The 56,515-nt window shown below is 68.4% G+C and carries 54 protein-coding genes and 1 tRNA gene (1 of these 55 cut by a window edge); 22 read left to right on the top strand and 33 right to left on the bottom strand.

Features of this window, described 5'->3' with window-relative positions; translation table 11 throughout:
* Both BOSE46_RS00275 and BOSE46_RS00270 read right to left on the bottom strand, forming a co-directional pair.
* Positions 1–44 (bottom strand) — tRNA-Thr (locus BOSE46_RS00275) (it extends 29 nt beyond the left edge of the window).
* 75 nt (positions 45–119) lie between these two features.
* Complete coding sequence (locus tag BOSE46_RS00270; RefSeq protein WP_159537151.1) at positions 120–1,535, bottom strand: DHA2 family efflux MFS transporter permease subunit; 1,416 nt, start codon at positions 1,533–1,535, stop codon at positions 120–122.
* Between the two features lie 91 nt (positions 1,536–1,626).
* On the opposite strand from BOSE46_RS00270, the gene BOSE46_RS00265 reads away from it, so the two are divergent.
* The gene (locus tag BOSE46_RS00265) at positions 1,627–2,427 is read left to right on the top strand and encodes a TetR/AcrR family transcriptional regulator (protein WP_159537149.1); all 801 of its coding nucleotides are present in this window, start codon (positions 1,627–1,629) and stop codon (positions 2,425–2,427) included.
* Here the strand turns inward: BOSE46_RS00265 and BOSE46_RS00260 are convergent.
* Genes BOSE46_RS00260 through BOSE46_RS00250 form a run of 3 tightly spaced genes read right to left on the bottom strand, consistent with a single transcriptional unit; the run spans position 2,358 to position 5,432 of the window.
* On the bottom strand, positions 2,358–3,404 hold the full coding sequence (locus BOSE46_RS00260) for a quinone-dependent dihydroorotate dehydrogenase (RefSeq protein WP_159537147.1): 1,047 nt from the start codon (positions 3,402–3,404) through the stop codon (positions 2,358–2,360). The two genes, BOSE46_RS00265 and BOSE46_RS00260, sit on opposite strands and share 70 nt — an antisense overlap.
* A 4-nt stretch (positions 3,405–3,408) precedes the next feature.
* Positions 3,409–4,752, bottom strand: coding sequence for a HAMP domain-containing sensor histidine kinase (locus BOSE46_RS00255; RefSeq protein ID WP_159537145.1), 1,344 nt, complete (start codon positions 4,750–4,752; stop codon positions 3,409–3,411).
* Positions 4,749–5,432: a response regulator transcription factor gene (locus BOSE46_RS00250; protein ID WP_236551562.1), complete on the bottom strand. Its 684-nt coding sequence runs from the start codon at positions 5,430–5,432 to the stop codon at positions 4,749–4,751. Before BOSE46_RS00250 ends, BOSE46_RS00255 begins: the two co-directional genes overlap by 4 nt.
* A 152-nt stretch (positions 5,433–5,584) precedes the next feature.
* On the opposite strand from BOSE46_RS00250, the gene BOSE46_RS00245 reads away from it, so the two are divergent.
* Together BOSE46_RS00245 and BOSE46_RS00240 are read left to right on the top strand one after the other, a co-directional pair.
* On the top strand, positions 5,585–6,130 hold the full coding sequence (locus tag BOSE46_RS00245) for a hypothetical protein (RefSeq protein WP_159537141.1): 546 nt from the start codon (positions 5,585–5,587) through the stop codon (positions 6,128–6,130).
* Positions 6,131–6,206: 76 nt separating this feature from the next.
* Positions 6,207–6,515 carry a hypothetical protein gene (locus tag BOSE46_RS00240; RefSeq protein ID WP_159537139.1) on the top strand — a complete coding sequence of 103 codons (309 nt, stop codon included), beginning with the start codon at positions 6,207–6,209 and terminating at the stop codon, positions 6,513–6,515.
* Positions 6,516–6,524: 9 nt separating this feature from the next.
* On the opposite strand, the gene BOSE46_RS00235 is transcribed toward BOSE46_RS00240, so the two are convergent.
* Together BOSE46_RS00235 and BOSE46_RS00230 are read right to left on the bottom strand one after the other, a co-directional pair.
* Positions 6,525–8,297: a sensor histidine kinase gene (locus tag BOSE46_RS00235; RefSeq protein WP_159537137.1), complete on the bottom strand. Its 1,773-nt coding sequence runs from the start codon at positions 8,295–8,297 to the stop codon at positions 6,525–6,527.
* Positions 8,294–8,950: a response regulator transcription factor gene (locus tag BOSE46_RS00230; RefSeq protein WP_159537135.1), complete on the bottom strand. Its 657-nt coding sequence runs from the start codon at positions 8,948–8,950 to the stop codon at positions 8,294–8,296. The genes BOSE46_RS00235 and BOSE46_RS00230 overlap by 4 nt, the downstream gene beginning before the upstream one ends.
* 152 nt (positions 8,951–9,102) lie before the next feature.
* On the opposite strand from BOSE46_RS00230, the gene BOSE46_RS00225 reads away from it, so the two are divergent.
* Both BOSE46_RS00225 and BOSE46_RS00220 read left to right on the top strand, forming a co-directional pair.
* A complete protein-coding gene (locus BOSE46_RS00225) occupies positions 9,103–9,474 on the top strand; it encodes a hypothetical protein (RefSeq protein WP_159537133.1) in 372 nt (123 codons plus the stop codon).
* Positions 9,475–9,483: 9 nt separating this feature from the next.
* Entirely contained in the window at positions 9,484–9,780 is a 297-nt protein-coding gene (locus BOSE46_RS00220) for a hypothetical protein (RefSeq protein WP_159537131.1), read from the top strand.
* Between the two features lie 48 nt (positions 9,781–9,828).
* Here BOSE46_RS00220 and BOSE46_RS00215 read toward each other — a convergent pair whose 3' ends face one another.
* The 8 genes from BOSE46_RS00215 to sigK form a co-directional block, all read right to left on the bottom strand.
* Positions 9,829–10,554 carry an amino acid ABC transporter ATP-binding protein gene (locus tag BOSE46_RS00215; protein ID WP_159537129.1) on the bottom strand — a complete coding sequence of 242 codons (726 nt, stop codon included), beginning with the start codon at positions 10,552–10,554 and terminating at the stop codon, positions 9,829–9,831.
* Positions 10,555–10,564: 10 nt separating this feature from the next.
* Positions 10,565–11,404 (bottom strand): amino acid ABC transporter permease, encoded by an 840-nt coding sequence (locus BOSE46_RS00210; protein WP_201299458.1) that lies wholly within the window; start codon positions 11,402–11,404, stop codon positions 10,565–10,567.
* Positions 11,401–12,279: an ABC transporter substrate-binding protein gene (locus tag BOSE46_RS00205; protein ID WP_159537125.1), complete on the bottom strand. Its 879-nt coding sequence runs from the start codon at positions 12,277–12,279 to the stop codon at positions 11,401–11,403. The genes BOSE46_RS00210 and BOSE46_RS00205 overlap by 4 nt, the downstream gene beginning before the upstream one ends.
* Positions 12,280–12,383: 104 nt before the next feature.
* Positions 12,384–13,172 carry a DUF1295 domain-containing protein gene (locus BOSE46_RS00200; RefSeq protein WP_159537123.1) on the bottom strand — a complete coding sequence of 263 codons (789 nt, stop codon included), beginning with the start codon at positions 13,170–13,172 and terminating at the stop codon, positions 12,384–12,386.
* The gene (locus BOSE46_RS00195; protein WP_201299457.1) at positions 13,169–13,903 is read right to left on the bottom strand and encodes a DUF1365 domain-containing protein; all 735 of its coding nucleotides are present in this window, start codon (positions 13,901–13,903) and stop codon (positions 13,169–13,171) included. The genes BOSE46_RS00200 and BOSE46_RS00195 overlap by 4 nt, the downstream gene beginning before the upstream one ends.
* Positions 13,900–15,159: an NAD(P)/FAD-dependent oxidoreductase gene (locus BOSE46_RS00190; RefSeq protein WP_159537121.1), complete on the bottom strand. Its 1,260-nt coding sequence runs from the start codon at positions 15,157–15,159 to the stop codon at positions 13,900–13,902. Before BOSE46_RS00190 ends, BOSE46_RS00195 begins: the two co-directional genes overlap by 4 nt.
* A 68-nt stretch (positions 15,160–15,227) precedes the next feature.
* Positions 15,228–15,929 (bottom strand): anti-sigma factor domain-containing protein, encoded by a 702-nt coding sequence (locus BOSE46_RS00185; protein ID WP_159537119.1) that lies wholly within the window; start codon positions 15,927–15,929, stop codon positions 15,228–15,230.
* Positions 15,926–16,522 (bottom strand): ECF RNA polymerase sigma factor SigK, encoded by a 597-nt coding sequence (gene sigK, locus BOSE46_RS00180; protein ID WP_159537117.1) that lies wholly within the window; start codon positions 16,520–16,522, stop codon positions 15,926–15,928. Before sigK ends, BOSE46_RS00185 begins: the two co-directional genes overlap by 4 nt.
* Before the next feature lie 186 nt (positions 16,523–16,708).
* Between sigK and BOSE46_RS00175 the strand changes: the two genes are divergently transcribed.
* Together BOSE46_RS00175 and BOSE46_RS00170 are read left to right on the top strand one after the other, a co-directional pair.
* Positions 16,709–17,200, top strand: coding sequence for an FBP domain-containing protein (locus BOSE46_RS00175; RefSeq protein WP_159537115.1), 492 nt, complete (start codon positions 16,709–16,711; stop codon positions 17,198–17,200).
* A 4-nt stretch (positions 17,201–17,204) separates the two neighbouring features.
* Complete coding sequence (locus BOSE46_RS00170; RefSeq protein ID WP_159537113.1) at positions 17,205–17,771, top strand: TetR/AcrR family transcriptional regulator; 567 nt, start codon at positions 17,205–17,207, stop codon at positions 17,769–17,771.
* Here the strand turns inward: BOSE46_RS00170 and BOSE46_RS00165 are convergent.
* The 7 genes from BOSE46_RS00165 to BOSE46_RS00135 all read right to left on the bottom strand — a co-directional run bounded on the left by BOSE46_RS00165 (position 17,768) and on the right by BOSE46_RS00135 (position 28,029).
* Positions 17,768–20,530: an ABC transporter permease gene (locus BOSE46_RS00165; protein WP_159537111.1), complete on the bottom strand. Its 2,763-nt coding sequence runs from the start codon at positions 20,528–20,530 to the stop codon at positions 17,768–17,770. The two genes, BOSE46_RS00170 and BOSE46_RS00165, sit on opposite strands and share 4 nt — an antisense overlap.
* Complete coding sequence (locus BOSE46_RS00160) at positions 20,449–23,595, bottom strand: permease (RefSeq protein WP_159537110.1); 3,147 nt, start codon at positions 23,593–23,595, stop codon at positions 20,449–20,451. The genes BOSE46_RS00165 and BOSE46_RS00160 overlap by 82 nt, the downstream gene beginning before the upstream one ends.
* A 19-nt stretch (positions 23,596–23,614) precedes the next feature.
* A complete protein-coding gene (locus BOSE46_RS00155; RefSeq protein WP_236551561.1) occupies positions 23,615–24,289 on the bottom strand; it encodes an ABC transporter ATP-binding protein in 675 nt (224 codons plus the stop codon).
* Positions 24,286–25,197, bottom strand: a complete 912-nt coding sequence (locus BOSE46_RS00150) for an ATP-binding cassette domain-containing protein (RefSeq protein ID WP_159537108.1) — start codon at positions 25,195–25,197, stop codon at positions 24,286–24,288. Before BOSE46_RS00150 ends, BOSE46_RS00155 begins: the two co-directional genes overlap by 4 nt.
* A 72-nt stretch (positions 25,198–25,269) precedes the next feature.
* Complete coding sequence (locus BOSE46_RS00145; RefSeq protein ID WP_159537106.1) at positions 25,270–25,734, bottom strand: GtrA family protein; 465 nt, start codon at positions 25,732–25,734, stop codon at positions 25,270–25,272.
* Complete coding sequence (locus BOSE46_RS00140) at positions 25,721–26,482, bottom strand: polyprenol monophosphomannose synthase (protein WP_159537104.1); 762 nt, start codon at positions 26,480–26,482, stop codon at positions 25,721–25,723. Before BOSE46_RS00140 ends, BOSE46_RS00145 begins: the two co-directional genes overlap by 14 nt.
* On the bottom strand, positions 26,479–28,029 hold the full coding sequence (locus BOSE46_RS00135; RefSeq protein ID WP_159537102.1) for a hypothetical protein: 1,551 nt from the start codon (positions 28,027–28,029) through the stop codon (positions 26,479–26,481). Before BOSE46_RS00135 ends, BOSE46_RS00140 begins: the two co-directional genes overlap by 4 nt.
* Positions 28,030–28,120: 91 nt before the next feature.
* On the opposite strand from BOSE46_RS00135, the gene BOSE46_RS00130 reads away from it, so the two are divergent.
* From BOSE46_RS00130 to BOSE46_RS00095, 8 genes are all read left to right on the top strand, one after another.
* The gene (locus BOSE46_RS00130; protein WP_159537100.1) at positions 28,121–28,783 is read left to right on the top strand and encodes a response regulator transcription factor; all 663 of its coding nucleotides are present in this window, start codon (positions 28,121–28,123) and stop codon (positions 28,781–28,783) included.
* A complete protein-coding gene (locus tag BOSE46_RS00125) occupies positions 28,780–30,093 on the top strand; it encodes a HAMP domain-containing sensor histidine kinase (RefSeq protein ID WP_159537098.1) in 1,314 nt (437 codons plus the stop codon). The genes BOSE46_RS00130 and BOSE46_RS00125 overlap by 4 nt, the downstream gene beginning before the upstream one ends.
* Positions 30,094–30,142: 49 nt before the next feature.
* A complete protein-coding gene (locus BOSE46_RS00120; protein ID WP_159537096.1) occupies positions 30,143–30,973 on the top strand; it encodes a hypothetical protein in 831 nt (276 codons plus the stop codon).
* Positions 30,974–31,042: 69 nt separating this feature from the next.
* Positions 31,043–31,744, top strand: coding sequence for a phosphatase PAP2 family protein (locus BOSE46_RS00115; protein WP_159537094.1), 702 nt, complete (start codon positions 31,043–31,045; stop codon positions 31,742–31,744).
* A complete protein-coding gene (locus BOSE46_RS00110; RefSeq protein ID WP_159537092.1) occupies positions 31,741–32,358 on the top strand; it encodes a VTT domain-containing protein in 618 nt (205 codons plus the stop codon). The genes BOSE46_RS00115 and BOSE46_RS00110 overlap by 4 nt, the downstream gene beginning before the upstream one ends.
* 51 nt (positions 32,359–32,409) lie before the next feature.
* Positions 32,410–33,207 carry a hypothetical protein gene (locus BOSE46_RS00105; protein ID WP_159537090.1) on the top strand — a complete coding sequence of 266 codons (798 nt, stop codon included), beginning with the start codon at positions 32,410–32,412 and terminating at the stop codon, positions 33,205–33,207.
* Between the two features lie 76 nt (positions 33,208–33,283).
* Positions 33,284–33,424 carry a hypothetical protein gene (locus BOSE46_RS00100; RefSeq protein ID WP_159537088.1) on the top strand — a complete coding sequence of 47 codons (141 nt, stop codon included), beginning with the start codon at positions 33,284–33,286 and terminating at the stop codon, positions 33,422–33,424.
* 32 nt (positions 33,425–33,456) lie between these two features.
* The gene (locus BOSE46_RS00095; protein WP_159537086.1) at positions 33,457–33,918 is read left to right on the top strand and encodes a DUF2231 domain-containing protein; all 462 of its coding nucleotides are present in this window, start codon (positions 33,457–33,459) and stop codon (positions 33,916–33,918) included.
* A gap of 16 nt (positions 33,919–33,934) precedes the next feature.
* Here the strand turns inward: BOSE46_RS00095 and ppk2 are convergent, their stop codons facing one another.
* Positions 33,935–34,837: a polyphosphate kinase 2 gene (ppk2, locus tag BOSE46_RS00090; protein ID WP_159537084.1), complete on the bottom strand. Its 903-nt coding sequence runs from the start codon at positions 34,835–34,837 to the stop codon at positions 33,935–33,937.
* A gap of 92 nt (positions 34,838–34,929) precedes the next feature.
* Between ppk2 and BOSE46_RS00085 the strand changes: the two genes are divergently transcribed.
* A complete protein-coding gene (locus BOSE46_RS00085; RefSeq protein WP_159537082.1) occupies positions 34,930–35,490 on the top strand; it encodes a 4'-phosphopantetheinyl transferase superfamily protein in 561 nt (186 codons plus the stop codon).
* On the opposite strand, the gene BOSE46_RS00080 is transcribed toward BOSE46_RS00085, so the two are convergent.
* Together BOSE46_RS00080 and BOSE46_RS00075 are read right to left on the bottom strand one after the other, a co-directional pair.
* A complete protein-coding gene (locus BOSE46_RS00080; protein ID WP_159537080.1) occupies positions 35,465–36,778 on the bottom strand; it encodes a M1 family metallopeptidase in 1,314 nt (437 codons plus the stop codon). The genes BOSE46_RS00085 and BOSE46_RS00080 overlap by 26 nt on opposite strands.
* Complete coding sequence (locus tag BOSE46_RS00075; protein ID WP_236551560.1) at positions 36,775–40,677, bottom strand: Pls/PosA family non-ribosomal peptide synthetase; 3,903 nt, start codon at positions 40,675–40,677, stop codon at positions 36,775–36,777. Before BOSE46_RS00075 ends, BOSE46_RS00080 begins: the two co-directional genes overlap by 4 nt.
* A gap of 307 nt (positions 40,678–40,984) precedes the next feature.
* Between BOSE46_RS00075 and BOSE46_RS00070 the strand changes: the two genes are divergently transcribed.
* From BOSE46_RS00070 to BOSE46_RS00055, 4 genes are read left to right on the top strand one after another with little or no spacing between them, the layout of a single operon-like run.
* Complete coding sequence (locus BOSE46_RS00070; RefSeq protein ID WP_159537076.1) at positions 40,985–41,773, top strand: cyclopropane-fatty-acyl-phospholipid synthase family protein; 789 nt, start codon at positions 40,985–40,987, stop codon at positions 41,771–41,773.
* Positions 41,774–41,788: 15 nt separating this feature from the next.
* On the top strand, positions 41,789–42,550 hold the full coding sequence (locus tag BOSE46_RS00065) for an alpha/beta hydrolase (protein WP_159537074.1): 762 nt from the start codon (positions 41,789–41,791) through the stop codon (positions 42,548–42,550).
* A 37-nt stretch (positions 42,551–42,587) separates the two neighbouring features.
* On the top strand, positions 42,588–43,199 hold the full coding sequence (locus BOSE46_RS00060) for a LysE family translocator (RefSeq protein WP_159537072.1): 612 nt from the start codon (positions 42,588–42,590) through the stop codon (positions 43,197–43,199).
* Between the two features lie 8 nt (positions 43,200–43,207).
* Complete coding sequence (locus BOSE46_RS00055) at positions 43,208–43,786, top strand: uracil-DNA glycosylase family protein (RefSeq protein ID WP_159537070.1); 579 nt, start codon at positions 43,208–43,210, stop codon at positions 43,784–43,786.
* Positions 43,787–44,092: 306 nt separating this feature from the next.
* Here BOSE46_RS00055 and BOSE46_RS00050 read toward each other — a convergent pair whose 3' ends face one another.
* From BOSE46_RS00050 to BOSE46_RS00020, 7 genes are all read right to left on the bottom strand, one after another.
* The gene (locus BOSE46_RS00050; protein WP_159537068.1) at positions 44,093–44,428 is read right to left on the bottom strand and encodes a cupin domain-containing protein; all 336 of its coding nucleotides are present in this window, start codon (positions 44,426–44,428) and stop codon (positions 44,093–44,095) included.
* A 60-nt stretch (positions 44,429–44,488) separates the two neighbouring features.
* A complete protein-coding gene (gene narI / locus BOSE46_RS00045) occupies positions 44,489–45,214 on the bottom strand; it encodes a respiratory nitrate reductase subunit gamma (protein ID WP_159537066.1) in 726 nt (241 codons plus the stop codon).
* Positions 45,211–45,909, bottom strand: a complete 699-nt coding sequence (gene narJ, locus BOSE46_RS00040; RefSeq protein ID WP_236551559.1) for a nitrate reductase molybdenum cofactor assembly chaperone — start codon at positions 45,907–45,909, stop codon at positions 45,211–45,213. Before narJ ends, narI begins: the two co-directional genes overlap by 4 nt.
* Positions 45,906–47,555 (bottom strand): nitrate reductase subunit beta, encoded by a 1,650-nt coding sequence (narH, locus tag BOSE46_RS00035; protein WP_159537064.1) that lies wholly within the window; start codon positions 47,553–47,555, stop codon positions 45,906–45,908. The genes narJ and narH overlap by 4 nt, the downstream gene beginning before the upstream one ends.
* Positions 47,555–51,250 carry a nitrate reductase subunit alpha gene (locus tag BOSE46_RS00030; RefSeq protein ID WP_159539290.1) on the bottom strand — a complete coding sequence of 1,232 codons (3,696 nt, stop codon included), beginning with the start codon at positions 51,248–51,250 and terminating at the stop codon, positions 47,555–47,557. Before BOSE46_RS00030 ends, narH begins: the two co-directional genes overlap by 1 nt.
* 35 nt (positions 51,251–51,285) lie before the next feature.
* A complete protein-coding gene (locus BOSE46_RS00025; protein ID WP_236551558.1) occupies positions 51,286–52,452 on the bottom strand; it encodes an MFS transporter in 1,167 nt (388 codons plus the stop codon).
* Between the two features lie 151 nt (positions 52,453–52,603).
* Entirely contained in the window at positions 52,604–53,389 is a 786-nt protein-coding gene (locus tag BOSE46_RS00020; protein WP_159537062.1) for a YwiC-like family protein, read from the bottom strand.
* Positions 53,390–53,512: 123 nt separating this feature from the next.
* Here BOSE46_RS00020 and BOSE46_RS00015 point away from each other — a divergent pair, with 123 nt between their 5' ends.
* The gene (locus BOSE46_RS00015; protein ID WP_159537060.1) at positions 53,513–53,947 is read left to right on the top strand and encodes a CBS domain-containing protein; all 435 of its coding nucleotides are present in this window, start codon (positions 53,513–53,515) and stop codon (positions 53,945–53,947) included.
* 598 nt (positions 53,948–54,545) lie between these two features.
* Positions 54,546–55,364: a hypothetical protein gene (locus BOSE46_RS00010; protein WP_159537048.1), complete on the top strand. Its 819-nt coding sequence runs from the start codon at positions 54,546–54,548 to the stop codon at positions 55,362–55,364.
* A gap of 28 nt (positions 55,365–55,392) precedes the next feature.
* On the opposite strand, the gene BOSE46_RS00005 is transcribed toward BOSE46_RS00010, so the two are convergent.
* Positions 55,393–55,794 carry a hypothetical protein gene (locus BOSE46_RS00005; RefSeq protein ID WP_159537046.1) on the bottom strand — a complete coding sequence of 134 codons (402 nt, stop codon included), beginning with the start codon at positions 55,792–55,794 and terminating at the stop codon, positions 55,393–55,395.
* Between the last annotated feature and the right edge of the window lie 721 nt (positions 55,795–56,515).

Raw genomic sequence — 56,515 nt, 5'->3', positions numbered from 1 at the left:
TTTTCCTTACCATGGAAACGCTCTGCCGACTGAGCTAAAGGGGCAAGCCGACAGCCAAAGATACAGGGTGATCGGCCCCGGGACGAAATCGGGGGATGCCCCGGGACCGATCGCGCTCGTCAGGCGTCCTCGCGGGCGCGCATCGGCAGTGCGAAGACGGCCAGGAAAGCCGCGGCATAGCACCCGACGCACACCCAGACCAGGTGCCGCGTCGCCTCGAACCAGCCCTCGTCGGGGAGCCAGTGGAACAGCAGCGTCCCGAGCACCGCGACCCCCAACGCGCCGGCGAACTGCTGCACCGCGTTGAGGACGCCCGAGCCCGTGCCGACCTCCTTCTCCCCCAGACCGGCGAGGATCAGGTCGAACAGCGGCGCGAAGATCAGGCCCGTGCCGAACCCCGAGAGCAGCAGCGACGGAGCGATGTCCCACCCGTCGGTGCCGGCACCCTGGCCGACCGTGACGGCGAGCCACACGAGTCCGAGCGCGGCGACGAACAGCCCGATGTGCAGGACGTGCCGGCCCAGGCGCGGCCCGAGGACCGCACCGGAGACGACCGCGCCGAGCGCGATCCCGATCGCCATCGGGGTGAGCGCCAGGCCCGTGTCGAACGGCGAGTAGCCGAGGCCCAGCTGGATGAACAGGTTGCTCGCAAGCGTGAACCCGCTGACGGCGACGAAGAACGTACCGAGGAACACGACGCCGGCGACGTAGCCGCGGCTCTCGAACAGCGTCGGCTCGATCACCGGGTTGGCGCTCGTACGCTCGCGCACCACGAACCCGGCGAACAGCAGCACCGCGGCAGCCATCATCGCGAATGTCCACGCCGGCCAGCCCTCCTCGCGACCCTGCACGAGGGGGTAGATCAGCAGGCCGGACGCCGCGGCCAGGAGCGTGGCACCCAGGACGTCGAGGCGCGCCTCCTTGTCCTTCGGCACGTCCGGCAGGTAGCGCCACGCGAGGTAGGAGCCGACGATCCCGACCGGCACGTTGATCAGGAAGATCATCCGCCAGCCGGTGCCGAACAGGTCGCCGTCGATCAGCACGCCCGCGATGATCGGGCCGAGTGCGGCCGAAAGGCCCATGATCGGACCGAAGGGGATGAACGCCTTCTGCAGGTCGTCGGGGTGGAAGGACTGCTTCACCATCGCGAGACCCTGCGGGATCATCACCGCGCCGAGGAGCCCTTGGAGGATGCGCGCGCCGATCAGCAGCTCCGGCGTGGGCGCGAGCCCGCACAGCAGCGAAGCAGTGGTGAAGCCGACCATGCCGACGATGAACATCTGCCGGCGGCCGATGAGGTCGCCCAGGCGCGCCGAGATGACCAGGCCGATCGCGAACGTCAGGGTGTACGACGCGAGGATCCACTGCAGGGTGCTGGCGCCGCCGCCGAGGTCCGCGCGGATCGAGGGACCGGCGAGGTTGGCGATCGTCGCGTCGAGCAGGTCCATCACGTCGGCGACGAGCACGACCGCGAGGACGTACCAGCGGTAGCGATAGCCCCTCGCCTGGGTCGGGGTGGTGGTGCTGGTGTCCATGTCGTCTCCTTCGCGATTACGAACACTGTTCGTCGACTACGAACACCGTTCTATATCGCGAACGGCGTTCGCGTCAAGTACGCTGTGATGCATGCCGGACCGACGAGACAATCGCCCGCGCCCGCCCCTCGGGATGCGGGCCCCGCGCACGCAGCCGCCCCGCAAGACGCGCCTCACGACGGAGCGCATCGTCGACGCGGCGATGTCACTCATGGCCTCGGACGGCTACGACGCCGTGTCGATGCGCTCGCTGGCGCGCGAGCTCGAGACGGGACCGGCCTCGCTGTACACCCATGTCGCGAACCGCGAGGAGCTCGATCAGCTCGTGCTCGAGCGGGTGGTCGCCGAGGTGCCGCTGCCGGAGCCGGATCCCGAACGATGGCAGGAGCAGGTCAAGCAGCTGCTGCGCGACATCCTCGACGCGTACCGCAACCATCCCGGCTCCGCTCGCGCCGCGATGGGCACGATCCCCACGAGCGAGGGTGGAATCGCGGGCGCCGAGAGCATGATCGCGCTGTGTCTCGCGGGCGGCATCGCGCCCCAGGCGGCGGCGTGGTTCTGCGACTTCACCAGCCTGTACGTCGGGGCCGTGGCCTATGAGCAGTCGATCTGGGCCGAGCGGGAGAACACCACGATCGCGGGCGAGCCGGCCGACCACGAGGCACTGGACAAGCAGCTGACGTCGTACTTCGAGGACCTCCCGCACGATCGGTTCCCGCTCATGCGCGCCTTCGCCCAGGTGATGACCACGGGCGATCTCACGGATCGCTTCGAGTTCGCGATCGACGTCATGCTCGCCGGACTCGTCGCCTCATCAGGGAGCTACCGGCGCGACGACGATGCCGAGGTGCTCGCCGCGGCCAGCCTCGACGGCCAGCCCGGGCCCTCGTAGATGAAGCCGGTGTAGCCCTGCACGAGGTCCGCTCCGGCCGCCAGCCGAGCGCGTACGTCGTCTGGTGTCGTGACACCGCCGACCGAGATGATCGCGAGCCGGTCGCCGACGCGGGCTCGGAGGCGTACGAGCACCTCGGTGGAGCGATCGGCCAGGACCGGACCCGACAGACCACCCGCGCCGGCGGCCTCGACGACGTCGCGTGAGGTCGTGAGCGAGTCGGGTCGGGCGATCGTCGTGTTGGTCGCGCTGATGCCCGCGAGACCCAGCTCGACCGCGAGGTCGGCGACGGCATCGACATCGGCGTCAGCCAGGTCGGGTGCGATCTTGACGAGCAACGGCACCGGCCCGGACGGCACGCGGTCGGCGACCTCCTTGACGGCGGCGAGCAGTGGTCGCAGCTCGTCGACGGCCTGCAGGTCGCGCAGGCCCGGGGTGTTGGGCGACGAGACGTTGACGACCAGATAGCTCGCATACGGCGCCAGCAGCCGGGCGCTCTCGACGTAGTCCGCGACGGCGTGCTCGGGCTCGACCACCTTGGTCTTGCCGATGTTGACGCCGATGACCGCGTTGCGGCCGGCCTTGGTGCCGCGAAGACGGTGGAGTCGTGACGCGACCTCGGCCGCGCCGTCGTTGTTGAAGCCCATCCGGTTGATGATCGCGCGGTCGTCGACGAGCCGGAACAGGCGCGGCCGCGGATTGCCGGGTTGCGCGCGAGCCGTCACGGTGCCGATCTCGACGTGGCCGAAGCCCAGCGCGAGCAGGCCGGGCACGGCCTTGGCGTTCTTGTCGAAGCCGGCCGCGAGCCCGAACGCGTTGGGGAACTCGATGCCCATCACGATGCGCGGAGCGTACGTCTGGTGGAACGCCAGACGTGTGCCGAACCGACCGGCGCGGATCGCGGCGAAGCCACGCTCGTGCGCCTTCTCGGGATCCATCGAGCGGAAGACGGCGTCGAAGAAGGCGCGATAGACCACGGCGTCAGCGTATCGGCACGACGACGGCGAACACCGCGCCCCGGTCGACGCCGTTGCGCACCTCGAGGCGCATGCCCATGCGCGAGGCGAGGCGGTGGGCGATCGACAGGCCCAGCCCGGTGCCGACGGCCCGCACATCGCGATAGCGCGCATGCAGGACCCCACGCTCGAACGCGTCGCGCAGGTCGGCGGACTCGAGGCCGGGCCCGGCATCCTCGACCTCGATCGTCACCTCCGTCGCGGTCCTGAGAGTCCGCACCTCGACGACTCCCCCGGTCGAGGTCGCCCGGATGGCGTTCTCGACCAGTCCGTCCAGGAGCTGACGGAGCCGCATCGGGTCCGTGTGCACCGTGGCGGGTCCGGTCTCCGCGCGCAACGTCACGCCCTCGCGCTCGCACGTCGCCTGCCAGGCCTGCTGGACGTCGCTCAGCAGGCCGGCGACCGACACGTCCTGACCGTCGATCGGGAAGTCCTCGGCCTCGAGCCGCGCGAGAGCAAGGAGATCGCTGACGAAGCGGTCGAGCCTCGCGGTCTCCGCCACCAGGGTCTCCCCCGTCTCCGGTACGTCCGACGGTGCAATGGCGCCGTCCGCCAGCGCCTCGGCGTAGCCGCGCAACGCGGTCAACGGCGTGCGGATCTCGTGGGAGATCGACAGCAGAAACTCGCGCTGACGGCCCTCGCTGGCGGCCAGCGCCTCGTCGAGCGATGCGACGGCGCTGCCCATGTCGTCGAACTCCCGCACGGACGACGAGCCGATCGGCACGCCTCGCTCCCCCGCGGCCAGACGCCGGGCGGCTCCGGCCGCAGCGGCGACCGAGCGGGTGAGCGTACGGGACAGGACGAGGCCCAGGGTGCCGGCTGCTGCGAGGCCGAGCAGCAACGCAAGGAGCAGCCGGCGGCGCAGGGCTGACGTCGCCTCGTCGACCCCGGTGACCGGCTGCACGGCCACGGCCGAGAACCCGCGCCTGGTCTGGCGCCCCTCGATCAGGATCGTCTCGCCGTCGACCGTCGACGTGGCCGAGAGCGTGCCGGTCGCGAGCAGCTCGGCGACCTGGTCGTCGGTCAGCAGGTCGCCTGCCGCGCCCGTGACGTTGCCACCCCGCCGCACGATCGCGTAGCGACGGTCGTCGCGGCCCAGCACCTTCTGCTCCTGCGCGATGAGACGTGCCGCTGCCGCGGGCTTCGCCGCGAGGCTGTCGACGGAGCGCACGAGCTCCTCACGCGCCTGGTCCCTCGCCACGCCCTGGACCACCGGGACGGTGAGCACGAGCGCGACGAGCGCCGCGACGACTCCACCGGCGAGGGTCACCAGCAGGATGCGGCGCGACAGTGGCGACGTGCGGGTCATGACTTCGCCGCGGAGTAGCCGACGCCGCGGTGCGTACGGATCGGGGACTCGTCGCCGAGCTTGGCCCGGAGCTGGGCGACGTGGACGTCGACCGTGCGGCTCTGTCCGTACGCCGCAGCGCCCCAGACCGTCGACAGCAGCTGCTCGCGGGTGAACACGATCCCGGGGCGGCGCATCAGCGCCGCCAGGAGGTCGAACTCGGTGGCGGTCAGGTCGACGCCCCGTCCGCCGACCGTCACGACCCGCGCGCCCGGCTCCAGACGTACGCGACCGATGTCGATCGCCGAGGTGTCGACGCTCCCGGAGCTGCGGCGCAGCACCGAAGCGACGCGCGAGACGAGCTCACGGGGCGAGAACGGCTTGGTGACGTAGTCGTCGGCGCCGAGCTCGAGGCCCAGGATGCGGTCGACCTCGTCGTCGCGCGCCGTCACGAAGATCACCGGCGTCCAATCGTCCCGGGCACGCATCCTGCGGCACACCTCGACGCCGTCGAGCTCGGGCAGCCCGACGTCCAGCAGCACGAGCGCGGGCCGCAACGTCGCCACCTGGGTGAGCCCTCGCGACCCGTCATGCTCGACGTGCACGCCGTATCCAGCACGCGAGAGGTAGAGGCGCAGGACGTCGGCGATCGAGTGATCGTCCTCGACGACGAGGACCAGGCCCTTGCCCGTAGTGCTCACGCATCCATGAAACAGGACGGACGGCTCCCACAGGCGGTTCGGCCGACGATCCTTACGCCGCTCGAACATTGGCTTGACGATCCCCTTGCCTGGAGGCGCGAGCGTGTGGAGCGTCGGGATCGCCCCGGCCATGACCATGAAGGAATGGACTGATGACCGCTTCCACCCTGAAGACCATCGTCGGCCGTCGGCTGTGGATCACCGGGCTCGTGCTCGCCATCGCCGCGGCGCTCGTCTCGGCGCTCCTGCTCACCTCGTCGTCGCAGCCCGCCTCGGCGTCGATCACCCAGACCGCTTCGACGCTCGACAGCGAGCTCAGCCAGGCCCCGGCGGCGTCTGACGACAAGGCTGACGCGAAGGCCGACCGGGCCGCGTTCCACGCCGCCATGAAGGCAGCCCGCGCGCTCAAGGGCCAGGAGCGGGTCGACGCCGTCAAGAAGGTCGTGGCGGACGCCAAGGCCGGGACGTACGGCGACCGGATCGCGAAGCGCGCCAACCGGCGGGCCGATCGGAACGCGGCGGTGTTCGCGCTCCTGCCCGACGAGCTGCAGGCCGACCTGACGAAGCTGCGCGCCATGGAGCCGGGTGACGAGCGCAAGGCGTTCCGCCAGGAGGTCCGCGAGAAGGCGCTGGACGGTGACTACGGCGACAAGGTCAAGGAGGCCGCGGAGAAGCTGAAGGACCGCTGGAAGAAGTGACCAGGGGATGACCGGCCCGGCCCTTCCCTCAGGGCCGGGCCGGTTAGGCTACCCGGCATCCACAGAGGGAGTGCGCATGTCCAACGGCCTGATCTTCTTGCTGATACCCGTCGCTGCCCTCGCGGTGGTCGTGCTCGGCGGGATGCTCGTGCTCAAGCTCCAGAAGGTGGCCTGGCGGGTCGATGTGCGTCCGATCGAGACGAACCCAACCCGTCCGACGGGGTTCCAGCAGGCCGCCGGCGAGACCCGAGAGGCGTTCGTGAGACGCCACTGGCAGCGCCCCGGCGTCGTCGCCGACGGAGTGACGCTGGTCGACCTCTACGACCGCATCAACGAGCTCGAGCGACGTCTGGCGGAAGCCGAACGGCAGAACCACCCGTCCTGAGCACCCGCGTCAGATCGGGATGACGGCGTCGACCCGGCCACCGTCGTGCCGCGCCGAGGCGGTGACGCTGCCGCCGACCTGCTCGGCGCGCTCCCGCATCGACGACAGTCCGACCCCCTGCTTCCACTTCGTGGTCGACGGTCCGTCGTCGCGTACGGACAGGTGCAGCTCGCCGTCGTGCGAGGAGATGCTGACGTGCACCGTGGTCGCCGCGGCATGGCGCGCCACGTTCGTGAGCGACTCCACGACGATCCGGTAGGCCGCCACCTCGGCCGCCGCCGAGAGGGCGGGCAGCGATTCCGGGCTGTCGATCGTGACCTGCAGGGCCCTGCCCTCGGCGGCGTGCAGGTTCGCCGCGTGCTGCCGGACCGCTCCCACGAGCCCGAGCTCGTCGAGGGTCGCCGGGCGCAGCCCTTCGACCAGGCGGCGGACCTCGCCGATCGCCTGTGTCGTGTCATCGCGCAGCCGGGCCAGCAACGCGTCGGCCGCGGCGACGTCGTTGGCGAGGTGGTTGCGGGCGGCATCGGCGGAGAACGCCACCCCGGAGAGGGTCGGGCCGAGTCCGTCGTGGAGGTCGCGCCTGAGCCGGCGGCGCTCGTCCTCGATGGCGGCGATGGCAGCGCCCCGGGACTCCTGCAGGTCACGGGCCAGCGCGGTCGCCCGCAGCGTCTGTGCCAGCAGCGGAGCCACGATGCGAAGTACGTTCTCGTCGCCGGGCGAGAGCATCAGCTCACCCGCCCGCAGCCCGACGACCATCTCACCGACGGCGTCCTCACCCAGCTGCAGCGGCAACGTGCGGGTGTGGGTCACCTCGGTGCCCGAGGTCGCCAGCGTCTGACCCTCAGCGCGCAGGCAGGCATAGGGCAGCACGAGGGCTTCGCGGATCGCCCGCAGCGCCAGGACCGGGTCGTCGCCGATCCGGTCAACGACCCTGGTGGCCGCTTGGAGCGGGTCCGGCCGGTCACCGAACAGCATCTGGTCGACGATGCCGCGCAGCATGACCACGAGCGGGTGGAAGCCCAACGCGCACACCGCTCCGATCAGCCCGAGCGCGCCCGGCGAGAGGTCGGGGGCGCCAGACCAGTCGAGCAGCGAGACGAGCCCGGCGAACACCGAGACGTACGCGATGATCGCGACGCAGACCACGACACCCCAGACGATGAGTCCGCGTACGTCGACCACATCGGGCCGCACCACCCCGATCGCCATGGCCGGACCGATCGTGGCCGACATCAGCGCCACGACCGCTCCAGTCGCGCTGCTCCCGGTCCCGTCGGCTGCCGCACCGTCCGCGGCGAACAACAGGAGACCACTCACGAGCGCCACCGACCCGGCGGCCACCGCGAGCCATTGCAGCGGCGCCCGCGCCGAGTCGTCAGAGGTCTCGAGCCGCCACCACACGTGCACGATGAGCACCGAGCCGATCACGAGCGACATCGCGTCGAGGGCGTGCGACTCGTGCGACATCGCCACGACGATCGCGCCGGCCGCCACGAGCGTCGTCAGCGCAACGAAGTCGACCGGGCCGCGCCAGCTCCACCGCGGAAACGCAGCGACCGCAACAGGCAGCGCCAGCATCGTCGAGGCCATCGCCAAGGCCCACTCGAGGTCGTACGGGCCGTCCTGCGCGTGCACGACCAGGGCGGCGAGGCCGGTGAGCGCGACGACGACCAGAAGGGCGCCGGCAACCGACGCGCGGCGGGCCCACAGCAGGACGAGTCCGCTCGCCCCGGTCGAGACCGCGAGCGCAGCGATGCTGGCGCCGAGGAACCACCCGGTCATCTCGGCCTGCCGAGTCCCTCGTCACGGGCGCGCACGATCGCTGCGGACCGGTCCGACACCGCGAGCTTCGCGAAGATCGACGAGATGTGGTTGGCGACTGTCTTGGGGGCCAGTGCGAGCTCATCGGCGATCGCATGGTTGCGCTTGCCGGCCGCCACGAGGTCGAGCACCTCGCGCTCACGGTCGGTCAGATCGGGGAACGGCACCTCGGGCACGGATCGGGGCTGGCTGAAGTGGCCGAGCACCCTCGCGGCGATCCCTGGTCCGAAGATCGCCTCACCCGCCACGACCGCTCGGATGGCCCGGTCGATGTCGTCCTGCTGGGCGCCCTTGAGCAGATAGCCACGGGCCCCGGCCTGCATCGCCGCGAACACCGTGTCGTCGTCGTCGAACATCGTCAGCACCAGGACCATCGCGTCCGGTACCGCTGCCCGGATGCGGCGGGTGGCCTCGAGCCCGTCGATGCCCGGCATACGGATGTCCATCAGGACCACGTCGGGTTGCTGGAGCTGCGTCTCCCGCACAGCACCCTCGCCGTCGACGGCCTCCCCCACGACCTCGTAGCCGTCGATCGACTCGAGCAGCGCGCGCAGTCCACCACGAACGACGGGATGGTCGTCGGCGATCACGACGCGGATGCGATCAGGGGCCATTCCTTCATGATGCCGAGGATTCAGGGCAAAAGACCCGGGAACGTGCACCTATACGTACCGGGAAGAACTCCGGACAATGGGGAATCGGCACACCTGTCGGGGGCATGCGCGCCGGGCCACCGTGGAATCACCTTCCACTCAAGGAGCTCATCATGACCCTCACCACCAAGAACAAGGTCGGCCTCGCACTGGCCGGCCTGCTCGGGCTCAGCGACCTGCCGAGCTTCCTGCAGAACACGCCCGACGGCGAGACCGGGCCGCCCATGGGGATCATGATCCTCAGCTCGATCTGCGGCCTCGTCACGATCGTCGCGGTGATCATGGCCTGGCGCACCGGCAGCTTCGCCGCCATCCGGGTCGCCGCCGGTGCCCGCATCCTGTCGGTGCTCAGCGCCCTGCCGGCGTTCTTCGTCGACGTGCCCGCGTTCGTCAAGGTGCTCGTGGCGGTGTTCGTCGTCGTCACGATCGTCTCGCTCGTGCTGATGTTCACCCCGGCGCGCCGCTCCGCCGCCGTGATGGACTGAGGTGCTGACATGATCGCCATCGTCACGGTCCTGCTCGCGTTCCCGCTCGGGTTCTTCCTGCGGTCGCACCTCGCGGCCAACGTCGCGTACGCCATCGCCTATCTCTGGGCGTTCACGTTCCAGGGCCTCTACCTGACCCGCATGTGGGTCGGCGGGGACGACTCGGCGTTCCCCAAGAACCCGGACACGATGCCTGTCGGGTACGGCCTGGTCACCCTCGCCATCTTCGCCGTCGGGTTCGGCCTGGTCGCCGTTGGCCAGCGCGTCGGCAGCCGCCGACGCTCCAAGGCTCCGGCACACGCCTGACCGTCAACGCACACGAGCCCGGCTCCTCTTGGAGCCGGGCTCGTGCCGTCAGGCCAGGTGCCGGGCCAGGAACTCCGCAGTCCTCGGGCTCTTCGGCGTGGTGAACACCTGCTCCGGCGTCCCGGACTCCTCGATGCAGCCGTCGGCCATGAAGACGATGCGGTCCGCCACCTCGCGGGCGAACGCCATCTCGTGCGTCGCCATCACGATCGTCATCCCCTCGCGGCGCAGGTCACGGATGACGTCGAGCACCTCGCCGACCAGCATCGGGTCGAGTGCCGACGTGATCTCGTCGAGCAGGAGCACTTCGGGGCGCATCGCGATGGCCCGCACCAGCGCGACGCGCTGCTGCTGGCCGCCGGACAGGGCATCGGGGTAGGCGCCGGCCCGGTCCTCGAGGCCGATCCTGGTCAGGAGCTCGTGCGCGGTGGCAGCAGCCTCAGCCTTGCTGCGACCGCCGACCGTCACCGGGCCGAGCACGATGTTGTCCAGGACCGTCTTGTGCGGGAAGAGGTTGTACGCCTGGAAGACGATGCCGATCCGCCGCCGCACCGCATCGACGTCGACCCGCGGATCGGTGATCTCCGCGTCGCCGAGCCAGATGTCGCCGTCGTCGACCTGCTCCAGCAGGTTGAGGCAGCGCAGCAGCGTCGACTTGCCGGAGCCGGACGCACCGATCAGGCACACGACCTCGCCCTCGGTGACCTCGAGGTCGATGCCCTTGAGCACCTCGGTGCCGTTGAACGACTTGCGGACCGCTTCGGCCCTCAGCACGTGGCGCTCCTCATGTGATCAGTCCGTTCTCGCGGCGCAGCGACCGCACCGTCAGGTAGTCGGTGAACCGCGCCAGCGGGATCGTCGCGGCGATGAAGAAGGCTGCCGCCACGACGTACGGCGTGAAGATGAAGTCCTTGCCCGAGATGACCTGGGCGGCTCGCAGCGACTCGACGAGCCCGATCGTCGACAGCAGCGCGGTGTCCTTCTGCAGCGAGACGAAGTCGTTGAGCAGCGGCGGAGCGACCCGGCGCAACGCCTGCGGCAGGACGACGTGGCGCATCGTCTGGCCGTACGTCATGCCGAGTGCGCGGCCGCTGGCCCACTGTGTTGGGTGGATCGACAGGATGCCGGCTCGGATGACCTCGGCGACGTACGCGCCGTAGCTCAGGGTCAGGGCGATGACGCCGAGCCAGAACAGGCTCGTCGGCATGCCGGTCAGGTTGAGCGCCGGCAGGCCGAAGCCGACCAGCAGGACGATCAACAACGTGGGCGTGCCGCGGAACACGTCGGCATACAGCACGGCGAGCAGCTTGATCGGCGCGAGCGCCGGGGCCGGGACGACTCGAATGATCGCCACCACGATCCCCACGATCAGCACGAACACCTCGACGACCATGAACAGCCGGATGTTGAGCCAGAACGACCGGGCGACCTCGGGGAACGACGACTTGGCATCCGGCCACCAGAAGTACGTCCGGTGCACCCGGTCCCAGCCCGGTGAGTTGCCCACGACGTACACCAGCAGCCCGATGACGACGAGCGTCGACACCGCCGCCACCGCACCCCGGGTCAGGGTGCGGCGACGGCGGTAGCGGTCGCGTTCGAGCTGACGCTCGCTCGTGGTCACTTCAGCTCGGGGACGTCGGTCGCCTGGTTGAGCCACTCGTCCTTGAGCTTGTCGAGCGTGCCGTCCTTGGCCAGGGCGTCGACCGCGGCGCTGGCGCACGGGGTCAGCTTGCTGCCCTTGGACAACAGGAGGCCGAACTGCTCCTGCTTGCCCTTGGTCGGCTGGAACTGCCCGACGATCGTGCCGCCGTCGATCTCGGCGGCCGTCAGGTAGTACGCCGTCGGCAGGTCGGCGACGATCGCGTCGACCTGCTTGTTCTGCAGCGCCTGGGCCGCCTTGGACGTGTCGTCGTAGACCAGCGGCTTGGCGGCCGGCTTGACCTGGTCGGTGATCGCATCGAGCGACGTCGTGGCGATCTGGGCGCCGAGCTTGGCGTCCTTGAGGTCGGCGAACGTCGTCGCGCCGGCGTACTTCGAGCCCTTGAGCGTGATGATCGCCTGGGCCGCGGAGTAGTAGGGAGTCGAGAAGTCGACGGCCTTGGCGCGCGAGGCCGAGATCGAGAACTGGTTGATGTCGACGTCGAACGCCTTCTTGCCGGGCTGGATCGCCTGGTTGAAGCCGGCCTTGACCCACGTGACGTCGCTCTTGGCGAAGCCGAGCTTGTCGGCGACCGCGTACGCCACGGCGGACTCGAAGCCCTTGCCGTTGGACGGGTCGTTGTCGCTGAACCACGGGTCGTACGCCGGGTCGTCGGTCGCGATCGTGAACGTGCCGGGCTTGACCAGCGGGAGGTCGGCCGGCTTGCAGTCGGCGAGGGCAGAGCTGGCCTTGGGGGCGCCGTCGGAGCCTTCTGAGTCAGCGGGGGCGCATGCGGACGTGAGAACGAGGGCCGCAGCGGCGATGGCGGTGAGACCGCCCTTGGGGGTGAACTTCATGAGGAGAAGCGTAGAGGCGCGCCGAAGTTCGTCTAGACAAATCTCACGCCTCGGCCATGTGGCGCTGGTCGCATTCTCCCTCGCATGCGGCGGGTTCTGGTGATTCAGCCGCGAGGTGGCAGCGGGAAGAAGCCCGAGGTGCGCTGCATGTACGCCCGGTAGCCGGGGCGCTCGGCCATGTGGCGCTCGAGCACGCGTTTGCCCGAGCCGAAGGCGAGCAGGTAGACCATCAGCGCCGTCGAGACGATCGTCAGGACACCGGGCCAGTGCTCGGCGGCGATGAGGAAGATGCCGACCCACACACAGGCGTCGCCGAAGTAGTTGGGGTGCCGCGTGTAGCGCCACAGCCCCGTGTCCATCACGGGCCCGCGATCGGGGTCGGCCTTGTACGCCGCGAGCTGACGGTCGCCGATCGACTCGAAGGCGATGCCGACGAGCCACACGAGGAGTCCGACGTACGCCAGCACGCCCATCGGCTCGTCGATCAGCGATCCGACGACGACCGGCATCGCGACGATGAAGGCGATGACGCCCTGCAGCCCGTAGACCATGAGCACGGTGGCCGCCTCGCCACGACCTTCGAGCATCTTGGCGTAGCGCGGATCCTCGCCCTTGCCGCGGCTGCGCACCGCCATGTGGAGCGCCAGTCGCAGGCCCCAGACGAGCGTGATGACCAACAGCACCCAGCGGCGCCAGTCGTCCCCGTGCCCGTCAGAGCCGACGAAGCTGGCCACCGCGACGCAGCAGAACAGCAGGCCCCAGGTCACGTCGATGACGTTGTGGCGGTGCACCAGCTTGGCGACCACGTACGTGATGACCAGCGCCAGCACGATCGCCGATGCGGCTCCGAGGAGAACGTTGCGGAAGGCGTCGCCGGAGATGTCGCTGCTCATCGGATGCTCCTGGCCGGCTCGTCGGGTTGGTGAACGGGTCGCGGGGTCGGTCGCAGGCCCTTGAGGAACAACCGGATGCCGTGCACCCGGATCATGACGCCGACCATGCGCGTCGACCACGGCTTCCGCAGCGCGGAGGCCAGGCTCGCGTCGCGGCGCCGGGTGCCGCGCATCGTCGCGACGAACGGGTCGCGGCCCGGCCTGCGCAACGTCACGGTGACGGACAGCTCGGGTCCCGGTTCCGGCACGCTGATCTCGTAGTGACCGTCGACACCGTGGAACGGCGAGACGTAGAACGTCTTGTCGACCGTCGCCCTGCTGTTGTCGGCCGTCTCGAGCAGATAGCAGCGGCGGCCCCCGTACGTGTTGCGCACCTCGGCGACGACATGGGTGAGGGTCCCGTCCGCGTCGTGGCAGTAGAACAGGCTGAGCGGGTTGAACACGTGGCCGAGCACGCGCGGGCTGGCGAGCATACGGACGCTGGCCGGCCGGTCGACGTCCCGCTCGCGGAGCCAGTCGTCGACGTTCTCGCGCAGGGTTCGCGACCCGTCGCCGAGATGGTCGTCGGCACTGAACGAGCACAGCCTGCGCAGGCCGCGAGGCATCTGCGGCACGTCGTCGAGGTCGACCAGCCAGGTCCGGCCGCGGTTCGTGAAGGCGTACGACACCTCGTCGCGGCGGTGATGCCCGATCGTGACGTCGTAGCTCGCGAGCGCCTCGCTCCGGCTCACCAGACGGCTCCCAGGCTCGCGGCGGCGGCGACGCCCGCGCGGCAGCCGTCCTCATGGAAGCCCCACCCGTGATAGGCCCCGGCGAACGCGACGACCCCGTCGTTGAGCGCCGGCAGCGCAGGTCGCGTGGCGACCGACTCCGGCGCGAACACGGGGTGTTCATAGTTCATCTGGGCGATCATCTGTCCTGCGTCCACCGACTCGTCACCGTTGAGCGACACCAGGTAGCGCGAGCTGCCCGGCAGCCGCTGCAGGCGGGTCATGTCGTACGTGACGTGGACCTGCGGTCCGGCGGCCTCGCAGTCGGGCATCTGGTAGTTCCAGGCAGCGCCGGCCCGCGCGGACGACGGCAGGATCGAGGAGTCGGTGTGCAGGGCGGCCCGGTTCCTGGAGTACGTCCACGCACCGAGGGCGGCGGACTCGGCCGCGGTCGGCTCGGCCAGCATCGCGAGCGCCTGGTCCGGGTGGGTCGCGATGACGACCGCGTCGAAGTCGGCCGCCTCGTCGTCCCCGTCGACAACGCGTACGCCGTGCGCCGTCCGGGTCACGGAGCTGACGGGCGTCAGCAGGTTGACCGCCGACAGCTGCTTGCCGACCTTCTCCACATAGCTCGCCGAGCCACCCTTGACGGTGCGCCACGGGTGCGAGCCGCGCACGGACAACATGCCGTGGTTGGCGAGGAACTCGAACAGGTAGCGGGCCGGATAGGCACCGGCCTCAGCCGGCGCGCAGGACCACACGCACGCGACCATCGGCACGACGAAGTGCGACCGGAAGTAGCGGCTGAAGCGGCCCTGCGCCAGGAACTCGTCGAGGGTCGTGTCGGCGTCAGCCGCGGCCAGGTGCCGGCGGGCCCGCCGGTGGAAACGCACGACCTCGGTCAAGAGGTAGAGGTAGCGGACATTCGTCGCGTTGCGCAGCGTCGGGAACAGCCCGCTGAGCCCGCGTGCGCCGGCGTACTGCAGGCCGCACCCGTCGCAGCGGATCGACATGCTCATCTCCGACTCCTGCGTCTCGACACCGAGCTCGTCGAACAGTCGCGTGAGGTTCGGGTACGTCTGCCGGTTGTGCACGATGAAGCCGCTGTCGACGTTGAGGGAGGTGCCGTCTGGGTCGAGCAGCTCGTGTGTGTGCGCGTGGCCACCGAGCCGACCGTCCGCCTCGTACAGCGTGACATCGGCAACGCGTTGCAACACGTACGCGGCGGTCAGCCCTGACACGCCACTTCCGATGACGGCGATCTGTCGTCTTGCCATGCTGCGACTCCTTGCTCCGAGCGGTCCGTTCTACCGAGGAGTTCGAAGCCCATCGTTGCGCGGATTGGTCAGACCGGCACGTCAACGACCGGAGCTGTCGTGGGCTTCTTGGACCCACCGCTCGGCTCGACCGTGACCGCGACCTGGTCCACGTCGGCGAGGTCCTTCATGACCATCTCGCCGGAACGCGAGAACGTGCCCTGCGACTCTGCTGCCGACTTCTTGATGAGCCAGACCTGGTAGACCTTGCCCTCATCGAGAGCTGGCAGCTCCCGGGCAACGACGACGGCGGAATCGCGACTCTCGGACGTGATCAGGCGAACCGTTCCGCCGTTGGGCAGGTTGAGTGCCTTGGTGTCCGCATCGGGCGCACCGAGCACGGCCCTGATCGCGACGTTCTGGTCGTGCTGCTCATCGGCGCGGTTGTGCTCGACGAAGTAGCCGGTGCCGCCGGCGGCCGCGAGGACGAGAGCAGCCGCGGCGACGAGCTGCGGCAGCCTCCGCCGCAGCCCGCCGCGCTGGCTCATCGCGGTGACCACGGGGCGTTCCTGCGGGGTCGTCCCGATCGCCGTCAGGAGCCGTTGGCGCAGCTCCGCGGGAGGTGCCTGGCTCTGCGACTCGGCGAGCCGGGTCGCCGTCGCCTGCAGCCCACCGAGCTCGGTACGGCAGTCGGGGCACTGCTCGAGGTGTGCCTCGAACTGGTTGCGCTCCTCGGGATCCAGCGCGTCGAGGACGTACGGCGCCAGCAGGGAGTGGACGTCGGTACTCATGCCGGGACTCCCATGCAGTCGCGAAGCCGGACGAGACCGTCGCGTATGCGGGTCTTGATCGTGGCGGGGTTGGTGTCGAGGACTTCGGCGACCTCGGCGTAGGTGTGGCCGTTGTAGTACGCGAGATTGACCGCCTCGCGCTGCAGCTCGGTGAGACCGTCGAGGCAGCGTCGCACCTGCTCGTGCTCCAGCGTGGTGCTGACCGTCTCCTCGACCTGGTCGAAGGCGGGACCGCTCGACCAGTCGTAGCGGTTCTCGCGATTGGTCGCCGCCTGGTCGTGGCGCACGGCGTCGACGGCGCGGCGGTGGGCCAGCGTCAGCACCCAGCCCCTCGCGCTGCCTCGCGACGTGTCGAAGCGGGCGGCGGACCGCCAGACCTGGATGAAGACCTCCTGCGAGATCTCCTCGGCCCGAGCGGGATCGCGTACGACGCGGCGGGCCAGTCCGTAGACCGACGCACCGAGCAGGTCGTAGAGCGCGGCGAACGCCTGCTCGTCACCGCGGCCCACCCGGGTGAGCAGCTGATCGGGGTCGGCCGACGGCTCGTCCGACACGGGGTCGGCCAGGCGCAGATGCGCTGCAGCTCGTGTCATCAGGCTCTCCGATCGAATGGGCTTCTTGCCAGCCATTCGAACCTGCCTTCACCAAGGATGGGTCGCTCTGACGAATTCATGCGCCGGAGCCTCACGGGCAGCATAGGTCCCATGGGGCGCACGAGCCCCCTGAGGAGGCAGATCAGCAAACCTAAGACCTTTAGGCACACTGCTATGCTGGTTAGCGTGGACATCCCCGATGCGGCCGCGCTGCGGCGAGCGTTCGTCAACTCATCCCGCAGCAAGATGGCCTCGATGTCGTTGCCCTCGCCGTGGCCGCTACCTCACGCTGAGGATCTCGACTTCCTCGGCTGGGTCGACCCGAAGGCGCCCCGGCGGGCCTACCTCGTCATCGGCCCTGACACCGTCGATGAGCTGACCTCCATCGAGCTGCGCGTGCCGAGCGCCACCGCCTCGCGCAAGAGGCAGACCATGTGCGATCTGTGCCAGACCACGGAAGCCCCCGACGGCTCGCTGCTGATGGTGGCCCCGCGCGCCGGGTCCCGCGGCCGGAGCGGAGACGCGGTCGGCCTTTACATGTGCACCGACTTCGCCTGCTCCCTCCGGGCACGCGTGCCACTGAAGCCGCACCAACGGTCGTTGACCGGTATGCCCGACACCCGGGTCCCGGCGCTCGTCGAACGCGTCACGGCCTTCGTCGACCGGGTCAAGGCGTAGCGCCGTGCCACGGGTCGGACTGACGACCGAGAAGGTCGCCGTCATGGGTGCAGAGCTCGCGGACGAGCTCGGCTTCGACCAGGTCACGATCTCGGAGATCGCCCGCAGGTGCGGCGTGAGGGTCGCCAGCCTCTACTCGCATGTCAAGGGTTCGGACGATCTGCGTGATCGCATTGCCGTGATGGCACTCGACGACCTGGCCGACCGGGGCGGCGAAGCGCTGGCCGGCCGGTCCGGCAGGGACGCGCTGGTCGCCTTGGGCAACGTCTACCGCGACTACGCCATCGAGCATCCCGGTCGGTACGACGCCGCACGACTGCCGGTCACCGACGAGGACGCCGGGCGGCGGCACTCGCAGATGATGCGAGCGATCCTGCGGGGTTACGACCTGACCGATGCCGACGAGACGCACGCCGTACGACTTCTCGGAAGCATCTTCCACGGCTTCATCAGCCTGGAGCGCGGCGGCGGGTTCGAGCGCAGCGAGCCCAGCTCCGCCGAGTCCTGGGAGAGGATCCTGGAGACGCTTGACGCGATGCTGCTCAGCTGGCCGCGCACCAACGCACGCTAGCGCTGGTCCCCGCCCCGGAGCAGCGCGGCGAGCGGCGTGCGGCCCACTCGAGCCGCCTCGGCGCGGGCGATGAGCACCGCCGTCACGACGAGGACGACGACGGTCACTGCCGTCCACCACGGCACGACCAGGCTGGGGGTCGAGGTCTGGCCCGTCACGAGCTCGAGTGACAAGGGCCCGAACATCACGAGCGCCGCGCCGATCCCCAGGACCAGGCCGACCACCGCGCCGAGCAGCACAGGTGTGACGAGCTCACCGAGCAGGACCCGGCGTACGTCCCGGCGGTCCAGGCCGAGCGAGCGCAGCCGACCCAGCGACTCGGCACGCACCGGTGCCTCCGCTGCCGCCGCGAGGGCGACGCCGAGGACCGCGAACACGATCAGCAGCAGGGACGAGGCGCGGGCCAGGTCGACGAGGCCGGACGCCAGTGGCGCCGAGCGACGGTCGTCCGTGACCTGAGTGAGGAGGTCGATGGTCCCGGCCTTCTTGGCGACAGCCTTCAGAGCAGAGTCGGCGCCGGGTCCGACGGCCCATACGGTGCCCGGATCGGCCGTCGCGCCGGCTGCTTCGAAGGCTGCGCGGTCGATGATCAGCACCGGGTCGGTGGTGTCCCCGACCTGCGGGGCCATTCCAACCACCCTGAGCGGGATAGGCGCGTCCTCCCACCGGATCTGGAGCTCCTCACGGAGCTCGCGGTCGCCGCCACGCAACAGGACGGGAACCTTGCCGCTCGTCCGTTCGCGCAGGCGGGAGAGCTGCGGTGCGTCCGGCAGCGGGCTGGCCGCCAGAACCCGCTGGTAAGCCCGCGAGTCGACGACCACGAGGCGTACGATCGCGGCGCTCGACCCGGAGGAGACGCCGATGCCGTCCTCCACGCGGGCTGCGGCCGCGGCCCGTACCCCGGGCGCGGTCGAGACGGACTTGGCCGCCGCCACGACCGACCGGTCGGACGCGGTCTCCCACTTGGCGTCACCGCCGACCAGCTGCAGTGCGCCCGCGGCCTGGCCGTGCTGCTCGGTCGCGGCGAGTGCGATCGCCGTGGTGAGCTGCACGACCGTGACCGCCACGACGAGGAGCGGGAGCGCCCGGCCCACTGAGCGGGAGGTCCTGGCCGCGACGACGAGAGGCACGGCGCCGATCACGCGACGGGCCCGAGCCAGCACCAGTCGAGCCGCGGGCGGGAGCAGGCGTACGAGCAGCAGTCCGCCGACGAGCGCCGCCCACGTCGGCGCCGACGAGGCCGTCAGGTCGCTGTCGCCGACGACTCCCCTCTGGCGGAGGGCCACGTACGTCAGGACGGCGACGGCCACGACGGTGCCTTCGACCAGCAGCCGGCGCACCTGCCGCACCCGCATCGCCGCTTGGCGTGCCGAGCGGTTGGCCGGCACCCTGCGGTCGTCGGCGGCACGCGCCGCGGTCGCCGTGGCCAAGGCCGGTCCGGCCAGGGACGCCACGACCAGCACCGGCACCGACCACAGCCAGCCGACGTCGCCGACCACCAACCAGGTGACGAGGACCCCGAGCGCCGAGCCGACGAGGGCGATGACGACCGCCTCGACGAGCAGCTCGGTGAAGATGCCGAGCAACGACGCGCCCCGCTCGCGCATCAGCACGAGCGATCCCTTCCGTCGTCGGACCAGCAGGTCGGCCGCCAGCACCAGGATCAGCATCGCGCCCGTCAGCAGCCCGATGATCAGGACCGACGCCTGGCCCTGCGCGGCCGACACCCGCGCACCGCTGTCGGTGAGCACGCTGTCGAGCAGGCTGTCCCACGAGACCTCGCCCTGGCCCCGCGCCGACGACGCCTTCAACGACACGATCGCCCGCGTGAGTCGCTCAGTCTGCGACCACCGGACGAGGGAGGGGCGCGCGCTGAAGACGACACGCGTGGTCAGGTCGTCGAAGGGCACGGCGAGCTGCAGGTCGGGCAAGGAGTCGGACGTGACGATCGCTGCCGCGGAGACGCTCGTCATCACGTCGGAGTGCCCGATCACGGGGTGGAGCAGCTCCGGCACCGCGGCCCAGACGTTGTCGTTCGGGTCGCCTGCGACGAAGATCCCGCTGACCACGATCGTGGCCGTGCGGTGCTGCTCGTCCTCGGCCTCGAACCTGTCCCCCACTGCCAGTCCGAGCGCATCGGCGGCCTGCTTCGGCAGCGCGACCTGCACCGGCCAGGGGAACTTCTTCACGGCCACCTCGACGCCTGCCTTCGCGGCAGGAACCCCGGGTCGCGGCGCGTGGCCGGAGATGTAGGTCACGGCCGGGGCCTTGCGCGGCCCGGTGAGGTAGGGCAACCGGAGGTAGCGCCCCGGACCTGCGTCGAGCAGGTGCATCGACGGGGAGGTCATCGTCGTGATCCCCGGACGTACGACGGAGGCCAGCCCGTTGGGCATGTCCTCCTGCGCGCTCTTCGCCCTCTCTCGCAGTGCGGCCGCCGCCTTCGGGTCGCGGATCGGATCGCCTTCGTCGTACGGGCGCTTGATGGTGGCGACGACCGCCCCCTTGAGACCGGCATCGCGTACGTCGGCAGCGATCGCGCGGTCCGCCGTGCGCTCGCTCAACGGCGCCACCGCCGAGGTGAGCAGCGTGGCGAGCATGACCACGAGCCCGATCAGCACCAGCAGGCCGATGTCGCTCCTCGCCCGGCCGAGGATGCTGGCCCGGTGCCACCGCGGCATCATGCGTCCGCCGCCCGCAGCTGCGCCGGACCCGACCGGCGTACGACGACGAGCGTGATCACGGTGGCGATGAGGAGGCACCCGGCGAGTGCTCCTGCCACGACGGCCACTTCGAGACTCCATGGCCAGACCAGCACGGCCGCCGGCACGGGCGCCACGCCGACGTCGGAGCGGACCAGGCTCGAGCCGAGCGCCACGGACGCCACGACTCCCACGAGCGCGCCCGCCAGCACGAGAAGCGCGAGCAGGATGCCGTGCTCGATCAGCACGAGCCGCGTCACCTCGCGGCGGGTGAGGCCGAGGGCCCGGAGGCGGGCCACCTCCGCCGACCGTGCCGGCCGGTCGGCGCCGACCACCAGGGCCGCACCTCCGTGCAGAAGCAGACTGGCCGCGACCACGAGGAGGACCAGCGCGGCCGGCACCATGGCGCGCAGCGGACCGCGTTCGAGCTGGGCCGCGACCTCGGCGCGGGTGGTGGTCTCGCCGAGGTCGAGCTTGTCGAGCGTGCGGACGGTCCCAGGCGTCGGGTCGGCCACCCACCAGGCGTCCACGACCGGTTCGAGGTGGCCCGCGGCGATGAGGCTGCGCGACAACGTGTCGGCGTCGGCGAGCACGGCGACGCCTCCCGGGGCGGACGGCACGGTCGGGACGATGGCGACGATCTCGAGCGGCACGGGGACGCCCTCGACCGTCGCGGTGATGCCGCCGCCGAGCTTGGTGCCCACCACGTCGGCCAGCCGCTCGGACACCGCGACCGGCACGGCGGTCGGGCGGGAGAATCCCGTCGCGAGCACCTCACCGTCGGCGTACGCGAGGTAGCCGAGGTCGAGCTGCGCAGTGGTCCGGAGCGTCGTGGCACTCGCCGATGACCTCAGCTCGGTCGAGGAGCCGGCGACCGGGGTGTCGGGGGCGCCGAGGATCTGCACCTTCCACTCCTGCGGACTCTTCTTCGCGGTGCCGGCGGCGGCCTCCGCGTTCCGCACCGTCAGTGCGACCGTCACGTCCGCGGTGCCCGACGCGGCGCCCCCGCTGAACGCGAGCTTGGTGGCGACCAGGTGAGCTCCCTTGAGGCTGCCGAGCTGGCGGAGGGGGTGCGGTCGCCCGTCCAGGGGGACAGCGCCACCGGTCACGGACCGGCGAAATCCGGAGGCGTCCTGCACCAGCAACGTCGGGACGACCTCGACCTGCACCCCACGAGGCGCCGTGCCCTTGGCCGTCACGCCGCCGGATGAGAGCGGCACCCCGACGAGTGCCGGTCCCGGCGCAAGCAAGTCGCCGATGTCCGACCACGTACGGCCGTGGTCGAGCCGGCCGCGCAGCAGAGCGCCGGCCCGGCGCGAGTCGGCGGCGACCAGCACCGGGGCCGAGTCGGCGTCGCCGGAGCCGACATACTGCCCGAGCGCGAGGGGCCGGTCGACGACAGCCGAGGTCGTCAGCCCGGCGGTCGAGCGTACGATCTCGGCCGCCTCGCGATCGGTGGCCGGGGTCGACAGGGCGAAGGCCAGGTCGGTGCCGACGCGCGTCGCCGCCTGGTCGTGCTGCGACCGCTCCCACGTCGCCTGCACAGCCAGCCCGAACGTCGCCGAGGCTGCCGACATCGCGAGCAGCACCAGGGCGGCGCCGGCGTACGGTCGCCGGGCCGCCTGGCTCGTGGCGAGCGGCAGGACCAGCGCGGTCGACCGGGTCGCGACCCGCGCCACGACCCCCAGCAGCAGCGGCGCGAGGCGTACGGCCGCGACCGTCACGGCCACGACGCAGATGACGGGCGCGAGGATCAGGGTCGCGTCGTCGGTGGTGGCGGTCGGCGGCTGGGAGTGCAGCTGCCACCACGCGGCGATCGCGATCACCCCGACGAGGACGCCGACACCGGAACGGGCGACTCTCGCCACCCGGGGGCCGGGCCGGGCGGAGCCCACCATGGGGACCGCCAGCGCGAGGGCCAGCAGGATCGCGCTCGCGACCTCTGTCAGCACGAGTCCGAGCGTGACCGTCGGGCCCTGGCTCAAGCCAGCGGCAGCCATGGCCGGCAGGTGGGTGACGGCGGAGTGTGCGAACGCCGCGGTGGGCACGGCGAGCAGCGTGGCCACTCCGGCGATGAGCAGGACCTCGATCAGCGTCGCGACGGCCAGCTGGCCCCGGCCGAGACCCAGGTCTGCCAGCAAGGCGCGCTCGCTCGCGCGCACGCCGCCGAGCAACCGTCCGGCCAGGAGGAGTGCAGTGAGCGCCATGACCGTGCTCAGCAGCAGCACGACGAGGAGCGTCGACCGCGTTGCCGCCTGCTGGGCGTGGACCTGGGACAGCGTCTGGGGCAGGTCGGATGCGACGCGGCTGATGTCCACCCGATCAGCCACCCGGTCCGACAACAGCCCGTCCGCCGATCGCATTGCCTTGGCGGCTGCGTTCATCGACCCGTCCGTCGCCCGATCGAGCCTGGGACGTCCGGTCACCTGCAACGCGTCGATCGTCGATCCGCTCGCGAGGAAGGTCGCCTCGTCGACCACGAAAGGGCCGTACGCGGGCGAGAGCCTCGGCAGCGACCCGTCGCTGTAGGCCGCGCTGTAGCCGCTCCCCGCCAGCGGGTCACGCTCCCAGCCGGACCTGGACGTCGCCCGGAAGGTCCCGGCCACGACGAGCGTGACCGGGTCCTGCACCGGATCGACCCCGATTTCCCGGCCGAGGGTGATCCGGTCACCGAGGCGGAGGTGGAGCCGACTGGCCGTGGCCTCGGGGATCACCGCCTCGCCGGCAGCGGCAGCCCAGCGCCCCGAGGTCAGCGCCGCACGCTTGGGCAGCGAGGTGGTGCTGGCGAGATAGCCGAGTCGTTGACCGTCACCCAGCCGTCGCATACGAGACGTGGCGTTGCTCGTGAACGTCGGACGCAACGCGCCGAGAGCGTCGCGGATCACCGTGTGCGCGGCATCGTGGACGCCGGCCTCGTCCGATGCCTTGAGGCCGCCGAAGAACGCCGTCACCTCGGTCTCCTGCGCGGAGGTTTCTTGCATTCCAGCCGTGAACGCGCGGTCCTGGGTCGGTCCGATCAGCAGCGCGCCGACCCCCAGCAACGCCGTGCCGAGGGTGACCAGCGCGACGACGCCGACGAGCAAGCGACCCTGTGCGAGCGTGCGCCGGAGGACCAGGGTCAGCACGGCGGGGCGGTCCGCGCCGTCATCCCAGGCGACCGTCGGAGATCGTGAGGACTCGGTCCGCCAGCGCCATCATCACCGGATCGTGGGTGGAGACCACGGCGGTGACGCCCTCCGACTCGACGAGCCCGCGCAGCAGTCCCATCACGGCGAGGCCGGTCTCGGCGTCGAGCTGACCGGTCGGCTCGTCCGCGACGAGCAGTCGAGGTGATCCAGCCAGCGCGCGGGCGATCGCCACTCGCTGCTGCTGACCGCCCGAGAGCTCGCCGGGGCGCTGGGCACCGTGCTCGCGGAGTCCCACCAGGTCGAGCAGCAGGGCGACCCGCTTCTCGCGCTCGCCTGCCGGCGTACGACGCAGCCGCAGCGGCACGCCGACGTTCTCAGCAGCGGTCAGCGCCGGCACCAGGCCGAAGGTCTGGAAGATGTACGACACCGAGTCGCGCCGCAGCCGGCTCAACCCCTCGTCGTCGAGTCCGGTGACCTCGGTGCCGTCGACCCGGACGGTCCCGCTGTCGGGCCGGTCGAGTCCGCCCAGCAGGTTGAGCAACGTCGTCTTGCCGGACCCGGAGCGGCCGACCAGCGCCACCATCTCCCCCGCCGCGACGTCGAACGACGCGTCCTTGAGGGCGTGAACCGTGCCCGGGCCGGACCCGTACGTCCGCGTCAGACCACGGGCGGCCACCATGGGCTCGGTCACCGGGCCTCCCCGTCCGAGCGGATCTCGACGTGGTCGTTCTCCAGCGCGAGCCGGACCCGGCGCGTCAGGGCGAGGGCCTCGCGGAACTCGCGCGGCACCTGCACCCGGCCGGCGCGATCCATCACGGCATACTCCTCGCCCAGTGCGTGCCCACCAGCGGCAAGGTCGTCATGGCTGCGCAGCACCTCGCTGCTCGTACGCCCGTCGCGGATCGCGATGGTGCGGGCCACCTGGCCGCTGACGGCGTTGTCGTGGGTCACGATCACGACCGTGGCGCCGAGATCACGGTTGGCGGTGCGCAGTGCCGCGAAGACCTCCTGCGCCGTCTCGCTGTCGAGCTCACCGGTCGGTTCGTCAGCCAGCAGGACGCGGGGCTCGTTGGCGAGCGCCACGCAGATCGCGACGCGTTGCTGCTCGCCGCCGGACATCTGGTCGGGCCGGCGATCGGCACAGTGCGCGACCCCGACGGCCTCAAGCAGCTCGGACGTACGACGCCGCCGGTCGGCGCGAGGGCGTCCGGCGATGCTCATCGGGAGGTCGACGACCTCGCTCGCCGTCAGGTAGGGCACGAGGTTGCGGGCAGTCTGCTGGCGCACGAACCCGACGACGCGACGCCGGTAGTCGACCCGCTCACTGCGCGACAGTGCGAGCAGGTCATGTCCGGCCACGCGCGCCCGGCCCGCTGTGGGTGCGTCGACACCGGCGAGCACCTGCAGCAGTGTCGACTTGCCGGAGCCGGAGGCGCCGACGATCGCCACCATCTCACCGTCGTGAACCAGCAGGTCGAGACCCTGCAGCGCCTGCACCTCGACGCTCTCGGTCTGATAGATCCGCACGAGGTTGTCGCACACCACCAGCGCGTCGTGGCCGTACTCGGGCTCCTGCTCCGGAGGAGCAGGCAGCGACATCGTTCCCACCCTCGGCACTCCTCTTTCGGCTCAGCCCCGGATGAGCGTAACAAAGGTCACACCAATCTGGGCTCAGAAGTGACCGTCTGTCTGAAGGATCTGTGTTGGTGCGAACACGAACCGCTTGTAGGACCAGTATCGGAAAGCCGTGCCGAGGGCGAGGCCGATGACGTTGGCCGAGATGTTGTCCGCCAACCTGCTCGTGAGTCCCAACAGGTCGTGCGAGATCGCAAGAGTGACGATGGAGAAGCCGAGCCCGATGAGATTGAAGACGATGAACAGCGCGACCTCGCGACGACGATCACGACCGCTCTCGCCACGCCACGTCACGGCCCGGTTGCCGAGATAGGTGACGACCATCGCGAGCCCCACGGCGATGGCCTTGGCCACGGTCGGGTCCAGCCCGATCAGGATCGGCGCGGACCGGAGGTAGTTGAAGGCGGTGACGTCGACGACGTACCCGACGCCGCCCACGGTGAGAAAGCTGACGACCTCGGGACTCGCCAGTCGTGCGAGCAGGCGACTAGGAGCGGGCATCGCTGGTCCGCCTCATCGGGGTCGTCGCTGTGGCAGGTCGGCGGTCTCGGATCTCGTGCCATCGCCACGCCAGCACGCGGAGGACGGCCTCCCGGATGATCGCCGTCGACATCTTGGACTCCCCCACCGTCCGGTCCGTGAAGGTGATGGGCACCTCGGTCGTGGTCAGGCCCATACGGCTGGCACGCCAGGTGTTCTCGATCTGGAACGCGTAGCCGTTCGACTGGGACTCCAGCACACCGAGCCGGAGCAGTGAGTCCCGGCGGAAAGCCCGGAACCCAGCCGTGGCATCCCGAACGCGCAGCCCCAGGACCACACGGACGTACGCATTGCCGACACGGGAGATGACGCGCCGCCGCCAGGTCCAGTTGTCCACACCGCCGCCCCGGACGTAGCGCGAGCCGATCGCGACGTCGGCCTGCCCGAGAGCGGCGACGAGCTCAGGGATCTTCGCGGGCGGATGGGACAGGTCCGCATCCATCTGGACGATGACGTCGTAGTCCCGAGCCAAGGCCCATGTGAAGCCGGCACGGTAGGCAGCTCCGAGACCGTCCTTCTCGGAACGGGTCAGGAGGAGGAGCCGAGTCAGGTACGCGGGATGGGCCTCAACCAGGGCGCCCGTGCCGTCGGGGCTGTTGTCGTCGACGACGAGGATGTCGGCGTCCGGGACACTTCGGAGAACCTCGTCGAGCACGGTCCTGACACCCAGGGCCTCGTTGTATGTGGGGATGACGACGATCGTGGTCACTGGGCCAGCTCCTTCATGGTGTTCAGCAGCGTGGAGGTGCCGCGGCAGTCGCCGACGACACGCGGCGCGGGCCGGTCGACGCCGTTCCGCAGGAAGATCGCGTGGTCACACATACGGCCGACAGCGTGATAGTCCTGGCCAAGGATCGAGCTCGTGCGTGCGGTGTCGAGGCCCCAGGAACGGACGTGCTTGCGAATCACGAACCACGTCGGGGCCTGCGGCCCGCTGAGCACCCCGTCCAGCTCGGCCAGCTGGGGGTCGATCGTCTTCACCGGCAGACTCCACAGCTGGACGTACGGTGACGGCAGCCCCGTCGCGTAGGTCAGGTTGGCGTTGCCCCACGCCGTCACGATCGAGTCACCCGGTTGCGACGACGCCGCGATGGCTTGGCCTACGGCCTGCGCGTCGGTCCCCTGTGGCTGGGCCAGGCTCACACCCCAAGCCACAGACGCCGCCAACACGACGTACGCGGTGACTGCCCGGGCAGCGAAGCTGCGTCGCGATGCCAGGACACCTGCGGAGATCGAGAGCGGAGCGACCATCTCGACGAGGTAGTGATGCCAGTAGTTGCCGCCGAGCAGGACTGATGCACCGGCGAAGACCGTCATCGCCACAAGGGCGACGAAGGCCGTGTCGTGTCGGCGCCGAGACATCACGTGGCGGACCAGCGCGAGCACGAGGAATCCCAGCCCGCAGACCACAGCTGCGGCGACGAGTCCGTGCAGTCGGGCCGATGAGTGCTCACGCCCACCCGCCGCCTGTACGGCGGCGGCGCGGACCCGGAACGGATACATCGCATCGAAGACGCCGACGAGCGAGGTCCCATGCACGACGGTCCAGACTGCGACCACGGAGAGCACCACCGCAGCGCCGGCCACGGCACCGGCAGCCAGCGCCCAGAAGCGCTGACGGCTCAGCTCGCCGCGCCAGACCGCAACAACCAAGGCCACAAGCCCGAAGACGGCGGCATCCGCCAGGTTCTGCTTGACCAGCAAGGCCGACATCGCCAGACCGCCCGCCATGGCCGACCGCACGACGGCGTCGTGATGTCCAGGCGTTCGGAGGGCTGACATCACGCAGATGACGCCGCCGAGGATGAACGGGGCCGCCAGCAGCTCGCCATTGACCTCGTACCCGCCCAGAAGCGGACTGAGGGTCAGCCCCGCGGCCGTGAGCGCCGCCCACCGACCGGCGACCGGGCCGCTGATCATGCAGGCTGCGCGGGCCACACCGAGGACCACGAGCGCCACCGCCACACATCCGATGAGCCGCAGGGTGACGAGCCCTCCGAGCTCCGAGGCGAACCGGAAGATCGTGATGAGCAGCGGTGGGCGATCGACCCAGTAGTTGCCGTACAACGAGGTGCCGCCGCCATGCCACTGACCAGCGACGACCAGGAACCCGCCTTCGTCCGGGCTCGGGGCGTGCCCGAGGAACGGTAGCCGGGCAGCCGCCGCACCGGCGGCTGCGGCGCCGATCGTCCAGGCGGGGAGACCGGCGACTCGGGCAACCGGCGTCCGGTGAGCCAAGGGAGCCATGGCTGTCATGCGGCCAGACTGCTCGCTCGAACCTGCACGCGACCTGACCACGTCGGCAAACCGTGCCGGATCGTTGGATGCCATGGTGCACGATGGCGAGATGACAGTGGTCGGCATCTGCGAGGACGATCCGGGCGTTCGCCGCGTCCTCACCGATGCGCTCAAGATGCACGGGCACGACGTCGTGATCGCGCGCAACGGGCGGGAGGCGGTGGACAACCTCGGCGTACGAAGCGGGGTCGAGGTGTTGATCCTCGATGTCGGTTTGCCCGACGCCGACGGCCGCGATGTCTGCCAGGCGTTGAGGGCCGGCGGGCAGCACGCCCCCGTCCTGTTCCTCACGGCGTTGGATGCCGTCCATGACCGGGTCGCCGGATTCCACGCCGGCGGAGACGACTACGTCGTCAAGCCCTTCGCGATCTCGGAGGTCCTCGTGCGCGTTGACGCACTGCGTCGACGCAGCCGGCCCGAACCCGTGTCGATCAGCGGCCTGAGTCTCCATCCCGACCGGCTCTCGGTCGCCGCCGATGGCCGCGAGGCCACCTTGACCCCGACGGAGTTCCGGCTGTTGGCGGCGATCGCCGCCGAGCCCGGCGCGGTCACGCGCCGGCGAGCGGCCGTGGCCGCGGCGTGGCCGGACGGCGCCATCGTCAACGAGAACACGATCGACTCGTACGTGCGACGCCTTCGCGTCAAGCTCGCGTCGATTGACTCGCCGGTCGAGCTGACGACGGTCCGCGGAGTGGGGTTCACCCTCCGATGAGGTTCGCGCAGCGCACGCTCATCTCCCGAATCGTCTGGACGACGCTGATCGTCACGGCAGTCGCCATGGCCGCCATGGTCGTGACCGTCATGCTGGTCCTGTCGGCCTTGACGAACAAGAACATCGAGGCCCGGTTGCGCGATCAGCTCACCGCCGTCTCGTCGACCGTCAAGGTCGGCGCCGACGGCGGGCTGACCGCGCTGGAGACTCCCAACGACACGATCGATGACACCACGTGGATCTACGCCGTCGACGGCACCCTCGTCGAAGGCCCCCGGGTGGGTCAGAGGCTCACGTCGACAGCGAACTCACTGTCCGACGTACGCAAGGAGACCCGGTTGGACCGGGATGAGCGTTCGTTCCTCGCCGCTCCCGTACGTCGTGACGGAAGGGTCGAGGCGGTGGTGGTCGTCGAGGCTCCGCTCGAGCCCTACGAGTCGACCCGCAACCTCACCTTGTTGGGTCTGCTCGCGCTCGCGGTGACCGTGACAGGCGGCTCGGCGGCCATCGCCGCGTGGACCGTCAAGCGCACTCTCGGTCCGGTGGAGTCGATGGCGGCCCAGGCCCGGGACTGGAGCGAGCACGACCTCGAGTCACGATTCGACACCACAGCGGCGGATGACGAGTTCGGCCGCCTCGGCCGAACCCTCAACGTGCTCCTGGACCGCGTCGCCGGCGCACTGCGCAGCGAGCAGCAGCTGACATCCGAGCTGGCTCACGAGCTCCGGACCCCGTTGACCGCGATCCGCGGCGAGGCGGAGCTCACCATGATGACCTCGCCGAGCCCGGACGTCGCCGAGCGGCTCGTCCGGGTCGTGGAGCTGGTCGACCGCATGAGCACGACGATCACCTCGCTGCTCGCGATCGCCCGCAACGACGCCCGACTCGACAGCCGCACGACTGCGACCGACCTCGTCGACGCCGTGCTCGACCATCGCCCGGACAGACCCGGACTGACGATCTCGCGCGACCGCCTCGACGGCGTGGAGATGTCGGTGCCGACCGAGCTGGCGATCCGCGCGCTGGCACCCATCGTCGACAACGCGTTCGCGCACGCGCGTACGTCCGTCGGGTTCCGTGCAGTCGCCCACGAACGCATGGTCGAGATCACCGTCAGCGACGATGGCGACGGGGTCACGATGGACGACCCCGAGTCGGTCTTCCGCTCCGGCGCGCGGGGCAGCGAGTCCCACGGCGCAGGACTGGGACTGGCCCTGTCCCGGCGCGTCGCCCGCACGCTGGGTGGCGACGTGCGGATCACCTCGGCAGATCGGCCCACGAGCTTCACGCTCACCTTGCCGCGCACCTAGGCTCTCGCCAGTCAGGTTCGTGGCAGGTGGCTGGCCACAAGGTGGGCGCATGACTCATTCACCTGAACCCACGTCCAGCCGTGAGGCGAGCCATCTCGACCGCGGAGCCTGGACCCGGACCCTGCTGAACAAGGTCCCCGAGGTCACGATCTTGTTCTGGGTGGTCAAGATTCTCTCCACCACCGTCGGCGAGACCGCAGCCGACTACCTCAACGAGAATGTCGGCCTCGGCCTCTCAGCCACGACCGCGATCATGGCCCTCCTGCTCGCGATCGTGCTCATCGTGCAGTTCACCGTCCGGCGATACATCCCGGCGATCTACTGGCTCGCCGTCGTGCTGATCAGCGTCGTCGGCACGTTGTTCTCCGACAACCTCGTCGACAACCTCGGCGTCAGTCTCTGGACCACCACGGCGATCTTCGGCGCCGGGCTCGTCGTCTCGTTCGTGGCCTGGTACCGCAGCGAGCGAACGCTCTCGATCCACACGATCGTGACGCGCCGACGCGAGGCCTTCTACTGGCTCGCGATCCTGTTCACGTTCGCACTGGGCACGTCCGCCGGCGACCTGGTCGCCGAGAAGCTGGCCGTCGGATACTTCCCCTCCGCACTCATCTTCGGCGGGGTCATTGCCGCGATCACCGCGATCTACTACGGCTTCAAGGCCGACGCCGTGCTCGCGTTCTGGGCGGCGTACATCGTCACCCGGCCGTTCGGCGCTTCGATGGGTGACTTCCTGACGGCCCCCACCAAGGACGGCGGTCTGGGCCTGGGCACGAACGGCACCAGCGCGCTGTTCATCGCGATCATCGTCGCGTGTGTCCTCTGGTTCACCGTCAAGGCCAGGCACGAAGACCGCGTGCTGGCGCCCGCGCCGGTCTGACCATCCAAGCCGGCCCCGCCCAGACTGACCCCCGACGGTCGGGCGGGGCCCTTCATCGTGAGGCTCCCCATGAGTGCACCAGTCAGACTCGCTGCCCAGGCCGCGACCGTGTTCGCCGGCTCGGTCGTCGGCGTGCTCGCGCTCGCGGACTCGGCCCGTGAGCATGACGGAGCGCCGGCGCGCCTCGACACCCAGCTGGCGACGGATGCGGTGAACGCCCGATCAGGGATGCTGACTCACGCTGCGAGGCTCCTGACGCTGGTCGGCAGTGAAGTGGTCGTCAGCGCTCTGGCGCTGCTGCTGGTCATCGTCCTGCTCGAACGCAGAGGTCCGTTCCTGGCGATGTGCGCCGCCGTCGCCATGGCGGTGTCCGCATCGCTCACGGTTGGGGTCAAGCTGTTGGTCGCACGGGACCGCCCAGGCGCGGGCGTACGGCTGGGCCCGGTCGACTCGACGTACTCCTTCCCTTCGGGCCACGCCCTCAACTCGGCGGTGTTCCTCGGGCTGGTCGTCCTCTTGTTCGTGCCCCTGTTGCACCCGCGGCGCCAACGCATCACCGTCAGGTGCAGCCTCGCGTTGCTGGCCTTCGGAATCGGCGTGAGCCGTGTCTACCTGGGCTATCACTGGGCCAGCGACGTGGTCGCATCGTGGCTCCTTGCCGCGGCTGTGCTGGCCCTCGTCGCGGTCGTCAGCAAGACGTGGGGCCATGGACCCGACAGCCCCCCACGAACGGACGGGGACCGGGCGCACGTGCCGGGCGTGACGCCATGATCGCCGCTCTGACACCGTTGCTGTACACCATGGGTCCGGCGGCGCTGCTGCTGATCATGGCGGTCGTCTTCGCGGAGAGCGGCCTGCTCGTCGGATTCTTCCTGCCGGGTGACTCCCTCCTGTTCCTGGCCGGCGCCCTCGTGGCTTCCGGGGTCATCGGTCTCCCGATCTGGCTGCTCGGCCTCGGCGTGTACGTCGCCGCAGTCCTCGGCGACCAGGTCGGCTACTCGATCGGCCGACGTCTCGGGCCGCGGCTGTTCTCCCGCGAGGACTCGCGTCTGTTCTCCCAGGCCAACGCCGACCGCGCCCGACGCTTCTTCGACAGCCACGGCTCCGGAGCGGTGGTCCTGGCTCGATTCGTCCCGGTCGTGCGAACGTTCGTGCCGGCCGTCGCCGGAGTCGCCCACATGCCACGCCGCGTCTTCACGACGTACAACCTGCTCGGCGCCGCCGTGTGGTCGGCCATGATCGTGACGGCCGGCTACCTCTTCGGCGGCATCACGTTCATCGCTGCCCACATCGAGCTCATCACCATCGGGCTCGCTGGGCTGTCCGTCGTACCAGCGGGCATCACGTACCTGCGTCACCGCCGCGCCCGGTCCGTACGCATGTGAGGCTCCGCCGGTCAGGTTTCGATCAGGTGGACGTACCTACCGTCTTGTCCCATGGCCACCCGAGCATTCCACTCAACCAAGGTTCCCGAGGTCTTCCTCCTCTTCTGGATCGTCAAGCTGCTGACCACCGGGATGGGAGAGGCCGGATCCGACTTCCTCGGCACCGTCAGCATCCCGCTGGCCGCCGTGATCGGGATCGGCGGCTTCTTCCTCGTCCTGTGGCTGCAGCTGCGAGCCGACCGCTATCAACCGGTGCGCTACTGGACCACGGTCCTGGGTGTGGCCTTGTTCGGCACGATGATCGCCGACGGGCCGCATGTCGCGCTCGGCACGCCGTATGCCGTGGACGCCGCGATCTACCTGGCTCTGCTGTGCGGGCTCCTCGCGTGGTGGAGGGCGAGCGAGGGGACGCTCTCGGTGCACTCGATCACGACCAGTCGGCGCGAACGGTTCTACTGGGGTGCCGTGCTGCTAACGTTCGGTCTCGGAACAGCGGTCGGCGACGCCACCGCGATCGAGATGGGGCTGGGGTTCGCCTGGTCGATCGTGCTGTTCGGGGTCCTCATCCTGGTGCCCCTCGTGCTCTGGCGTGCCGGACTGAATGCCACGGCGGCGTTCTGGGCGGCGTACGTGCTGACGCGCCCGCTCGGTGCGTCGGTTGCCGACTGGCTCGGCAAGTCGCACTCAGCCGGCGGCCTCGGGTGGGGCGACGGGACCGTCACCGGACTGGCGCTGCTGATCTTCGCCGCGCTGGTCACGTACCTGGCCGTCACCCACAGCGACGTCGAGGGATCACACGGGCCGGCCCCGGACGCGGGGCGTCCTGTGGACGAGCTCGACGCGGTCTAGGACAACGCGCGAGGCTGCCGTGGAGAAGGCCTCGCTGATCAGGTTCTGTGCAGGTCATTCCACGCAGGGTGGGACCGTGACCGCCAACGGCCAACGGCCCGACCACGACGCCCGGCGTTCGCGCGCGAGTCGGAGGGTGCGGCGCGACCTGGTGCTCGCCGCGGGCCTCCTTTGCGTCCTGGTCTGCGTACAGCTGATCCGCCTGATGCTCGGCTGAACGAAATCTCACTCAACAGACGGGACATCTGAATGCCGAACGACTTCCGCGGCCTGCCGCTACATCCGCTCATCGTGCACGCGACGGTCGTGATCGTTCCGCTCGCGGCACTGACGGTTCTCCTGGCGGCGCTCTGGCCGCGCTTCAGGGGGTGGGCCGGCCCGCTGCCTGCTGGCCTCAGCCTCGTTGGACTGATCCTCGTGCCGCTGTCCACGTCGACCGGTGAGACGCTCGAGCGACACGTCCCGCACTCAGCACTCCTCGAACGGCACACCCACCTCGCGGACGGACTGCTGCCATGGATGATCGGCCTGCTGGCCGTGGCAGTGGTGGGCTACGCCCTCCATCGGCGACCCACCTCGATCTCGAGAGCCGTCCCGATCGTGGTGGCGGTGCTGACTGTCGTCGCCGTCGTGGGTACGACCGTGCAGGTGGTCCGAATCGGCGAGAGCGGCGCCAAGGCTGCGTGGGCCGGCACCGACATGACTCGCTGAAAAGAGCTGGCGGCCGTCAGTCGGTGGCGTCGCGGAACAGCTCGGCGGCCGGGCCGACGATCAACGGATCAGGCCGCGCGACCAGCTCGTGGTCCTTGTTGTCGTAGTCGAACTGCGCCAGCACGTGCCGCATCGACTCGACGCGGGCGCGCTTCTTGTCGTTGCTCTTGACGACGGTCCACGGCGCCACGGACGTGTCCGTACGGGCGAACATCGTCTCCTTGGCACGCGTGTAGGCGTCCCATTTGTCGAGCGACTGCAGGTCCATCGGCGAGAGCTTCCACTGCCGGACCGGGTCGACCTGGCGGATGGCGAAGCGCGTGCGCTGCTCGGACGACGTCACCGAGAACCAGAACTTGATGAGGTGCAGGCCGTCGTTGACCAGCATCTTCTCGAACGTCGGCGCCTGCCGGATGAACTCGTCGTACTGGTCGTTAGAGCAGAACCCCATGACCCGCTCGACGCCCGCGCGGTTGTACCAGGAGCGGTCGAACATCACGATCTCGCCGGCGGCAGGCAGGTGCTGCACGTAGCGCTGGAAGTACCACTGCGTCTCTTCGCGCTCGCTCGGCTTCTCCAGCGCGACGACCCGCGCGCCGCGAGGATTGAGGTGCTCGGTGAACCGCTTGATCGTGCCGCCCTTGCCGGCGGCATCGCGGCCCTCGAAGACGAGGACGAGGCGTCCGCCCGTGCCCTTGATCCAGTTCTGGAGCTTCAGCAGCTCGATCTGCAGCAACCGTTTCTGCAGCTCGTACTCGTTGACGTCCATCCGAGCCTCGTACGGGTATCCCTCGCGCCAGGTGTCGATCGACTGACCGCGGTGATCGAGGAGTACCGGATCGTCGTCGTCCACGTCGACAACGGAGTAGTCGCCGAGCCGGTTGATGTCGAGGCGCGGGGTCCCGAAGTCAGTCGTCATGCGCACAACCTAGAGATGGACGACGACGGCGCGATGGACGCTCAGCGACGCTGCGATGAACAGGGCCCGGGCAGCCGTGATAGACCCGTCACGTGACCACAGGTGCGAGTGGCGGGAGGAGCGGACGTCTCGTCGTCGGCTGGACCACCGCCGCCGCCGCGAAGGACGAGCTCGCGCGGCTGGCCGCGTCGTTCGCGGGCGTCGACCGTGACGACGTCAGCATCGTCCGGGCCTGCCGATCGTGCGGCAGCGACCAGCACGGCACGCCGTACGTCGTCGGGCTCGAGACTCGCGTCCACGTAAGCCTCAGCAGAGCCGGCGATCTGGCAGCGCTCGCAGTCTCCGACGCGGGCCCGGTCGGAATCGACGTCGAGCGTCTGGACGCCGCTGCAGGCTCACCCGACATAGCGACCTGGGTGCGCAAGGAGTCGGTCGCCAAGGCCACCGGGCACGGCCTGACGATCGATCCCGATCTCATCGAGGTGAGTCCGCCGGGCACGGCGCCGGCGCTGCTCGGCTGGCCGGTCGACGAGCCGCTGGACTCTCCCGCGTGGATGTTCGACGTGACGTGTCCCGACGGGTACGTCGCCGCCGCGACGGTGCTGTCGCAGGCTCAGCCCGCGCTGGTCACGGAGTCAGCGCCGGAAGGCTGATCTCGCGCAGCCACGCATCGAACAACCCGCCCACCGACGCCCCGCAGAGCTCACCGGTCAGCGCGATGAAGTCGTCGGTCGTCACCGACCCGTGGGCATACCGCTCGGTCCAGGCGCGCAGCACCTCGAAGAACCGGTCGTCGCCGACCTGCGTACGAAGCGCGTGCAGCAGGAGTGCGCCACGCTTGTAGACGCGGTCGTCGAACATCAGCTCCGGCCCCGGATCGCCCAGCTGGAAGTCCTGGTCGAGCTCGCTGAGGCGGTCCCAGTGGAGCTGTGCATGGTGCTCGGCGGCCTGCCGGCCGGACTCCTCTGACCACAGCCACTCGGCGTAGCACGCGAAGCCCTCGTGCAGCCAGATGTCGCGCCAGCTCGTGAGGGTCACACTGTTGCCGAACCACTGGTGGGCCAGCTCGTGCGCGACGAGTCGCTCGCTGTCCCAGTCGTCCGTCGCGAAGTTGGACCCGAAGACGGCGAGTCCCTGCGCCTCCAGCGGGATGTCGAGCGCGTCGTCGGTGATGACGGCGGTGTAGGCGGCGAACGGGTAGGGCCCGAAGAGCCGGACGAAGGCCGTCATCATGTCGTCCTGACGGGCGAACGGCCCTCCGCTGGCGGCCTTCTTGCCGGCCGGGTGGACCGTGCGGATCGGCACGCTGCTGCCGGAGTCGACCACGCCGTAACGGCCGATCTGGACCGTCGCCAGATAGGTCGCCATCGGCGCCTCCTCGACGTGCCGCCAGGTCGTGCCCGCCGAGCGCCGACGCTTGCTCTCCTGGACGCCGTTGGCCACGACGAGGTAGTTGGACGGCGCCGTGATCTCGATGGCGTACGTCGCCTTGTTGGACGGCCGGTCGTTGCACGGGAACCACGACGGCGCCCCGTGCGGCTGGGACGCCACGATGACGCCGTCGGCGAGCTCCTCCCACCCTGCGTCCCCGTCGAGGCCCGGCATGGGTTGGGGCGAACCGGCGTACGAGACGACGACCGTGAACGTGCTCCCGGTGGCGATGGGGCTCCGGGGCTGGATGACGAGCTTGCTCTTGCGGTGGGTGTGCTTGGCCGGGGATCCGTCGACGCTGACCTTGGACACCCTCAGGCGGTAGAGGTCGAGCTTGATCTCGTCGATGTCGTCCAGTGCCGTGGCGCTGAGCATCGCCCGACCCGAGAGCCGGTTGGAATCGACGCTGTAGTCGAGCTGGAGGTCGTAGCGGGTCACGTCGAACGAGTGGTCACCGTGGTCCGGGACGTAGCGGTCGTCCTCGACACCGACGGACACGGTCCGCGTCATCGGGGGGCCACGACGGCGTCGTCGTCGGCCCAGGGCCCGATCGGGTTGCCGATCCAGCGCGTCTTCTTCGGCACGGACTCGCCCCGCATGACCAGCGACACCGGACCGATCGAGGCATGCGCGCCGATCGTGGCGGCGGGCAGCACGACGCTGTGGGGTCCGAGCGTCGATCCTGGCTCGAGGGTGACCGTGTCCATGCTGAGTATCCGATCATGGAACAGGTGCGTCTGCACCACGCAGCCCCGGTTGACGGTGCTGCCGGCGCCCAGATGGATGAGGTCGGCTTCGGGCAACCAGTAGGTCTCGCACCACACGCCGCGGCCGACGCGGGCACCGAGCGATCGCAGCCAGAGGTTGAGCACCGGCGTCCCCGACGCGGTACGCGCGAGCCACGGTGCACCGAGCAGCTCGACGAACGTGTCCGCGAGCTCGTTGCGCCACACGAAGCTGCTCCACAGGGGATGCTCGGCGGCTCGCACCTTGCCGACCAGGAGCCACTTGGCGCCACTCGCCACGACAGCAGCAGCGGCACCCGCGACGATCAGCACCAGGCCCGAGGTCGCCGCGACGACCGGCCACCCTTGTCCGGCCAGTCGCTCCAGCCCGAAGACGACGAGCAGACCGAGCAGACCGTTGACGATCAGGGGCACGATGCGCGCCAGCTCGATGGCTGCCCGCCACACGCGGACGCGACGCTCGGGCGAGTGCGTACGACTGTCGTCGGTCTTGTCGGAGGAGCGGCGCAGCTTCTGCGGCGGACTGCCGAGCCAGGACGTGCCGGCTTTGGCCTCTGCACGACGGGGCGCCGCGGAGAGCACCGCGACCAGGCCGCCCTTGGGGACCTTGCGTCCGGGCGCCGTCATGCCGGAGTTGCCGACGAACGCTCGACGGCCGATCTTGACCTGCTCGATCCGCAGCCAGCCGCCGCCGAGCTCGTACATGCCGAGCATCGTGTCGTCGGCCAGGAACGCGCCGTCGTTGACCGACGTCAGCGACGGGAGCATCAGCACGGTGGAGGCTTCGACACCGTCACCGATCCGGGCACCCAGTGCTCGCAGCCAGGCTGGGGTCAGGGTGCTCGAGTAGAGCGGGAACAGCCAGGTGCGTGCGTCATCCATCAGCCGTACGACCGACCAGGCCTGCCACCCACGGAGGCTGTGCACTGGATAGGTGCCGCTGGTCAGGCCGACCGACTGCAGCCGCACCGACGCCAGCACGAGGAGGGCAAGTGCGACGAACCCGACCAGCACGCCGACGGGTGCCGCGAGCGACGCACGGAGCAGCGCGTCGCCGAGGTCGTTCGCAGACCTGACGAACGGCGACACGGCGAGGACGGCGACTCCCACCGCCAGCACCGGCAGCAGTGAGATGACGGCGGCCACGACGGCGTACGCGATGGTCCATCGCCGGCGACGCGGTGCTCGCGTGCTGGTCAGAGGGCCACGGGCCGCACCGTTGCGACGCGCCGGCGCGCCCGACCAGTACTCCCCGGCCGGCACGCTGCCGAAGACGGCCGAGCCCGGGCCGATCTCCGCGCCGGCCCCGACTTCCGACCCGGGGCCGAGGAGGCTGCGCACCCCGATCCGCGCATCGGCGCCGACGGAGATCGTGCCGATGTGCACCGTGTCGCCGTCCAGCCAATGTCCGCTGAGATCGACCTCCGGCTCGATCGACGCGCCGTTGCCGATCTCGACCATCCCCGTGATGGGCGGCAGTGAGTGCAGGTCCACGTCCGAGCCCACCCGTGCTCCGAGCAACCGGGCGTACGTCGTGAGGAGCGCGGCGCCGGAGAGTGACCCGGCTCGAAGCTCGTCGGCCAGGTGCTCGGCGAGCCACAGGCGCAGGTGCACCCCGCCGCCCCGTGGATGGGCGCCCGGGGAGACTCCGCGCAGGAGGACCCGCGCACCCAGTGCCGCCAGCAGCATCCGCCCCGGAGGTGCGATCAGCAGGAGCCAGCCGATGGCGATCCAGGCCCAGGAGACCTGCGGCAACCATGACCAGCCGAGCAGCGTGTCGGCCACGTGGTTGCCGGCCGCGACCCAGGTCAGCCAACGCAAACCGCTCAACGTCCGCAACGGGATGGTCAGCAGGATCTGCGCAGCTTGCGTCGAGGTACGCACCGGGCGAACCGGGGAGTTCTGCCGCGCATGGGCGTTCGACATCGCGTCAAGAGCCGTCGCGAGGCCCGCAATCGACGGATTCTCGTACACGTCGGCCACCGTGACCTCGGGGAACTTCTCCCTGAGCCGCCCCACCAGCTGCGCGGCACTGAGGCTCCCGCCACCGAGGACGAAGAAGTCGTCGGCCTGGCTCGTGACCACGGCTCCCAACAGGTCGAGCCAGAGCGTCTTGAGCCAAGCGCTCGTCCCCTCGAAATGGCTCTCGTCACCGGACGAGTCGACGCTCGGCAGCGGCCACGGCAACGAGTCACGGTCGATCTTGCCGGAGGTGCGGGTGGGCATCGTCTCGAGCCGGGCGAGACGGGGCACCAGCGCCTCGGGCATCTGGCCGCGCAGCACCGCGAGGGCGCCCGCCAGGTCGAACTCGGGTCCAGTCGCCACGTAGCCCACGAGGATCCGGTTGCCGGCCTCCGTCGTGCGGATCGCCGCAGCCGCAGCCGCGACCCCGGGCAGTCCCAGCAACGCGCTGTCGATCTCGCCGAGCTCGATGCGGCGGCCGCCGATCTTGATCTGCTCGTCCGCGCGGCCCACGAAGACCAAACCCTCGCCGTCGTACGAGACCAGGTCGCCGCTGCGATAGGCGCGATCCCATCCGAGGCTCGGCATGGGCGCGTACTTCTCGGCGTCCTTGGCCGGGTCGAGGTAGCGAGCCAGCCCGACACCGCCAATGATGAGCTCCCCCGTCTCGCCAGGCGGCACCTGCTGTCCGGCCTTGTCGACGACGGCGAGATCCCAGCCGGCGAGCGGCAGCCCGATGCGTACGGGCGTACCCGCCTCGAGCTGCGCAGCGCAGGCGACCACGGTGGCCTCGGTCGGACCGTACGTGTTCCACACCTCGCGGTCGGGAGCAGCCAGTCGCTCGCCGATCTCGGGCGGGCAGGCCTCGCCACCGACGATCAGCAGGCGTACGTCGTCGAGCACCCCGGGCGGCCACAGCGCGACGAGGGTCGGGACCGTCGACACCACGGTGATGCTGTTGGCGACCATCCACGGCCCGAGGTCGCTACCGCTCTTGACGAGGGATCGCGGCGCCGGCACGAGGCACGCCCCGTGCCGCCAGGCGAGCCACATCTCCTCGCACGACGCGTCGAACGCCACCGAGAGTCCGGCCATCACCCGGTCGCCCGGGCCCAGCGGTCGATCCTGGAGGAACAGTGCCGCTTCGGCGTCGACGAACGCAGCCGCCGAGCGGTGGGACACGGCCACACCCTTGGGCGTACCGGTCGAGCCGGAGGTGAAGATGACCCACGCGTCGTCGGTCGGCAGCGGCTCGTCCTCGAGCGCGGCGACACCACCTGCGCGCCGGGACGTGATCACCAGCCCGTTGCCGACGACCGCTGCGACATCGGCCTCGCCGAACACCGTGCGCGCCCTCGAGTCCGGATCGTCGACGTCGACCGGCACGTACGCGGCGCCCGCGACGAGGATCCCCATGATCGCGACGTAGAGGTCGAGCGTGCCCGAGTCGACCCGGACACCGACACGGTCACCGCGGCCCACCCCGCGCTCCCGCAGATCAGAGGCGAAGGCATCCGCCGCCTCGCAGAAGGCCGCGTACGTGAGCACGTTCGAGCCGTTGTCGAGCGCTGAGGCGTCGGGGCTGTCGCGAGCCGTCTGACGCAGGATGTCGACGAGCGTCCGGGGTGGCGGAGCCTGGGTCGACTTCAGCAGGGACGAGAGCTGGTCTGACGCGAGTGCGCTCAGATCGGGGGCCGACACGACCAAACCTTGCAGGACCGACATGAACCCGCGGTGAACCACAGGGGTCCGAACGTTCGCCTGCCGTTTGTTGTGTGCCGTCTGGGCCGGTCCTAGATTGGATGACGAGCCGGCAGGTGAACACGCCCTGCCGGTGCACACAGCTCAAGGTCTTGCTTCAACCTCCGAAGTGCCTTGAGCGACTGAGCCCCTCACCACCCACCTGGTTCGAGGGGCTCCGTCATGTCGGGGAGACAGCCGATCGGCGGACACAAGTGGAGCCGATCGGTCGATACCCCGAACCTGGCGTTGCGTCGACGCTGGAGACATGAGCGCATACACCGAAACCGATCTGGTCACCACGATCGGACAGCTTGCCGGCGCGGACCTGTCCGATCTCACCCAGGCACAGCTCGACGGCATCGACCAGTTCCACGGCGGCGGGGCCGAGGCAGTCGACCGACTCATCCCCAGCCTCGATCTCAGCGCTGGTATGACTCTCCTCGATGTCGGCTCAGGGCTCGGCGGCCCCGCCCGCCAGATCGCCCGCACCACCGGGTGCGACGTCTTGGGAGTCGACCTCACCGAGGCATATGTCGAGGCGGCGACCGCGTTGACGTCTGTCGCCCGTCTCGGCGCCCGGGTCCAGTTCCTCCATTCCGACATCGCACGTCTACAGCGGTCCGGCTTCGACGCCGCCTTGTCGATGCACGTCCAGATGAATGTCGACGACAAGTCGGCGTTCTTCGGGGAGATCGCGAAACGGCTTCGCCGCGGCGCCTGCCTGGCGGTCTTCGAGGTGTGCCGAGCCAGCGAGGATGCGCTCCCGCTCCCGCTGCCGTGGTCGATCGACGGCACGGACAGCTTCTTGGCAGCACCCTCCGATCTGCTGGGGGTCATCGAGGACAGCGGGTTCACGGCGCTCGAGTGGGTCGACGAGACGCCCTGGGTCCTCCAGTGGTTCGACGACCTCGGAAGCCGGCTCGCTGCTGCGGAGACCGAGGCCTCACTCCCTGCCCTCCTGGCCGACGGGCCCACCAGGATGATCAACTTCGCCGTCGCCCTTGCCGACGGCACTTTTACCGTCCACCGCGGCGCCTTCAGGCTCGCCGACTAGATCGAAAGGCACCCCATGGACCTTCATTTCACCGCGGAGACGGCGTCAGACGGCGTCGTCGACCGCAGCTTCGTCGTCGGAGACGTTCCCGGCGTCCTGTGGTCGCCGGCGTCCGCCGACGCTCACGCGCCGCTCCTGCTCATGGGCCACGGCGGCGGACTGCACAAGCGCGCTCACGGCCTCGTGTCGCGGGCTCGGGAGACCGTCGTACGCGATGGATTCCATGTCGCCGCGATCGATTCGCCCGGCCACGGAGACCGGCCCCGTTCGGAGGAGGACCAGCAGTGGGTCGACGCGATGCTCGAGGCAAGGGAACGCGGCGAGTCACTGGCTCCGTCGATCGCCCCGTACAACGCCTCGCTCGCCGAACGCGCCGTGCCCGAGTGGCGGGCGACGATCGGCGCACTGCTCTCACTCCCTGAGGTCGGCGACGATGTGCCGATCGGGTACTCGGGGATGACGCTCGCCAGCGCGATCGGGATCCCTCTCGCCGTGGCCGAGCCGCGTATTCGTGCGGCGATCTTCGGTGGCGTGTTCGTGTACGACGCCGTGATCGAGGCAGCGCGCCAGGTCACGATCCCGGTCGAGTTCCTGCTGCCGTGGGACGACGCCGAGATCTCGCGCGAATCCGGCCTGGAGGTGTTCGACGCGTTCGCATCCGAGGACAAGACCCTGCTGGCGTTCCCGGGCTCGCACTTCCGGGTGCCGGCCGATCGGATCGACACCCGGTTCTTCGCCCGGCACCTCGGCAGAGCGAGCTCCGTCGCCTCACGATGAGTGTCAACGCGACGAATCCTCGGTAGCCTGCGCTGCTATGGGTCCAGCATTCCTCCTCACCTCGTTCGTGATCGTCGCCACGCCCGGAACCGGCGCGCTCTTCACGGTGGCCGCCGGCATCTCGCGCGGTGCACGCGCCAGCATCCTCGCCGCCTTCGCCTGCACCCTCGGCACCGTCCCGCACCTGGTGGCTGCGGTCACGGGGCTGGCAGCCGTGCTCCACGCGAGCGGCATAGCGTTCGCGGCCATCAAGTGGGCCGGCGTCGGCTATCTGCTCTACATGGCGTGGGCGACCTGGCGCGACACCGGTGCCCTCGCGGTCGACAGCCGTCCCGGCGCAGCGTCCGCCCGCCGCGTGCTCGTCTCCGGGATCACCATCAACCTGCTCAACCCGAAGCTGACGATCTTCTTCTTCGCGTTCCTCCCGCAGTTCGTCCCGGCAGGATCACCGCACACCACGATTCACATGCTCGTTCTGAGCGGGGTCTTCATGCTGATGACGTTCGTGGTCTTCGCGGCGTACGGGGTGTTTGCTGCGTCGGTGCGCGACGCGCTCTTGTCGAACGCCAAACGTCTTGATCGAATCCGCAAGGCCTTCGCGGCCACGTTCGTCCTGCTCAGCGGTCGGCTCGCCGTCGAGTCGCGCTAGCCGTGACGATGAGCTTCACGTCGATCCGCCAGGCGATCATCGAGGACGCCGACAACGCAGCCATGCGAGACCTCGGTTACCTGCCGCTGTATGCAGCTGGCCCGCGCGCCCGAGTCGCGATCGTCGGCCAAGCGCCTGGACGAAAGGCCCAGGAGAGCGGCCTCGCGTGGAACGACGCCAGCGGCGCGAAGCTCTTCGACTGGCTCGGCGTCACGGAGGAGCAGTTCCGGGACCCGGATCTGTTTGCCCTGTTGCCGATGGATTTCTACTTCCCGGGCAAGGGCGTGGCCGGCGACCTGCCACCGAGGAAGGGTTTCGCAGAACGGTGGCACCCCCCGCTCCTCGAGCTGATGCCGGACATCGAGGTCACGGTCCTCATCGGCGGCTATGCCCAGTCCCACTACCTTGCCGGTCGGGCCCGGCGGAACCTCACCGAGACCGTCCACGCGTTCCGCGACCACCTGCCGGACGTCATCCCCCTCGTCCATCCGTCCCCGCTCAATTTCCGCTGGCAGAGCCGCAACCCGTGGTTCCTGACCGACGTCATACCCGTCCTGCGCGAACGTGTGGGCGCAGCGATCGCCTGAGCTCACGTCGGGGTTGCGCGCCCACCGACGAGAAGAGCCCCTCACCTGCGTCTCCGCTGGTGAGGGGCTCCTCGTTTCCCGTGGCAGGTGCAGGGTTCGAACCTGCGTAGGCTGAGCCGTCTGATTTACAGCCCGCGCCCAGCACTCTCCTGAACTGCAGCGATGCCGCATCGGTAAGGACTTGCCCCGGGATTCCCCCCAGATTCTCGACGCCAGTGGGGTGTGGTCGACGCCAGTCGTGCATCGTGTTCGATCTGCGCGGAGTTGCTACGTACTCACGCGGGACCACGCCGGCGTCGACGAACCTCAGCTTGTGTGCTTGCCGACTGTCAGCAGCACGACGGAGTCCTCCACGGCCTCGAGTGAGTGGCGTGAGTCCGGGATGGTGATCAGGTCGCCCGGTGAGCCGTTCCATCTGTTCTCTCCGGCCACGAGGGTCACCCGGCCGTGTAGCACTTGGAGGGTGGCCTCGCCCGGATTCTCGTGCTCGTCGAGGTTGATGCCCGCTTGGAGCGCGATCAGGGTCTGGCGCAGGACGTGCTCGTGACCGCCGTACACAGTGTGGGCGCTTCGACCGCTCGATGTCTTCTTGGCCGTCTCCATGTGATGGCGGGCAAGCGCGGTCAGTGACTCCTTCTGCATGGGACTCCCTGTTGATAAATGGATATGAAGCGATTCCGTGAAGAATCGAGCTGCAGTACCTCAGCCGACCCGATCCCAGCCGCGGCGTGGGCTGTGACTGCCGAGCTGATCGTCACGGCTGCGGTAGACGATGTAGGGGCGAGTCAGGTAGCCCACGGGTGCGCTGAATACGTGCACCAATCGGGTGAAAGGCCATAGCGCGAACAGCCCGAAAGCGACTAGTGCGTGCAGCTGGAAGCCCAGCGGCGCGTTCGCCATCAGCGCGGCGTCGGGCTGGAACGCGAGGAACGAGCGATACCAGACCGAGACGCCCTCGCGGTAGTTGTACTCACCACCGATCGTCATGATCGAGCCGGCGATCGTGTTCCACATGCCGAGCACGATGACGATTGCCAGGAACGCGTACATCACCTTGTCCATCACGGTGGTCGCGGAGAACACCGGTCCGGTCGTGCGGCGGCGATAGATCAGGATCACCATGCCGACCACGGTCATCACACCTGCGGCCAGCCCGCCGCCGACCGCCGCCACGTGGTACATGTGCTCGGTGATACCCACCGCATCGGTCCATGACTGCGGCACGAGCAGGCCGATCACATGGCCGCCCACCACACCGAGCATTCCGAAGTGAAACAGCGGGCTGCCGATTCGGAGCAGCCGGTTCTCATAAAGCTGAGACGACCGGGTCGTCCAGCCGAACTTGTCGTAGCGACAGCGCCATAGATGCCCGGCTACGAACACGGTTAGGCAGACGTACGGGACGACAACGAACAGAAAGACACTCATGAACGCGCTACCGGGAAGGACGGCATCGGCAACAGGGTGGCCCCGGAGGTTGCGCCGGGGCTGAACTGCGGACTGGCGAAAGGAGCGAGCCCTACCTCTTCCTCGGGTGGCCCTTCGGCGGCGAGGCGTCGTACGGCATCGCGCTCCTCACCGCGCAAGGGCGGAAGGGTCGCGGTGACCGCATCGATCAGTGACGACCACGGCGATGCCATGTCTCGAAGCGACAACCGCAGCAGCTCCAGTCCAGCGCGATGGTCCAGCATCAGGTCACGGCCAAGATCATGGTCGATCGTGGCGGCAAACTCGAGCACCACGCACAGGTGGTCGGGCAGCTCCGAATCATCGAGATCGAACCCGGCCTGGATGTAGATCTGCTTGAAGCGCAGCAGTGCCATCCCTCGCTTGCGCGTGTCTCCGTGCGCAAAGTAGGTCAGGAACAGGTTGCAGCGACGTCGATTGTCAAACGTCTCGACGTAGTCAGCTTGCAGCTCCGACAAGGGGGTCGACTCCAGGTGGTCGAGGAAATCGCGGATCGACTCAGCGATCACCGGTGACAATTGTTGAGTGGCATCCCTGATCAGCCCTGCCCGTCCGAGCATCTGATCATCGGGATAGTCGAGCAGCAGCGATACCGACTGCCACGCGATCGTCAGTTGCGTGGCGGGCATCGTCGCCTTGGCGCGCCGCGCGCTCACGAGTCGTCTCCCTTTGGCGGGAAGATGCCGCTCGGCGAGCCCTTGCCATCCCAGTTGAGCAGATTGACACGTCCCTTCTTGCCGTCGGGACCAGCCAGCGAGTCCGAAGTCTGCCGATCCTGCAACATCTGGAAGTTCTCGACCGCAATGGGCGTCGGTGCGCCCGAGCCCTCACCGAAGAGGTCGTTCTGCCCGCCGCCATATTCCGAAACCGCGCACTCGGTGGCCAGCTCCTCCAGCGAGTGGGCTTGTTCTGCGTGTGCAGGAGGGATGACATAGCGCTCTTCGTACTTGGCGATGGCGAGGAGTCGGTACATGTCGTACATCTCCTCCTCGGTCATCCCCACGGCCGCTGGGATCGACGCGTCTGGTTCGCGACCCATGTTGATGTCACGCATGTACGAACGCATGGCTGCGAGCTTCTTGAGCACGGCGTCCACAGGAACAACGTCGCCGGCCGTGAAGAGCTCCGCGAGGTACTCGATCGGGATTCTTAAGGCGTCGATGGCCGCGAAGAGGTTTCCCTTGTCCTCGGCGTCCTCCCCTGTCTCGGCGACCACCTCGACGACCGGCGAGAGCGGCGGGATGTACCAGACCATCGGCATGGTCCGGTATTCCGGGTGAAGCGGCAGCGCGACCTTGAACGTGTTGATCAGCGCGTAGATCGGGGAACGCTGCGCAGCGTCTATCCAGTCGCGTGCAATGCCCGCCTTCTCGGCCTCGCGGATGACCTCAGGGTCGAACGGGTCCAGGAACACGTCTCGCTGTGCTTCGTACAGGCCGTGCTCATCGGTCGTGGAGGCCGCCGCAAGCACCTTGTCCGCGTCGTACAGCATCAGTCCGATGTAGCGCAGGCGTCCCACGCACGTCTCAGAGCAGACCGTTGGGAGTCCGACCTCGATGCGCGGGAAGCAGAAGGTGCACTTCTCTGCCTTGCCCGTGCGGTGGTTGAAGTAGATCTTCTTGTACGGGCAGCCAGACACGCACATCCGCCATCCGCGGCAGGCGTCCTGATCGACCAGAACGATCCCGTCCTCTTCGCGCTTGTAGATGGCGCCACTCGGACAGGATGCGGCACATGAGGGGTTGAGGCAGTGCTCGCAGATGCGTGGCAGGTAGAACATGAAGGTCTGCTCGAACTCGAACTTCACCTTGTCCGCGATCTTCTTCAGCATCGGGTCACGGTGCGTGTTGGCCGTTGAGCCGCCCAGATCGTCGTCCCAGTTGGCCGACCATTCGATCTTCATGTTCTTGCCCGAGATGAGCGACTTGGGACGCGCGACAGGAGAGTGCTCCTGCGCAGGCGCATCGGTCAGCGTGGCGTAGTCGTACGTCCAGGGCTCGTAGTACTCACCGATCGAGGGCAGCTTGGGGTTCGAGAAGATCGTCATCAACTTCCTGAACCGACCTCCTGCCTTGAGCTTCATGCGGCCCCGCTTGTTCAGCTCCCAACCGCCCTGCCACTTCTCCTGGTCCTCGTAGGTGCGGGGGTAGCCGAGACCGGGTCGGGTCTCGACATTGTTGAACCAGATGTACTCGGTGCCGGATCGATTGGTCCACGCCTGCTTGCAGGTCACCGAGCACGTGTGGCAACCGATGCACTTGTCGAGATTCATGACCATTGCCATCTGCGCCATGACCCTCATCAGTACGTCACGTCCTGACTGCGCTTGCGGATGATGGTGACCTCGTCACGTTGGTTGCCTGTCGGGCCGAGGTAGTTGAAGGCAAAGGCGAGCTGGGCATACCCACCGATCAGATGTGATGGCTTCACCAGCAACCGGGTGAGCGAGTTGTGGATGCCACCACGCTTTCCTGATGTCTCCGCGATCGGTACGTCGATCAGCCGATCCTGCGCGTGGTACATGTACACAGTCCCCTCAGGCATGCGGTGCGACACGATCGCCCGCGCGACGACCACGCCATTGCGGTTGACCGCCTCAATCCAGTCGTTGTCGACGATGCCGACCTTGGCAGCGTCACGATCACTCATCCAGATGTTCTGCCCACCTCGCGACAGCGACAACATGAACAGGTTGTCCTGATATTCGGAGTGGATCGACCACTTGTTGTGAGGCGTCAGGTAGCGGACCGTCAGTCCTTCGACCTCCGTGCCGCCAGCTCCGTCGGAGATCGTGCCGAGCGCAGGCTCGGCGAACAATGCCGCCATGTTCAAGGGCGGTCGGTAGACCGGAAGTCCCTCGCCGAGCTCAGTCATCCAGTCGTGGTCGAGGTAGAAGTGCATTCGACCGGTCAGGGTGTGCCACGGCTTCTTTCGTTCGACGTTGATCGTGAACGGCGAGTAGCGGCGGCCGCCGGTCTCCGAGCCCGACCACTCCGGCGAAGTGATCACCGGAACCGGCGGGCCCTGGGTGTCAGCGAAGGTGATCTGCTTGCCTTCGTGCTCCTCAGCCAGGTCGGCAAGCTTCACGCCCGTGCGCTTCTCCAAAGTCTTGAAGCCCTGGGTGGCCAGCGCTCCGTTGGTTGTTCCCGACAGCGCGAGGATCGCCTCGCACACGTTCACGTCCCGTTTCAATGACGGTCTGCCGTCAGCCACGCCACCGCGTACGGCACCGTTCTTGCGCCGCAAATACTCGACCTGTGCGCCGAGCTCGAAGGTGACGCCCTTGGTCGTGGCACCGAGCGTGTCCACCAAGGGACCGAGCGCGTTCATCTTCGCCGCGACCGCCCCATAGTCGCGCTCCACCTCGACGAGCTTGGGCATGGTGACTCCCGGGATGGGCTCGCACTCGCCCTTCTTCCAGTCGCGTACGACGCCGTGTGGGTTGGCCATCGCGTCGGGCGTGTCATGGGTGAGTGCCACTGCGACCACGTCCTTGCGGACACCGAGGTGGCTCGCCGCCAGCTCGCTGAACTTCTCGGCAATCGTCTGCCAGGCGTCCCAGTCGGTACGGGTCTGCCACGGAGGGGCTATCGCCGGGTTGAACGAGTGCACGAACGGGTGCATGTCGGTGGTGTTGAGGTCGTGCTTCTCATACCAAGTTGCCGCAGGCAGCACGACGTCGGAAAAGATCGTGGTGCTCGTCTGTCGAAAGTCAATCGTCATGAGTAGGTCGAGCTTGCCCTCGGGCGCCTCGTCCCTCCACTTGACGTCCAGTGGTCGTTGTTCCTCGGGCGTCTCCGTGGCTCGGACGGACGAGTCTGTGCCGAGGAGGTGCTTCAGGAAGTACTCATTGCCTTTGCCCGACGACCCGAGCAGGTTCGCCCTCCAGATCGACAGAACTCGCGGATAGTTGCCCGGCGCGTCCGGATCTTCGCCGGCAAACTCCAGATCGCCGGACTTCAACTGTTCGACGACATACTCCCCCACCGGTTTGCCAGCAGCAGCGGCGTCATCGCTGAGGTCGAGCGGATTGCGATCGAAGGTCGGGTATGACGGCATCCAACCCATGCGGGCGCTTTGCGCAATGATGTCGGCCGTCGACTTGCCTGCCAACTGACCCTTCCCCGTGGTCGCGGAGAGCGTGTCGGCTCCGAACTGGTCGTAGCGGAACTGATTGGTGTGCAAGTACCAGAACGCAGTCTGGATCATGTTGCGCGGCGGTCGGTTCCAGTCCAGCGCATTCGCGATCTGCGTATAACCAGTGATCGGGCGGACCTTCTCCTGGCCGACATAGTGCGCCCATCCTCCGCCGTTGACGCCCTGGCACCCAGTCAGGTTGGTCAGCGTCAGGAACGCCCGATAGATCGTGTCGGAGTGGAACCAGTGGTTCGTTCCTGCCCCCATCACGATCATCGACCGGCCACGTGACTCCTCGGCATTCTGGGCGAACTCCCGACCAATGCGGGTGGCGGCGTCAGCGGAGACGCCGGTGATCGTCTCCTGCCATGCGGGGGTGTACGGCGCCGTCGCGTCGTCGTAGCCGGTGGGCCACTGCCCCGGAAGTCCGCGCCGGCCAACTCCGTACTGGGCGAGCAGCAAGTCGAAGACCGTGGTGACGAGATGCCCCTCGACCCGACGGACCGGCACCCCGCGCGGGAGGTCGGCGGCAGCGCCATCGGCGGTATCGAACCGGGGCATGCGAACCGTGACCCGATCCTCCGCGGTGTCCATCAGCGACAAGGTCGGGTCGACGCTGCCGAGCTCGAGGTTCCAGGAGCCGACGCCAGCTTCGCCGTAGCGGTGACCGAGCGAACCGTTCGGGACGACCGGGTTGCCTGTGTTCGCGTCGATCAACACCGTTTTGAAAGCGGCATTCTCGTCGCCGGCGCGATCCGTCAGGTCTGCTGCGGTCAGGAATTTCCCTGCGGTGTAGGCGCCATCAGCCCCTTCCTCAAGTCTCACCAGGTGCGGGAGGTCCGTGTAGGACTTCACATACTCAGTGAAGTACGGCGTCGTGCGGTCGACGAAGAACTCCTTCAGCACAACATGGCCCATGGCCATCGCGAGTGCGGCGTCGGTTCCGGGTTTTGCTGGCAGCCACTCGTCGGCGAACTTCACGTTGTCGGCGTAGTCGGGGGCAACAGCAATGACCTTCTGACCGCGGTAGCGCGCCTCGGTCATCCAGTGCGCATCGGGCGTACGGGTCACCGGGAGGTTCGAACCCCACATGATCAGGTAGCCGGCGTTCCACCAGTCACCCGACTCGGGAACATCTGTCTGGTCTCCGAAGACCTGGGGCGACGCGACCGGCAGATCGGCGTACCAGTCGTAGAAGCTCAGCATCGAACCGCCGATGAGATTGACGAATCGGGCGCCCGAGGCGTGCGAGACCATAGACATCGCCGGAATCGGCGAGAAGCCGGCGACCCGGTCCGGTCCGTACTTCTTGATCGTGTGCACATGGGCCGCCGCAACGATCTCGCTGGCTTCCTCCCAGGTGGCTCTCACCAGCCCGCCCTTTCCACGAGCTGACTTGTAGGCCTTGGCACGCTGCGGGTTCTCCACGATGTGCGCCCAAGCTCGTACCGGGTCTCCATCGTGCTGGGACTTCGCCTCGCGGAACATCTGAAGCAGGACACCCCGCACGTACGGGTAGCGCACCCGCGTCGGCGAATAGGTGTACCAGGAGAACGCGGCACCACGGGGGCACCCGCGTGGCTCATACTCAGGAGAATCCGGGCCGACCGACGGGTAGTCGGTCTGCTGCGTCTCCCACGTGATGATCCCGTCCTTGACGTAGACCTTCCACGAGCACGATCCCGTGCAGTTGACGCCGTGGGTGGACCGCACCACCTTGTCGTGGCTCCACCTGTCGCGATAGAAGTCGTCCGCGCCCCGCCCTCCCTTCTTGGACAACGTCCGCAGGTCGGCTGAGACGGTTCCCTTGGTGAAGAATCGCCGGCTCCGAACCAGCGCATCGGACAGGGCGCCGTCCATCCCTGGGTCGAGGATTGATTTCTCAGACGGTGGGGTCAACGGGTTGCCTCTCCTTGGATGGCGGTACGGCGAACGATGGTGACACTGAGCAGCAGCGCAACCACGGCTGTGGCGGAGAGCATCCAGAGTCCGATGGCGTACGAGTCGGTACGGCCGTAGACGTAGCCCATGATCAGCGGCGGGACAAACCCACCCAAACCGCCGGCGGCACCGACAAGGCCGGTGACCCCACCGACCCTCGATGGGTCCGTGACCTTCGCGATCAGGGCGAAGGTAGCTCCGCTGCCAGAACCAAGAGCGGCCGCCATGGCGAGGAACGCCACAGTGCCGATCCCCTCCAGCGGCGGGGTTCCTGCGGAGATGCCAGCACATACGACCACGATGCCGAAGCCGGTTGCCAGCACTGGGATCGCACCGAACCTGTCGGCAAGCCACCCGCCGACTGGCCGCATGACGACCGCAACGAGCACGAAGCCAGCCATCCGATTGGCCGCATCAGCCGGGGTGAGCTGGTGCGCCGCCTTCAGGTAGGCCGGCAGATAGACCGAGAACGCGACGTAGCCACCGAAGGCAACCGCATAGAGGAGGCTTGCCTGCCAGGTGATCGGTAGCCGCGCGTTGGCCGAGATCCGCGACATCAAGGACGTGGTAGGCACGACGCGACCGGGGGCGTCGCGCATGATCAACCAAGCCGCGATGGCATAACTCGCCAGCACACCGGCGGTGATCAGGAACGGCGACTTCGCGCCCACGTTGTCGGTCAGCTTGACGGTCGTCAACGCGCTGATCGCGGTGCCGCCCATGCCTGCGCCGAAGATTCCGATGGCGAGTCCGCGCTTCTCGGGCGGGAACCACGCATTGACGAACGGAACACCGACGGCGAACGCCGTACCGGCGATGCCGAGGAAGAATCCGCCGACCAGAAGCAGGTTGTAGGAGTCCAAAGCGAAAAAGGAGATAAAGAGGATCGGGACGATCGTCACGCCCGTGACGACCGGAAACATCACGCGCCCGCCGTAACGATCGGTGAGCCCGCCGACGATGATGCGACCGAGCGATCCGACAACCACTGGCACCGCGACGAGCAGCGCAACGTCGGACTCGCTCAACGTGCCAATGCTGCCGGTCGTGCGGAAGAGCGGTCCGAGCGGGCTGATGAGTGCCCAAGCCCAAAAGTTGACTGCAAAACCGATGGTCGCCATGGCCAACATCAGCCATGGAGATCGCGTCTGGGCGCCAGCGTCAGGCTCGGAGATCGACCGAGTCGTCACGTTCGTGCCCATCGTTTTGGCTGCACCGTCCCACCATGCACCCTCTCGGGCAGTTCCGTCACGTCTCGATCAATAGAGCCACTCACACCGATACCGCCATTCCTGCCCCTACCGCGACACCAACGAAACCGACGAGCTCGAGAAGCCCTATCCGGCCCGGGCGCCACCCGTCCCAGTCTGACTTCAGCGATCGTGCGGCAAGGAACACGAACGGCACCACCAGACCGATGCCGGCCGGCCACCCCCACATCCACCCGAGACCCACGACCAGGACCAGCGAGGCGACCGCGACGACACGGGACGCAAGAGCGAAGGCAGGGCGACGGCGCTCGCGAAGGAGCGACTTCACATGCATTGTTGACCCGACAAGGACCAGCGCACACACCAGGGTGAGCAGCCACACCCGCTCTGGGATGAGACCACCTGCGTCCGCCAGGAGCCACATCAGCGGCACGAGCGCGACGACCTGAACAATCAGGACGGCGTCGTTGACCAGATCACGCTCGTTGTTTCGGCGAGCGAATGCCACGTTGACCGCGAACAGTGCGGCGTAGCCCAGCCCAACCCAGACCAGCCACCGGTTCGAGAGGAGAAGCATCCCGGCTGGGATCGCAGCAGCGAAAGTCCAGATGAGCAGCGGTCGGCGGAACCGCGCGCCACGTCGAGCACGGGCCAAGCTCAGTGCAAAGTATGACGCCGGGTAGCCCGTGAAGGCAGCCCACACCAACAATGGCGTCGACCAGGACGCCGGGGCGACGAGTGCGCCAAGGATCAGCGGAAGCCCAACGAAGGCCCACGCGCCGTGCTGCGGTGGGACCAGAGACGCCCTGCTGCGAACAACGCGCGCCTCGCGCCTGACCTGCACCATGGGCCCCATCGACGACAACACACCTCATCATCTGAGGAGTCGTATCGCCGTCCCTAGAGTCGAAGGTCCCGACGACTCTCACGTGGATACGGAGTGCAACCGTGATCTGCGAGAGTGGGCTGCATGGGAAGCCCGATCACGCGCTCGCGCCAGACCGTGGCTGGAGCCATGCTCAGAACCCCGAAGACACATGGTCTCGAGATTACGGTTCTCGATGCAGAGGCCGCCTTCATTGATGCCCATGTCCACATGTTGCTGCTGACGCGCGGACCCGTACTGCACGGAACGTTGCTGAGGGCTGACCTCGAGCCCCGCCTCGACTCGCGACACCCCGCCCTCGAGTTGGCCACGCTCGCCGACCGAACCATCGGGCCGGATCAGCACATCGACGAGGCTCTGCAACTGTTGATCAGAGGTCAAACGCGCCGTCTCGCGGTCACAGACAGCGACGGCAGGTTGCTCGGACTTCTGTGTCTTAAGCGAGCTCTCAACGGTTTCTGCAACAAGTCAGACGTCCTCGCTCGAAGGGATGAGCGGCCGCTGGCACCGTCGGTGTAGGCCGGAGCCGAGCCAGTCATCCAGAGCTGGCTGAGGTCGTCCGATGGTCACGACCACCCACGATCCGGACGGATTAAAAGTGGTTTCGCGGCCGGCGAGATCCACCCATCTTGGCCGGGCTCCCCTCAGGTCTTGTGGCCTGGATCCGCGAACGCCTGCTGACTGGTTCTCAGCTCTCATAGGCACTACCTGCCCAGGAATCGCCCTGCAATCGCAGGCAACGAAGGTTCGACCCTCAAACGAGGGCCCAAACTTCCCCCCGCATTCCCCCCGCGCAATCGCTTGACGCACCACGTTCGCCGCATCACCGCAGGTCAGAGCGTTTCGACCGAAATGTCGGAATCCCGCTTGCCGGCGTCATGTGAGAAGTGCCCCTGACCTGCGTTTCCGCAGGTCAGGGGCACTCTGTGTTGCTGTGGCAGGTGCAGGGTTCGAACCTGCGTAGGCTGAGCCGTCTGATTTACAGGATGCTGCCATTAGGGCTCTGACCTGCGACTATGCGTTTGATTGGTCGATTTGCCCGCGCATTACCCGTGGATTTGCGGTGCCAGTCGGTGCCAGCCGGACACCTCGCGACATCGTGGGCTGATGAATGGACATGACTAGAGACGAACAATCCGCACAGGAGACAATCGAGAAGTCGACCAGGTTGGCGGTTAGCGGAGCCGCGCAGCTCTTGGCCGAGGGACGCGAGCGACGCGCCCGGGAGATAACGGAGGCCGAAGCGGTCGAAGACGAGCGACTGCAGTCACGCTGGGACGCCGAGCGCGCAGCCGCTCGAGTTCGAGTCGCCTCGGCAGACCAAGCTTGGCTCGACAACGCGAACGTCCACGAGACGGCCGGAGTCTGGCAGACCGCAGCAGTGTGGTCCCAGTTCGAACCCGACGCCTTCGCGGCCGACGAAGCCCGTCTCGCTGCTGAGATCCAACGGCGGTACGGGCTGGACGCGCGTGCCGCCGGAGCACTGGGCCTGGATGAGGCCGGCGACCTCCGAGGCCTGGCTGACGCGGAACGTCAGCGTCAGCGCGAGCACGAAGACGCCGCGAGGTCAGCGTCGAATGAGTCCGAAAGCCTGGAAGACGAAGTGAGTGCCGGTGTCGTGCTGGGAGGGATCAGTCAGGACGCCGCAACCGACCGTGCAGCAGCCGAGCAAGCCGACGCAGCAGCCTTCGAGCGCAACGCAGACGAGCTCGACATCACCGCCGATGACGTCTTGTACGACAGCGACGGACGCCGAAATGCACTCGCGCAACGAGCCGCGGCCGCCGGCGTTGACACACCAACTGTTGAGGGGCGGGTTCTTGCTGCGAATGCAAACGGGCGGCCCGGCCGCTTGGCCACGTCAAAGCACGCTCGCACCCGCGCCACGAGGATGCCGGCGCCACAGCCGGCGAAGGACGTGCAGATCGAGCGGTAGAGACTCGAGTCCAGCCTTCCATCGGCTTCTAGATATCCGGGCTGTGACGTCGTCGCTTCTCTGAGACAATGAGGCGGCGCGTTAGCACCCAGTCCAAGTCGTTTCGGAACGGCGCGAGGAGCTCAGCGACTCGGTCATAGTCGTACTGCAACCAGGCATCCTCCGCCATGCGGATGGTCTCAGGCTTACCGATACGACGATTTCGTCTCCGCATCGTGACGGTAGAAATGACTATGTCGATGACGGAAATCCCAAGGATCACCGCGAACGCCAATGCCAACCAACTAGGCACCGACTCTGGGTCGCGAACTCGATAAATCGCAAAGATCACCGCCCACGTAAGCCCTATTACCGCGCTGAAGTTCGACATATAGAACAGCATCAACGGGCTGTAGCCCGGCTTTATGAGCCAACGCCATGCGCGTTTCATCGAGTTTCGCCTATTCCCCAACGAGCCACTTCGGGCCCCGCTGGAACACTTCATCGGCCACGATGTCGCCTCCCTCGCCGCCAGCGTACCCGGCACCAGCCGTCACAGGGATCGCGACCAGTAGGCCAGAGCAAAGAGCTTCGGCGCAGGAAGCCACGGCGAGAGGTGTCGTTAGCCGTGCTGCGGCACTCGCTAAGACCGAGGATCCACCGGCGACCATACCGCCTCGGATGGTGGCGCGCTGCAACTTCTCTCGCAAGTTTAGGTTGGAATTGTTGCTGTCCTCCTGCCACTGGCCGTATGCGGAATCAGCGAACGTTACACCCGCCATGAAGGGTCCGAGCCATCTGGATTTACTAGTGAGCTTGCGAAACTTTTCGAGTCTGCCTGTGGATGCACGATGCGTCGGCTGGAATCCTGTGACTGCTCGGGTAAATTCCCTTCTAACTATCGGATCGAAGGGGTCTTGCAGGTATTTCGTCCACCAGTAGATCAAGGTCGCATTTTGTCGCAACGTCAATCCAATAAGTACCTGATTTCCCTTGGTGACGTCGACAAGCGAGCCAGCGTAATCGTCGGCTGACGGATTCAAAAGTGTCCAGCCCCCGCGGGTTGGTCCACCCTGTGTGAGAGTTTTCCCGGTTTGGGACTTCGACCTCGACGCTAGGAACTGGTCCAGTGAGAACGTTGGTAGTCACTCTCACTTGCTCCTAACACCAGT

Source organism: Aeromicrobium sp. 9AM, assembly GCF_902506105.1.
Taxonomy (GTDB): Bacteria; Actinomycetota; Actinomycetes; order Propionibacteriales; family Nocardioidaceae; genus Aeromicrobium.
This window is presented reverse-complemented; position numbering and strand designations above follow the sequence as displayed.

Excerpts from the sequence above, each read along its gene's own strand:
- sigK (WP_159537117.1), bottom strand. The coding sequence starts at position 16,522 with ATGACACGAGCTGCAGCGCATCTGCGCCTGGCCGACCCCGTGTCGGAC.
- BOSE46_RS00205 (WP_159537125.1), bottom strand. The coding sequence starts at position 12,279 with ATGAAGTTCACCCCCAAGGGCGGTCTCACCGCCATCGCCGCTGCGGCC.
- BOSE46_RS00200 (WP_159537123.1), bottom strand. The coding sequence starts at position 13,172 with ATGAGCAGCGACATCTCCGGCGACGCCTTCCGCAACGTTCTCCTCGGA.
- BOSE46_RS00025 (WP_236551558.1), bottom strand. The coding sequence starts at position 52,452 with ATGGCGACCATCGGTTTTGCAGTCAACTTTTGGGCTTGGGCACTCATC.
- BOSE46_RS00220 (WP_159537131.1), top strand. The coding sequence starts at position 9,484 with ATGATCGCCATCGTCACGGTCCTGCTCGCGTTCCCGCTCGGGTTCTTC.
- BOSE46_RS00095 (WP_159537086.1), top strand. The coding sequence starts at position 33,457 with ATGCCGAACGACTTCCGCGGCCTGCCGCTACATCCGCTCATCGTGCAC.
- narI (WP_159537066.1), bottom strand. The coding sequence starts at position 45,214 with ATGAGTGTCTTTCTGTTCGTTGTCGTCCCGTACGTCTGCCTAACCGTG.
- BOSE46_RS00105 (WP_159537090.1), top strand. The coding sequence starts at position 32,410 with ATGGCCACCCGAGCATTCCACTCAACCAAGGTTCCCGAGGTCTTCCTC.
- BOSE46_RS00020 (WP_159537062.1), bottom strand. The coding sequence starts at position 53,389 with ATGGTGCAGGTCAGGCGCGAGGCGCGCGTTGTTCGCAGCAGGGCGTCT.
- BOSE46_RS00010 (WP_159537048.1), top strand. The coding sequence starts at position 54,546 with ATGACTAGAGACGAACAATCCGCACAGGAGACAATCGAGAAGTCGACC.
- BOSE46_RS00185 (WP_159537119.1), bottom strand. The coding sequence starts at position 15,929 with ATGAGTACCGACGTCCACTCCCTGCTGGCGCCGTACGTCCTCGACGCG.
- ppk2 (WP_159537084.1), bottom strand. The coding sequence starts at position 34,837 with ATGACGACTGACTTCGGGACCCCGCGCCTCGACATCAACCGGCTCGGC.
- BOSE46_RS00245 (WP_159537141.1), top strand. The coding sequence starts at position 5,585 with ATGACCGCTTCCACCCTGAAGACCATCGTCGGCCGTCGGCTGTGGATC.
- BOSE46_RS00190 (WP_159537121.1), bottom strand. The coding sequence starts at position 15,159 with ATGGCAAGACGACAGATCGCCGTCATCGGAAGTGGCGTGTCAGGGCTG.
- BOSE46_RS00265 (WP_159537149.1), top strand. The coding sequence starts at position 1,627 with ATGCCGGACCGACGAGACAATCGCCCGCGCCCGCCCCTCGGGATGCGG.
- BOSE46_RS00150 (WP_159537108.1), bottom strand. The coding sequence starts at position 25,197 with ATGTCGCTGCCTGCTCCTCCGGAGCAGGAGCCCGAGTACGGCCACGAC.
- BOSE46_RS00225 (WP_159537133.1), top strand. The coding sequence starts at position 9,103 with ATGACCCTCACCACCAAGAACAAGGTCGGCCTCGCACTGGCCGGCCTG.
- BOSE46_RS00030 (WP_159539290.1), bottom strand. The coding sequence starts at position 51,250 with ATGGACGGCGCCCTGTCCGATGCGCTGGTTCGGAGCCGGCGATTCTTC.
- BOSE46_RS00230 (WP_159537135.1), bottom strand. The coding sequence starts at position 8,950 with ATGGCCCCTGATCGCATCCGCGTCGTGATCGCCGACGACCATCCCGTC.
- BOSE46_RS00130 (WP_159537100.1), top strand. The coding sequence starts at position 28,121 with ATGACAGTGGTCGGCATCTGCGAGGACGATCCGGGCGTTCGCCGCGTC.
- narH (WP_159537064.1), bottom strand. The coding sequence starts at position 47,555 with ATGAGGGTCATGGCGCAGATGGCAATGGTCATGAATCTCGACAAGTGC.
- BOSE46_RS00235 (WP_159537137.1), bottom strand. The coding sequence starts at position 8,297 with ATGACCGGGTGGTTCCTCGGCGCCAGCATCGCTGCGCTCGCGGTCTCG.
- BOSE46_RS00255 (WP_159537145.1), bottom strand. The coding sequence starts at position 4,752 with ATGACCCGCACGTCGCCACTGTCGCGCCGCATCCTGCTGGTGACCCTC.
- BOSE46_RS00050 (WP_159537068.1), bottom strand. The coding sequence starts at position 44,428 with ATGCAGAAGGAGTCACTGACCGCGCTTGCCCGCCATCACATGGAGACG.
- BOSE46_RS00135 (WP_159537102.1), bottom strand. The coding sequence starts at position 28,029 with ATGACAGCCATGGCTCCCTTGGCTCACCGGACGCCGGTTGCCCGAGTC.
- BOSE46_RS00060 (WP_159537072.1), top strand. The coding sequence starts at position 42,588 with ATGGGTCCAGCATTCCTCCTCACCTCGTTCGTGATCGTCGCCACGCCC.
- BOSE46_RS00005 (WP_159537046.1), bottom strand. The coding sequence starts at position 55,794 with ATGAAACGCGCATGGCGTTGGCTCATAAAGCCGGGCTACAGCCCGTTG.
- BOSE46_RS00120 (WP_159537096.1), top strand. The coding sequence starts at position 30,143 with ATGACTCATTCACCTGAACCCACGTCCAGCCGTGAGGCGAGCCATCTC.
- BOSE46_RS00240 (WP_159537139.1), top strand. The coding sequence starts at position 6,207 with ATGTCCAACGGCCTGATCTTCTTGCTGATACCCGTCGCTGCCCTCGCG.
- BOSE46_RS00270 (WP_159537151.1), bottom strand. The coding sequence starts at position 1,535 with ATGGACACCAGCACCACCACCCCGACCCAGGCGAGGGGCTATCGCTAC.
- BOSE46_RS00080 (WP_159537080.1), bottom strand. The coding sequence starts at position 36,778 with ATGACGCGGACCGTGTCCGTCGGTGTCGAGGACGACCGCTACGTCCCG.
- BOSE46_RS00055 (WP_159537070.1), top strand. The coding sequence starts at position 43,208 with ATGAGCTTCACGTCGATCCGCCAGGCGATCATCGAGGACGCCGACAAC.
- BOSE46_RS00145 (WP_159537106.1), bottom strand. The coding sequence starts at position 25,734 with ATGCCCGCTCCTAGTCGCCTGCTCGCACGACTGGCGAGTCCCGAGGTC.
- BOSE46_RS00065 (WP_159537074.1), top strand. The coding sequence starts at position 41,789 with ATGGACCTTCATTTCACCGCGGAGACGGCGTCAGACGGCGTCGTCGAC.
- BOSE46_RS00125 (WP_159537098.1), top strand. The coding sequence starts at position 28,780 with ATGAGGTTCGCGCAGCGCACGCTCATCTCCCGAATCGTCTGGACGACG.
- BOSE46_RS00070 (WP_159537076.1), top strand. The coding sequence starts at position 40,985 with ATGAGCGCATACACCGAAACCGATCTGGTCACCACGATCGGACAGCTT.
- BOSE46_RS00015 (WP_159537060.1), top strand. The coding sequence starts at position 53,513 with ATGGGAAGCCCGATCACGCGCTCGCGCCAGACCGTGGCTGGAGCCATG.
- BOSE46_RS00110 (WP_159537092.1), top strand. The coding sequence starts at position 31,741 with ATGATCGCCGCTCTGACACCGTTGCTGTACACCATGGGTCCGGCGGCG.
- BOSE46_RS00115 (WP_159537094.1), top strand. The coding sequence starts at position 31,043 with ATGAGTGCACCAGTCAGACTCGCTGCCCAGGCCGCGACCGTGTTCGCC.